This is a genomic window from Idiomarina sp. PL1-037, assembly GCF_034422975.1.
In the GTDB taxonomy this organism is placed as follows: Bacteria; Pseudomonadota; Gammaproteobacteria; order Enterobacterales; family Alteromonadaceae; genus Idiomarina.
Genome location: NZ_CP139873.1, coordinates 230686 through 288356, shown reverse-complemented (window position 1 = coordinate 288356; position 57671 = coordinate 230686). Strand labels below are relative to the sequence as shown.

The following is a 57671-nucleotide window of genomic DNA, read 5'->3' as shown; positions in this document are numbered from 1 at the left end:
TTTAATTGGAAAGGCGTTTCGTAGAGTTCGGTTAAATCTACTACGGCACTCTCGACCCACCAGATCAGTAACGCGGTTGCCAACCAGGCAACCAGTCCGCCAATAATTCCGTACCAGACTCCGGTGTATAAAAAAGGACGCTGAATAAACGCGTTAGTCGCGCCAACCAGTTTCATCACCATAATTTCGTCACGCTTGGACAGTATATTTAACCGAATCGTGTTCCCGACAATAAGCACCACCGACAAACACAACACCACCGCCAGCGCTCCGAGAATATCTTCAATTAAATTGAGAATTCCCTGCAGTCGGTTAAGCCATTCCAGGTCCATTTTCGCGTAAGCGACTTCACGCTGCTTTTCCAGCCGGTTGAGCAATTCCTCTGCCCGCTGGGGCGATCGATGCGACTCAGCCGGAATAACGATCAAAACGTCCGGCAGCGGGTTTGACGAGAGGTAATCTAGTGTTTCACCAAAGCCTGACTCTTTCTTAAACTCTTCCAGCCCCTGCTCTTTGGGAATAAGGCGCACTGACTCAACACCTTCGGAGAGTTCCGTCTGCGTCTTTAATGTGTCGACTTCAGATTGCTGCAGATCCTTCCTTAAAAACAAAGTAACTTCAGAGGCTTCCTGCCAGTTATCAGCAATACTGGAGGTATTTTTGACTAACACGTAAAGCGACGAAGGCAGCGTCAGACTCAGCCCCAGTACCGCCATAGTCATGAAAGAAGCAAAAGGGTTACGCCACAACTCGCCTAAACTGGCAATGGCCTGCTGGGCATGATGCACTGGAACCATAATAAGCCGACGCCACCAGGGTAAGCGGCCGCGATTGCTGGCACCTTTTTCAATGCTGCGGTTGCGGAACAATAAACTCATAGTTCACTGTCCTCCAGGCCATCGTTAATCATGCGCCCGTCTTTTAAGGTTAACGTGCGGTAGCGTAAGCGCGCAATAAGACCTAAGTCGTGGGTGGCAATGAGGACAGCAACACCGACTTTATTAAATTCCTCAAACAGCCGGATAATTTCCATCGACAACTTAGGATCGAGGTTACCGGTGGGCTCATCGGCCAGTAGTAAAGGTGGTTTGGTAACAATAGCGCGGGCAATACCCACTCGTTGCTGCTCACCACCGGACAGCATTTTCGGATAGTGTTTTACTTTGTCAGCTATACCGACTTTCTCCAGTGCAGCAACAACACGCTTGCGCGCTTCCTGAACACTGTAGCCTTCAATAATCAGCGGCAGCGCGACGTTATCAAACACCGTTTTATCCATCAGCAGGCGGTGATCCTGAAAAATCATGCCAATATCGCGACGCACATAAGGCACTTGCGAGGGCTTAATCTTTCGCAAATCGTGCCCATTAATCAGCACCCGGCCAGCGGTGGGTCTTTCCATTAAACTGATGAGTTTGAGCAAGGTGCTTTTGCCGGCACCGGAATGACCCGTTAAAAAAGCCATTTCACCGGGCTCTACGTGGAAGTCGACATGGCTTAGCGCCTGGTGGCCTCCACGATAGGTTTTACTGACTTGCTCAAAGCGGATCATGATTAACTCGCTGTTGTCTGTTCTGATTCGTCTACGGTACGGTCAAATAGCGCCGCGATAAAGTCTTTTGCCACAAAAGGCCGTAAATCTTCTAAGCTTTCGCCCACACCAATATAGCGAATAGGAATAGCGAATTGGTCTGCGACCGCAAAAATCACGCCGCCTTTTGCAGTACCGTCGAGCTTCGTCATCACAATACCCGAAACGCCGACAGCCTCGGTAAAGAGTTTTGCCTGACTAATAGCATTCTGGCCCGTACCGGCATCAAGCGTCAGCATCACTTCGTGCGGCGCTTCCGGATCGAGCTTTTTCATCACCCGAACCAGCTTTTTCAGCTCTTCCATTAAGTTGGCTTTATTTTGCAGGCGCCCGGCGGTGTCCGCAATAAGCACATCAACGTCGCGCGCTTTGGCGGCCTGCAGCGCGTCATAAAGAACCGAGGCACTGTCGGCTCCGGTATGCTGAGCAATAACCGGAATGTCGTTACGCTCGCCCCAAACCTGCAGCTGTTCTACCGCCGCCGCACGGAAAGTATCACCGGCGGCCAGCATTACTGACTTACCTTCTGCTTTAAATTGCTTAGCCAGCTTACCAATAGTGGTGGTTTTACCCACACCGTTTACGCCGGTCATTAGAATCACATAAGGAGAATCAGATTCCGGTATTTCCAGGCGTTTATCGACTGGCTTTAAAATCTCAGCTAATTGCTCTTGTAACAACTCATACAAAGCTTCCGCGTCTTTTAACTGCTTGCGGTCAGCTTGTTTTGTCAGGTTGTCGATAATTTTGGTGGTGGTCGCGACGCCCAAATCTGCCATTAATAGCTGAGTTTCGAGTTCTTCGAACAGGTCATCGTCAATTTTTTTACCACGAAATACGCCAATAAGACCGGAACCGATAGACCCGGAAGTTCTGCGTAAGCCTTGAGTCAGGCGAGCCCAGAAACCTTTCTTCTCACCTTTTTCTTTCGGTGCGACTTCGGTTGGTTCTGGCTTATGTTCTGGCTTATGTTCTGGTTTATGTTCGGATTTAGTTTCTGACTCTGGTTCTGGTTCAACTGCGGGCTCAGGCTCGCTAACCACTTCAGGCTGAGCTACTTCTTTCGCTTCCGGAGCAGTTTTTGCCGCATGCGATTCAGCAGTAACTTGCGCACAGTCGTCAACTGCACTGGGCAATTCTTCGCGTGTCTCGGTTTGTTCTGGTTCTGGCTGGTCCTGAGGCTGAAGCTTAGATTCAGGTTCAGCTTCTGATTCAGGCTCTTGCTGCTCCTGTTCTTCGACTACCGTCTCTTCTTTTTTCTCTTCGGCCTCGGGTGCTTTCTTATTACGCTTTTTCTTAAACAGCGAAAACATCGACATATTGGTTTCCTTGGAACTGACACGCAGGAATCGTTAAACTATAGGCTTTAGTTTACCATGCTGTTAACAAACTGACGACGGTCTGAATAAAGGAAGCCAAAGAGTGAGAAAAAAACGCCAGACAAGCGCCAGTGGCGACTATCGGATTATTGGTGGACAATGGCGCAGTCGTCGCCTTCCCGTTGCCGACAGCCCGGGTTTACGTCCCACCACGGACCGCGTACGCGAAACTCTGTTTAACTGGCTGCAGTGGGACATTACCGACGCCCGGGTGCTGGACTTATTTGCCGGCAGTGGCAGCTTAGGTTTCGAGGCTGCGTCGCGTGGAGCGGCTCAAGTCACCCTGATAGAGTCCGTAAAACCCCTCAGCCAGCAGTTACGGAATAATGTGAGCTTGTTAAGCAGCGAAAACATTGATGTTAATACTCATAACGTACTCGACTGGCTGCAAACTCAATCCGCTGAAGCCTACGACATTGTTTTTATTGACCCGCCGTTTCGCGAAGGGCTGGCTGATAAAACGTTAAAACTACTGGATGAAAATAACTGGCTGACAGCCGACAATCGGTTGTATCTGGAAACAGAAAAAGAGTGGCCGCTTAAATTACCGGCAAACTGGCGCGTGACCAAAGAGAAAACTCACGGACAAGTTTGCTTTCGTTTACTGACTAAGGACATAGCATGAAAGTTATTATTATTGCGGGTAAAGTGGTTTTTGCCGTTATCTGGCTGGGTCTTTTTGCTCTGCTTGCAGGGGCAAACGGCGAGCTCAGCACTCAGTCCATTGGTTTGCTGAGCTTGCTATTAGCCATTATGGTTATTACCCACTTACTGCTGCTTGGTATTTTTGTAGCCACCATGAAAGAGGTATTCCCCTGGCGCAAAGGCGACAGCTGGCAAATTCTGGCCTTTGGTATCTTTGCCTGGCTGTCTATTCTTCAGCGTCCAAAGCCAGACCAAGGTTCGACACCCCCTCGTCGTTAAGCATCATTTTTAACTGGCTTACCAAAGCTCTGTTTACCGCAGGCTGTTGTTCAAGAAAGTTGATCATGGCCTGCTGAATCGCAACCTCATATTCCATTAACTCATGGTTCTGAACGTGTTCTTTTAACTGCTCGGTGCCCACTTCTTCGGCGTCATTTAATTCAATAAACTTCGCCACACTGGCTTGCGATATTTTTGCCACATCCAGAAAATTAGAGGCGTTATCGTCCAGCAAACCCTGCAACAATGTACTCAACGCCGTGCAGGCATCCATTGCCGGGTACACACCTAACATGTCGTGCCCGTATTCACTGGGCGTCTGTTCGTCCACTTTTTCCTGCCAGCGGGCAAAGTTAACCTTGGTTTTCTTCGGGTTGGCTACCCAGTCCCAGCAGGCATTTAACGTGCCGTGCAAAGGTTTACTGTCACCGAAGCCGGTTAACTGATGGAAGAAGTCGTAATTAGGAACCATGCGTTCGCACAAATATAACGCCATAACAATTTGCTGTTCACGCGGCAGTTCGCGTATGCGCTGAAAGGTATCGAGTTGACTCACGTTCCGGCTCCAGACAGTGTATGCTTATCACTGTGTCGTTTTATTCGTTAAGGGCTCGTATTATGCCGAAGTTATCGCTCCCCTGCCATGCCGATGTCGTACAAGCGCAGCAAAGAATTAATAGCTATACCGTCAAGACCCCTGTACTGACAAACCCTGCGTTAAATCAGCAATTAGGCTGCGAATTATTTTTCAAATGTGAAAATTTGCAACGTACCGGGGCTTTTAAATTCCGCGGTGCCACTAACGCGCTACTTAAACTTAGCCCGGAGCAGCGCCAGCAAGGGGTTATTACCGTGTCTTCGGGCAATCATGGTGCGGCATTAGCCCACGCAGGTAAAGCTTTGGGTGTAAGAGTAAAAGTCGGCGTACCCACTAATGCTCCCGCAATAAAACGGCAAAACATTGAAGCCGGTGGTGCGGAAATTACCAACATAGAGCCGGGTATGGCAGCTCGTGAAGCCATTGTGGCCAAGTGGCAAAAGGAAAGTGAAAGTCACTTTATACCGCCTTATGATCATGCGGATATTATTGCGGGTCAGGGCACAGCAACACTTGAGTTACTGGAGCAAACTGACGCACTGGATGCGGTAATAACGCCACTGGGTGGTGGTGGTTTGCTCTCAGGCGCTTGTCTTGCCTGCGACGATACCGAAATACACGTGTTCGGCGCGGAACCGGAATTAGCGAATGATGCCTTTTTATCGTTACAAGCCGGAGAGCGACAGTCGGCATTACCCGCGAAAAGCCTGTGCGATGGTTTACTGACTCAAATTGGCGAGTTGCCTTTTGCCATTATTCAGCAGTGTATCAGCGATATCTTAGTCTTGAAGGACGAAGACACCCTAAGCGCCATGAAGCTGATTTGGCATCACCTGAAAATTATTGTGGAACCGTCGTCTGCTATCGCTTTAGCTGCGGTTATACAAAATAAGGCGCTATTTGAGGGTAAACGAGTAGGCTTGGTGCTAAGTGGTGGTAACGTTGCAGCGCAGCCGGAAGATGTAAAGCTGCGCCAGTAGTCAAACCGCGTTCAAAACTTAGGTTGCGAAGATTTGACTGTCGTCGTTAAAGGTCTTAAATTCCAGCGCGTTACCGCAGTAATCGTAGAAGAACATGGTGCCCTGCTCGCCCGGCTTGCCTTTAAAGCGAATGTAGGGTTCTATGACAAATTCAATATTCGCGGCTTTCACACGTTCTGCCAACGCTTCCCAGTCGTCACGTAATAAGACTACACCAAAATGCGGAACGGGAACCGAATGACCATCAACGCCGCTGTGATTTTTTAAACCGGCAACATTGGGTGCAACGTGAGTCACAAACTGGTGACCAAAAAAGTTCCAGTCTATCCATTCGTCACTGCTGCGTCCCTGTGACAGCCCAAGCACATCGCCATAAAACGCACGGGCATTATCGAGTGAGCTGACAGGAATGGCTAAATGAAAGGGTCGTACATTGGTTGTGTCTGACATACTGCTAAATTGCCTTACTCTTTAGCCACTTAATGGCTGAGCTTTGCCGTTATGTTTTGTGATGTGTTGGTTTGCGGCGAACGACGCCACATTCTGACACCAATAGCGAACACGAGAAGCGCCCAGTTTACCGGCGGAATGAAACCGGCGGTTAATACCGCTAACAAATTCCATAGCGGCTTTTTCTGATGCTGGCCCACTAAAGTATAAAACAATAGAGCGGCTACGAGTCCTTGCAGTACCATGAGGCTCAATAGCATAAGTCTTTCCTTTTCGTTATTTATGCAACGCTTTTGCGTTTTTATTTTTTTGTTTTCGATCAGTTTTTACTGATAGGGATAACTCTACTCAATTATGACTAAACTGTAAAACTTTGTATAAGTGTATGTATTTAAAACAAAAAAACCGACCCAAAGGCCGGCTTTTCATATTAGGAAACGAGTTTTTAATCGTTACTTGCGATTAAAGTGCGTTAAGCGCGTTATCTAAGTCGGCTTTAAGATCATCCAGATCTTCAATACCAACCGACACCCGCACGAAATTATCCAGAATGCCTAACTTCTCACGATTCTCTTTTGGAACCGATGCGTGAGTCATAATAGCCGGGTGCTCAATCAGTGATTCAACCCCGCCCAGGCTTTCTGCCAGAGCAAACACTTCTACCGACTCAAGGAATTTGCGTGCCGCTTCTAAATCACCTTTCAGTAAAATAGAAATCATACCGCCGAAGCCCTGCATCTGCTTTTTAGCCAAATCGTGCTGGGGGTGGCTCTCAAGCCCCGGGTAAATGACTTTTTCAACTTTCGGATGTTGCTCAAGCCACTTGGCTAATTCCATTGCCGCTTCGTTGTGATGACGCATACGCAATGCCAGGGTCTTCACGCCGCGCAATGCCAAGTATGAATCAAACGGACCGGCAATAGCACCTGCTGAGTTCTGTAAAAACAGCATACGCTCGACCAGGTCGTCATTGTCGCCAACAACCGCAATACCGCCAACCATATCAGAGTGACCGTTGAGGTATTTGGTTGCTGAGTGCATAACCATATCGGCGCCCATTTCCAGCGGACGCTGGTTAAACGGTGTGGCAAACGTGTTATCCACTACGACAATAATGTCAGGGTTCTTTTTCTTAGCCAGTTTTACAATAGCTTCAATGTCGACCAGTTTCAGCATCGGGTTGCTTGGCGTTTCCACCCAGATCATGCGAGTGTTGTCCTGAATACTGTCTTCCACTGCGCTTAAATCAGCTAAGTCGACATAAGAAAATTTCAGGCCAGCAGAGCGTCCGCGCACTTTATCGAATAAACGGAAGCTACCGCCGTATAAGTCGTCCATAGCAACGATGTGGTCGCCGCTGTCCAGCAGTTCCAGAATGGTCGAGGTTGCTGCCATACCAGACGCAAAAGCCAGCCCTTGCTTGCCACCTTCCAGCGATGCAACCGAACGCTCCCAGGCAAAACGCGTCGGGTTGTGCGAGCGTGAATACTCAAAGCCTTTGTGTTGGCCCGGGCTTTCCTGAGCATAGGTAGAGCTGGTAAAAATAGGAGGCATTACCGCGCCGGTAACAGGCTCCGGAGACTGCCCGCCGTGAATGGCGCGCGTCGCGAATTTCATTGTTTTTTCATTTGCCATGATTCAGGTTCCTTAATTTACAACAAGTATTACAGCAGGTTTTGCTCACGCATCCAGTCGTCGTTGAACAACTTGGACAGGTAACGGTTACCCGTATCACAAGCTAGCGTCACAACGCGTTTTGGCTCGGTTTGTTGTTGGCAATAGCGCAGCGCCGCGGCAATTAAAGTACCGCTTGATGAACCCACCATAACGCCTTCTTTTTCCAGTACTTTACGCGCGGTTTGCATGCCTTCTTTATCAGAAATGGCAAACGCGGTATTGGCCAGTTTTAAATCACAAATGGTTGGGATAAAGTCTTCCCCAATGCCCTCGGCGAGCCAGCTGCCCGCTTCCACTTCTTCGTTACGGTTAACCAGCGGTTCCAAAATTGAGCCGGCCGGGTCAGCTAATACCAGGTCAACCTGGCTGTTTTGTTCGCGTAAATAACGGCCAACACCGGTTAAGGTTCCGCCAGAGCCAACACCACAAACGAACGCATCAAGGTTACCTTCCATTTGCTCCCAAATTTCCGGACCTGTGGTTTTGTAATGAGCATCGACGTTTGCAGGGTTTTCAAATTGGTTTACATAGTAGTAGCCGTTTTCTTCCGCCATGCGTGCTGCCATATCCTGATAATACTCAGGATGGCCTTTTTGTACGTCGGAGCGCGTCTGTACCACTTCGGCACCCATAGCGCGCAGGTTATTCACTTTTTCTTGGCTCATTTTGTCAGGCATAACAATTTTCAGCGGGTAGCCTTTGCTTGACGCGACTAATGCCAGCCCCAGTCCGGTATTACCGGCCGTCGCTTCAATAATAGTATCGCCCGGCTTTAATTTGCCCTGCTTTTCCGCCTGCTCAACCATTTCCACCGCAATCCGGTCTTTGATAGAACCGCCGGGGTTCTGTAGTTCAAGTTTAAAATACAACTCACACGGCCCGGTATCCATATTGGTGACTTTCACCATTGGCGTGTTACCAACCATTTCTATTACATTATTAAAAACTTTCATATTGGCTCGCTTTGTTGTCGAGTGTCTGGTTCAATATTACACCATTATCCCTTGCCTGAGCTCGCTAAACAACCTTGTGCTTAGAACCGGATGATAGTTGTTATAACTAACCCCAAAATGAGGCTGTTATGCTGGATTTACGCAGTGATACCGTAACCCTTCCCAGCGCTGCAATGCGTGTCGCCATTGCCGAAGCGACCGTTGGTGATGATGTTTATGGTGAAGACCCGTCAATTAACGCGCTGGAAAAGCGAGTGGCTGAATTGCTCGGTAAGGAAGATGCTTTGCTGTGCAGCTCCGGTACACAAAGTAACCTACTGGGGTTAATGAGCCACTGCCGTAACGGCGAAGAATACATTGTCGGTCAGGAGTATCACACTTACCGGTACGAAGCCGGAGGCGCTGCAGTTTTAGGCAGCATTGTGCCACAGACCATTGAAGTAGAAGCCGATGGCACCTTGTCGCTTGAAACTATTGAAAAGCGCATAAAACCCAACGATCCGCACTTTCCCATTACCCGCTTGCTGGCTTTTGAAAATACCCACGGCGGGCAGTTAATAGACCAGGCCTATTTTGATAAAGCCCGTATTCTGGCCGATCAAAATGGTTTGTCGATGCATTTAGACGGCGCGCGCTTGCCCAACGCCGCTATTGCCAGCGGCCGCAGCATGGCGGAACTTGCCGCGCCTTTCGACAGCGTGTCTTTGTGCTGCTCAAAAGGCCTGGGCGCGCCTATTGGTTCACTGCTGGCAGGCTCAAAAGAATTGATTAAACAGGCACGCCGGTGGCGCAAAATGGTCGGCGGCGGAATGCGTCAGGCCGGGTTTGTCGCCGTAGCCATTGACTATGCGTTAACGCATCAGTTTGAGCGTATACAGCAGGACCATGACAACGCGAAATGGTTGTTTGAACAACTTTCTGAGTTGCTGGCAGGTACCGAAGCCAAAGTCCGCTACTCCGGCACCAACATGACCTTTGTTGAGCTACCAGACAGTTTACCAGCAGACAGCCTACGGGAACTGATGACTGAGAATGATATTAAACTGCCCGGCGGCCAGAAACTGAGGCTGGTGTGCCACCTGGATGTCAGCCGCGAACAGCTGGAGCGTTTTGTCGAATTGTTCAAACAGTGGCTTAGTCGCGAGCACTGAGATTGCTGACTTCGTAGCCTGACGTTCACGTCAGGTGGGGTGTCAAGCTAACCACCAATGGTAATTTACCTCTTGGTATAAACGGGCAGATCGTACCTGATGCAATAGCATCAGGCTAACCTTCTTTAGCTTCTCTATCTTCCGGCCCTTTAATTTCCATGACCTGAGCTCTTTGCTTCAGGACTTTCTTTTCCGATGCCACAAATCGCTTCAGGAGTTGCCTAATTAGCGGTTGGTATCCCAAGTTATAATGCTCTGCGATGGTCTTCAAATCGTCGATGAGCTCTTCTTCCATACGAATAGATATAGGCCGCAGTCGCACAGACTGATTGATTGCATCTTCAATTGCCTGGTCAAATCCCACACGTTCTACATAAGCTTCTTCTTGACCTAATTCACCACTATCCCATTTTTCATCTTGCTCAACTGCTTCTCTGATATCTTCTTTTTTCATACGACTCTCCAATTCATGCAGGGATACTGCTAGCTTCCATACTTTTCATAGATTCTTTGCTCTAACGAGTTAGCTTCATAAGCAGTCTTTATATAGATAGCTCCGTTAGAATGAATGAAGCAAACTTTTAGCTTTACCCCGTTATCTGTCTCGGATACAAACCATTGAGTAGGTGGAATGGTGCCATGCTTCTCTCTTTGATCTTTCAAGAAGCCACCTTGTCTATTTGCAAAAGCCTCTCTGATCATGCTTTCTGAGACGTTATGCTTGTTTCTTAGTTTTTCCCTAACTTTATCGCTAATTTCCAGCACAACTCCTCCATTGAATTGTAGCGTAATACAGCTGTATATACAAAACAGACATAATGTAGCCTGACGTTGTACGTCAGGTGAGATCTTGTATACACCTCAAAGACTACTAGCCGAACATAGGTTACGGCGGGAAGACCGCACCTGATGTGAACATCAGGCTACAAGCTTTGCACTTGATCAATCAGCCGGTCGAGAGCTCGGTAGTTCAGAGCTTCAGCCAAGTGCTGTTGCTCTATCATGTTACTATCAGCTAAATCAGCAATGGTTCGGGCTAAACGCAGAGTCCGGTGATAAGCTCGGTGGGACAGCTTCATCTTTTCGGAGGCTTTTGCTAAAAATGCTTCTGTTTTGTCTGACAACTCGCATATTTGCTTCAGCGCTTTAGGCTTAATCTGACTGTTCAGACAGCCCTGTCGCTGTATTTGGCACTGCCTGGTTTTCTCTACTAAGCTTTTTGCTTCTGCAGAAGTCATTTGGCTATTGCGTTTGGCTCCACCATTCAGACTCATTGATTCCGTTTCTCGTGGCACCATCACCTGGATGTCGATACGATCCAACAAAGGACCTGAAAGCTTATTTAAATACTTGAGAATTTGGTCAGGTGTGGACCGGCAGTTAGCTAAGGAGCCATCGAATTGACCGCAAGGAGAAGGGTTCAGCGCGCAAACCAGCTGAAAATTAGCCGGGAATTTGACGTTGTATCCTGCACGATTAATGGTAATTTCACCGCTTCCGAGTGGTTCACGTAAGCAGTCCAATACATGTCGACTGAACTCGGGCATCTCATCTAAAAATAATAACCCATTGTTTGCTAAGGATATTTCTCCTGGACGAATCGAATTACCCGTTCCACCTCCCACAAGCGCAGCGGCTGTACAGGTATGGTGCGGATTTCGCAGCTCGCGCCGTGTTAACGCCTCAGCATGATGATAATCAAAAGACACCGACTTAACCGCGGCAATTTCCATAGCTTCCTGCTCGGTCAGTGCCGGTAATATGCCATTAAGCCGTTGCGCCAGCATGGTTTTGCCCGTGCCTGGTGGCCCGACGAACAACAAGTGGTGCTTACCTGCCGCAGATAACAACAAGGCGCGCTTAGCTTGCTCCTGCCCGACCACATCGGCTAAATTACCATCATCGTTCGATGATTCCTTTGCCCAATTTATCGGCTTTGATTCTCTCAGTGGCTGGTGATCGTGCAAATGTTCATAAACACTGACCAAATCGGCCGACAACCAGCTCTTTTGTTCACGTACTAACCCCGCTTCCTGCTGGTTAGCAATAGGCACAAACGCCTGACGTTTTTTACTACGGCACGCCAATAATGCCGGAATTAAACCATTCACAGCGCGCAACTCGCCGGTTAACGCCAGCTCACCATAGAATTCTGCTTGCTCTAAAATACTGTCCGGTATTTGTCCCGAAGCCGCCAATATCCCCACCGCTATGGCCAAATCATAACGCGCCCCGGTTTTGGGGATATCCGCTGGCGCCAAATTCACTGTAATACGCGTGGCTGGCGGGTATTCAAATCCCGCGTTCATCAAGGCGGTTTTGACCCGATCACGAGCCTCTTTAACTGTAGTTGCCGGCATCCCGACCATAGTAAAGCCTGGCATTCCCCTTGCCAGATCCACTTCAACCCGAATTTCCGGCGCATGAATACCTATCAATGCCCGGGTATAAACTCGCGCTAACGCCATCTGTCTCTCCGTGACTAAAAAACGGCGTAACTATAAGCCTTGGGAAAATTCCTGTCTGTAAGCTAAACACTTCAAGCAACGACCGATATCATTCCTTCTCTCACTTGCTTTTATACCCACTTCTGTCATCATCCTGCCTTAATTAAGAACAAGCTGAAGAACCAAGGTCACCAAAAGCCATGTTCCACCAACTGAATAAACAGTGCCGAAAAAGTCAGTATATAGCACCGTTGCTATTGCTGGTTTTTACGCTGTGCTGGGGACAAAATTTTGGTTGGTTAGACGGCTGCCCTAAGCATCAGCAAGCTTCAGCGACGGAGCAGATCACTGATAGCCACGCGGCTACAAATGCCAAACACGAAAGTGCCAAGGCAGACTGCGAAAAAACCACGCATTTGCTGCAGCAGTTTCAGCCTGACATCACCTACGCGGCCCTCTCTTTCTTCGTTCTTTTGGTTTTGGCTCTGCAAACAGTTGTTCACAAACATCTGCCACCTCCACCGTTTTTCTTTTCCTGTAAAAGGCGACCCCACGCCGTATTTTGTTGCTTTCTGGAGTAGCACTTCCGACGGATTATTATCGTTGGAATACTAACTTCAGGAGTAATGTATGAATAAAGTTTTACCTTTATGGCTAATAGCACTCATTGCTGTGCTGCTTTATAGCGCACAAGCATTGGCAGAAACGCCGTCTACCGGTTGGTTGAGTCATAAAGATCACCCGCCGGTAGAAGTTAAGCTGGAGCTCACCGGCCACTATGAAGCTGAGCGGAACCTACTACCCGCCCTGCTGCATGTTGAGTTGGACGAGGGTTGGAAAACCTATTGGCGTTCGCCGGGCGAAGGCGGCATTCCGCCGACCTTTGACGCATCCGAATCATCCAATATTGAAAACATCGAATGGCACTGGCCGGTTCCGTCACGCTACAGCATTCAGGGCATTAATACCGTGGGGTATCAGGGGTCGTTGACCTTTCCGTTAATGATAGAGCTGCCCCCGGATGCACAGCAGGCACACATTAGCGGAACACTGACCATGTCGTCCTGTACCACAGTTTGTGTGTTGACAGATTACCCAATTGATCTACACATTAATTTGGACACATTAACCGTCGACAGCGATCGCGCCTTTGCCTTTAACCAGGCGATGGGCAAAGTGCCTCGCGAATACGACAGCAATGATGTGAAACAGGCGATTTGGTCTGACGCAAGCCAACGCGTTCAACTGACCATAGAGCGTGACAACGGCTGGCAAGATCCTCAGCTGTTTATACACAGCAGCGACGACGCTCTGGCCGATGCAGAGTTTTCATCACCGGATATTCAGGTGGAAGGCAATACGCTCACGGCGAATATTGACGTTAGCCACTGGCTGGAGCTACCAGACCTTAGTGGCGCTGCACTCATCACTACGGTCAGTGATGAAAAGTTTGCCGCTGAATATAACGTTCAGCTAACCGCAGGCACTATTGCAAATAACGCACCTCCGCTGTGGACCATTTTACTTATGGCGTTAGCGGGTGGGCTTATTTTGAACATTATGCCCTGCGTGTTACCGGTATTGGGTCTGAAAGTACAAAGCCTGATGCTTTCGGGAGCACAGCAACCCCGCGTGCTAAGTCGGCAGTTTTTTGCCTCGTCACTGGGCATTATCAGCTCATTCCTGGTCATTGCTTTAGGGCTTATGGTGCTTCGCTGGTCGGGTGGTTCAGTCGGTTGGGGTATTCAATTCCAAAACCCGTATTTCATTGCTGCTCTGGTCGCTATTACCTGGCTGTTTGCACTGAGCTTAATGGGCGCCTTTGAGTTTAAATTGCCGTCTTCTTTGAGTACCAGTGCCGCAACCGCCGGCGATGACAGCTACAAAGGGCATTTCCTGCAAGGCATGCTGGCAACGGTTTTGGCGACACCTTGTACAGCACCCTTTTTAGGTACCGCGGTAGCCTTTGCATTAGCTGCTGAATCATCAGTTATTCTGCTGATTTTTGCCGCTCTCGGAGTTGGTATGGCATTCCCCTGGTTATTTATAGCCGTGTTTCCGAAAACTGCGAAATTACTGCCCAAACCCGGTCGCTGGATGCAATGGGTGAAACCCATTTTCGCCATTATGATGCTGGCAACCTCCGTCTGGCTGATAACCTTGCTGAAAAACTTTATCAGCAACGAGTTATTCCTGACGCTAACCGTCAGTTTGTCGATTCTGACATTGATTATTATTGGTAAGGTGCATGGCCGCAAGGCGCTGTTTTTATCCGTTGGCGGCTTTTTAGTTTTAGCTGCCGCTGTCGGTACGACCTTAATTCTTACCGCTGACCGCTGGGTCAACAAACTACCGCAGGACCACCAATGGCAGCCACTAACCCAGCAGCGCATTGATGAAGCTGTTGCCAGTGGCCAAACCGTGTTTGTGGATGTGACCGCAGACTGGTGTGTGACCTGCCAGGCCAATAAAGTAGGCGTATTACTGCAAGATCCGGTATTCACTGCCTTGGGTCAGGAGCATGTCACCCGCCTACGTGGCGACTGGACCAAAGCCAACGCGAGCATTACCCAATACTTAAAGGCCAACAACACCTTTGGTGTGCCCTTTAACAAAGTTTATGGACCTGGCGCTCCGGACGGCATAAATCTACCTGTAGTGCTCAGCAAGGACAAAGTCATGGACGCGTTGGAGGATGCCCGTGAGTAAGAGCAAATCCAAAACTTCCTGGGCAAAGCGGCTACGAACCGTAGCGCTTTATATTGCTCTGTTCTCGGCAGTCGCTTTCATAGTCGATGCCTTTCGTAATAGTGACGTGCCTGAGTCTGTTCCGGCTGAGCTGTCGTCACTAACGGACATAAACGGCGAGCAATATAACTTAAGCGAGATGAGCAAGGACAGCCCGGTCGTTTTGTACTTCTGGGCGACCTGGTGCCCGGTCTGTCCGGCGGTATCGCCTACGGTTGATTACGTTGGCAACCACTACCCGACCATTAGCGTGGCATTGCGCTCCGGCGACAACAACAAACTGACGCGCTATGCGCAGGCTAAAGGGTATGAATTTCCTATTGTTAACGACAACCTCAACCGCGTCTCAAATGGCTGGCAGGTATCTGCCACGCCAACCATCATCATTATTAAAAACGGTGACATTGTTTCGGCGACAACGGGGGTCACAACGCCTCCCGGTTTGTTTATTCGCCTTTGGTTTCACCAGTTTTTTTGAAGTCACTCATTTTTAAGTAGGAAAGTCGTATGAATTTTATCTATAAAACGTTTTTCATCGTTGCTTTTATCTTTAGCAGCAACGTATTTGCGCAAGATTTAAACCCACAACAAGAAGAAGATTTGGAGAAAGTCGAACAGCTATTGCGTGAGAATCCGCAGCTTATTTCAAACATTCACAGAGGTTTGCAACGCTTTTTAGAACAGCAAAGTGAGCAAAAAAATGCCATTGCTAACCATCAGGAATGGCTATATCAGTCGGCGGCACATCCGGTTTTAGGTGACCAAGGTGCGCCGCATAAAATCATTGTGTTTACCGACTACAACTGTCCGTTTTGCAAGAAGTTAGAGCCTGGCCTTCATAAACTGATTGAGGAATACCCGTCTATTCAGATTGTGAACATTTTTGTGCCATTGCGCCAACAGCAGGTTGATGGGCTCAAAACCAACTCAGCACTTTATGGGCTGAACCTGTGGCGCAATGACCCTAAGGCGTTCTTTGAAGCCCACAACTTAATGATGAAAAAGTCGGGCATGCACACCGCTGATTCACTGCAAAGTGTTGCGCAAGTCACAGGTACCGAGGCCTTTTTGTCACCGTCTAGTGAAAGTGAGGCGGTTATTCGCAAAAATATGTCGGCGTTTCGCGACTTGGGCTTTCGCGGCACACCGACCATTATCATTGGCCAGCAGGTAACTCCCGGTTACATCCCTTATGACAAGCTGGAAACCATAGCTACCGAGCAGTTTGAACTAGATTAACTGAGAAATAGATAGGGAGCTTGCTACAAGCTCCCTTCTTTAAAGGATTACTTGATAAAGGCTTCAGATCGCACTAACATTTGTGAGTACATATTTGAAAGAGAACCATCATGGAAACAAGAATTCAGTTTCGTATCGATGAACAAACAAAATACTTAGCGCAGCAGCAAGCGGAAAGTGAAGGTCGGACGTTGAGTGACGCGTGTCGGCAGCTTGCCGAACAGCTGGCATCGGAGCGTCGAAAGCAACTATCGCAGGACAGCTGGCTTACAGAACAAGTGAACCAAGCATTCCAGAAGTTGGAGTCTGGCCAGTCTGAGTTCATGGATAACGAACAAGCAAAAAACCGCATGGAAAAATTTAAGGTTCAAATTCGTAAATAAGGCGCGCAAATGATTTATTGGGAAGAGGATGCCCTGAAAGACAGAGAAAGGATTTTCGAGTTTCTTTACAATTTTAACCCCATAGTGGCCGAACAAACCGATTCACTGATACAAAGCAAAGTCGAAACATTGCTTGAGCAACCCTATATTGGCGTTAAACGCGAGAATATAAAAGGAAGGCTTTTAATCCTCCCCGATGTTTCAATGCTTGTCCCTTACTATATTGACGGAACCAACATACGAATTTTACGCGTGCTGCATGAGAAGCAGCAATTTCCTTTTGCATAGGGCTCTCGTTAGTCTCTTTATTCACGTCTGTTCGTCAATAATAAAGCCTCCTTCTTCAGGTAGTAATTCTAAAGCCTGAGCCTGAAGATTCCTTATATTCTCCCCCATAAGAAACTCAGTCATCGTATCTAAATTCTTATCCGCTATCCTTACAGCGTCTGAATAGCTTGAGTGTTCCGCATATTGTCGATTTGCCCATTCTTGGCTATTTTCAAACACATTAGCTACTTTTCTATCTGATATATCTCCCTTTTCAGGGAACAGTAAACGTACTTTTAGTACGCCTGCAGAAAGGCTTAATGGATCATCAACACGAGAATAACCTTCTATCGTCTCTTCTTTAAACGTCATCACACTCTCAGCCAGGGCAATGTACTCTTCAACGGTTATATCTTTGGCATTTTCGGGATCAACCGACAACAGTCCTTTGAACCTCTCGGCCTGCTCATCGGTAAGCTTTGAGGTGTCAATGGCGGGTTCCGGAGGCTTAGTCTCGTTTACTTCCGGCTTTTTTGTGGGCTCGGGTACGGCCGTCGATGATGGTTTTTTTATCGTGAACGAGAAATCGCTAATGGTTAAAGGCTTCATAAACACCTCCTGTGTTAACCCTTTATATCGGCGAATTATTGGGCAACTTTAATATTCGAAAGTAAAATTACCAGTAGTTCTCAGACGTCACATTACCAGGCTTACGGCGGGTATTTTTAGCAAGTCCCAGCTCAGCCAGCGCGGCGCGTGACTCTTTTATCATGTCGGGGTTACCACAAAGCATCACTTGTGCGCTGGTGTCTAACGGCGTTTCAAGTGCGTCGCTTAATTGCCCTGAGCTGATCAGTTCAGGAATACGTGCAGAGAAGGCACCCGGAATGCTTTCACGGGTTATAATCGGTTGATAGCCCAGTTGCCCGGGATATTCTTGTTGCCACTGCTCTATTTGCCCCTGATAAACCAGATCTTCCGCCACGCGTACGCCGTGCACCAGGTTAATGCGTTTAAATCGTTCCCACGGCTTTTCGGTTCTTAGCATAGAAATGAACGGGCCAATGCCGGTTCCGGTAGAAAGCATCCACAAGCTGTCGCCGTCCGGCACTTCATTCAAAGATTTCTTGACTTCTAGATTTCATATTCTACATTCCATTATGAGGTATAGCTTATATAGGCGTTGAGCTAGTAGTAACCTTTCTTGAGTATAAGTAGCAATATCTAATCAAAGATACGAGGTGATAAAATGCAAAAAATAACACTAATTGCCGGGCTTACTATGGCTGTATTTTCAGGTGCTAGCCTGGCTGATAATTCAGAAGTTACGTCTTTGCAGTTTTCAGACAAATTTGAGGTTAGTCAGTCTCAATTAGGTGTAGATAAAACTAAGTCAGAGAGTTTTGATTCGGTTATTACTCCACAGGACACTGCTGAAGGTATTACTTACTACCAGGTTCTGGGCGTTAAATCGAGTCAATACGGGGGGGTATGAGTATCCAAATCCAAGTGCGACATCAACAACCTATGATCATGGTGGAACCATCGAAGTAGCTGTCGCACAATACGGCTACGGAAATGATAACGGAGGAACTTTAGGGGCAACACAACCAACCAGTGTAACATCAGAGGCCTATTGTGGCTCTTTCGCAAACTTTCACCCCTGCACCGGCGGTGAAACGATAACCGGCTTTATGTATTTCTACACTTTCACTAATAGCCAGGGCGGATACTTCACTTCCTCATCGAGTTCAGTAGCCGCTCCGTATGGGACACACTCTGATTCAATTTATATTAAATAATGCGCAAAAGCCTCGCTTGCTTCAGGCGAGGCTTTTCAATATATTCACAATTGTCTGGTTAGTCTCTATACTTTCAGCCATGTTTCGGTTTTTCGAAAACTCAAGCCTCTCAGTCCATCGCTCCATTTGATCAATCGGTTTATCCCGGTCAAGTTTTTCCCCCTCAGAAGACATTTGTGAAGGGTCCAAGTGAAATGCCATTACAGCAGCCTCAGATGAACTAATCACTCCTTTTTCTTCAAGAAAAACTGCCAGATCCTCCATCTCATTAGGAGACATAGCACGAGCATTAAACTTACCTTTAAGTTCATCATACACTTCGCTCAATTTGGAGCCTTTAGAGCTTAATTCAACCTCATTGTTAACGTCAGTAGCGGTATTACCCTGCTGGTTATCTTTAGCAGACAATTTATCCGAAGTTAATGACGACAGAAAATGTTCAGTCCTTGATACAATCATAAATCCCCCAACGCTTTTGTTGTCAAAGTTACTATGCTTTACAAATTAATAAGCAAATTACGCGCCAAGTTTTATGGCTTTGGGAGAAGGGCTTGGTATGGGCTAGTAGGAAAACAAGCGGTGGTTTGCCGTTTTTGAGGCAAACATTTGCCGCCCAAAACATCTTGAAAACGTTTCAAATATAACTATTACCAGTAATTTTCAGAGGTCACATTACCGGGCTTACGACGAGTGTTTTTGGCAAGTCCTAACTCAGCCAGCGCGGCGCGTGACTCTTTGATCATGTCGGGGTTACCACAAAGCATGACTTGAGCGCTGCTATCTAACGGCGTGCCGAGCGCATCACTTAACTGCCCGGAGCTGATCAGTTCAGGAATGCGTGCAGAGAAGGCACCCGGAATGCTTTCACGGGTTATAACCGGCTGATAACCCAGTTGCCCGGGATATTTTTGTTGCCACTGCTCTATTTGGCTCTGATAGACCAGATCTTCCGCCACACGAACACCGTGTACCAGGTTAATGCGCTTGAATCGTTCCCATGGCTTTTCGGTTCTTAGCATGGAAATGAACGGGCCAATGCCGGTTCCGGTGGAAAGCATCCAGAGGCTATCGCCGTCCGGCACTTCATCCAGTGTAAAAAAGCCACCGGCGGGCTGGGTAATGTCCACGCTGTCACCCGGTTGCAACTGAGCTAACTTGGTACTGACCTCGCCGTCTTCCACTTCGGCTATGACAAAATCCAGTATGGCTTCGCCGGGTGCACTGGCCAGCGAGTAGGCGCGCAATAGTTGCTCGCCATCCACATTAAAGCCTAAACGGACAAATTGCCCGGCCTTAAAATCAAACGGCTCGGCCACAACTCTTAAACTGAAAACGCCAGAACTCCAACGGTAATTCTCGACAACTTTTCCACTAATCCATTGGATCATACGGCTGACTTAGTCCTTGTTCTGGTTCTTGGTCGCTTCCAGCTCTTTTTCCAACAACTCCACGCGCTCACGCAGTCGCAGTAACATTTGCTGCTGCACGTCCAGCTCTTCGCGGGTGACTAAATCCAGTTTTGACAGCTGTGACTGCAACGTTTGCTTAACGCGCTGCTCCATGTTTCCGGCCAACTCTTTTACGCCGGCAGGCATGCTGTCGTTAATTTGGCGAGCAATATTTTCTATCGTTTTATTGTCCATAAGTCTCTCTTTGTGTAAATCGTTGCTTATGCGTTTAGCTTAGCAGGAGATTCAGGTAAAATCCGAGCTTCTTATCGGCTTTTTCACGAATCAGGAACTCCGCGGCGCCCATGCTGAACGATCGCCAGAACCAGGCTGTACATTACATCCAGGGCCCTTTATTAGTGCTTGCCGGCGCTGGTAGTGGCAAAACCCGGGTAATAACGGAGAAAATTGCGTACCTGATCCGCCAGCAAATTTACACCGCCCGGCAAATTGGTGCAGTGACTTTTACCAATAAAGCCGCCAAAGAGATGAAAGAGCGTATTGCGCAAACCTTGCCGAAAGCGCAACTGCGCGGTTTAACCGTGTGCACTTTTCATACTCTGGGACTGAATATTATTCGTCGGGAACTCAGTACCCTGGGGTTTAAGCCCGGCTTTTCATTGTTTGACGACCAGGACACCTACGCCCTGCTTAACGCCCTGACTGAAGATGTATTTGAGGGCGACAAAGCGCTGATTCAAGCCTGTCAGCACCAGATAGGCCACTGGAAAAACGCCATGCTGTCGCCGGAGTTGGCTCTACAAAAAGCCGAGAATGATCAGGAAAAGGCCTTTGCTCAGGTTTATCAGCAATACCAGAATAACCTGAGTGCCTGTAATGCCGTGGACTTTGATGACTTGATTCGCCTGCCGACGCAGCTGCTGGCAACCAATGAAAATGCCCGTGCACGCTGGCAGAAAAAGTTTCAGTATTTATTGGTGGACGAGTATCAGGACACCAACACCAGTCAGTATCAACTGGTGAAGTTACTGGTCGGCGAGCGCGCCCGCTTTACCGTGGTCGGCGACGACGATCAGTCCATTTATTCATGGCGTGGTGCGCAGCCTAAAAACCTGGCCTTGCTGAAGCAGGACTTCCCACAACTGGACGTCGTTAAGCTAGAACAAAACTATCGCTCGCACGGGCGTATTCTGAAAGCAGCGAACATTTTGATTGAAAACAACCCGCACGTATTTGAGAAAAAGCTGTTCTCGGAAATGCAGTACGGCGAGCCGATAAGCGTTATTTTTGGTCGTAACGAAGAGCATGAAGCAGAGCGCGTGGTTGCCGAAATTGTAAAACAGCGGTTCCTGCGCAAAACGCCGTATCATCACTTTGCCATTTTGTACCGTGGTAACCACCAGTCGCGTTTGTTTGAAAAAGCGCTGATGAACAACCGCATCCCTTATAAAATTACCGGTGGTCAGTCGTTCTTTGCCCGCGCGGAAGTCAAAGACATTATGGCGTACCTGCGGTTACTGGTGAACCCAACCGACGACACTGCGTTTCTACGCATTATTAATACTCCACGGCGCGGCATTGGCCCGCAGACCGTTGAGCGTATTGGCCGCTTGTCGCAGGAGTTAGGTTGCAGCTTATTTGAAGCCTGTCAGTCGCCCCATTTAAAAACGCAGCTTAGCACCGGTGTGTTTCAACACGTGGACGTGTTCCGCAACATGATAGATACCCTGGCCCGCCGAGCCGATCATCAGGAAGACGCCAGTGACGCGGTAAAACAACTGCTGAGCGAAATTGGCTACGAAGACTGGCTGTTTGAGCAAAGCCCCAGCGCGAAAGCCGCCGAAATGCGAATTAAAAACGTGTACGAACTCCACCGCTGGGTATCGGACATGCTAAAAGGCGACGCCGAACATGAACCCATGGAATTGAATCAGGTGGTCAGCCGCTTGTCACTGCGCGATATGATGTCCCGTAACGAAGACGACGAGCAGTTTGAACAGGTGCAGCTAATGACGTTGCACGCCTCTAAAGGTCTGGAGTTTCCACAAGTGTTTTTAGTGGGCATGGAAGAGGGTCTATTGCCACACCAAAGCAGTATTGATGAAAATAATATTGAAGAGGAACGCCGTCTGGCTTACGTGGGCATTACGCGCGCACAGCATAAGTTAGTGTTCACTATGGCGAAAGAGCGTCGCCAGTTTGGTGAAAAACTCGAGCCGCAACCCAGCCGCTTTTTGCTGGAGTTACCGCAGGACGATTTAGAATGGGAACATCGCAAGCAAAAATCTGACGAGGAACGTGAAGAGCAACGAAGTCAGGGTCTGGAAATGTTGAAGAACGCACTGAAAAAGTAGCGCACAACTAAGCTGATACGGAAGAGGTGTCGTCGTCTTTGGCTACAGTGCCTTCATAGTTTTCGTCAATGAAGCCGCCTTGCCCTATCATAACACCTTGCTTTTCCACATCATTTTTTTGCGTTTCAGTTTCCAGTCCATCGGCATAAACAGCAATATCGAGCTCATGACACAAGGTCACAATGTGTTTTAACATGGCCTGCGCCCGGTTATTACTGCTCAGCCGGGCAATGTAATGATGATCCAGCTTAAGTATGGTAAACGGGAAGTTATACAGGAACTGAAGCGGCCCGGAGCCACTGCCAAAGTTGTCTATGACCAGCTTAAACCCAAACTCGGAAAGCCGCCTTAAGCTGGCCAGTACCCGGCGGCCGTCTCGGACCAGGTCGGTTTCATCAAATTCCAGTGCGATACTCTCTGGTTTAACGCCGCTTTCCGTCACGATATTCACCAGCTCATTCAAGTGACTGGTTTTCAATAAATGACGCACAGATAAATTCAGGTGCAGCATAGTGTCGGCGCTGACGTTATTTTCAACAAGCCACTGGCAGGCTGCCCGTAAAGCAAAGCGGTCAAGTTTCACAATAAGGCCGGTGCGCTCGGCCAGAGGTAACAACTCTTCACTGTTAAAGCTGTAGCGCGGGTCTTCCCACACCAATTTAGCTTCTATGGCTTGGACCTCGCCTGAGGTAAAATTCACTATTGGCTGAAAACTGACAGCGAAATCTTTCTCAACTTTAGCATGGCGCAGTGCCGTTTCTTTACGAACACTGTCCACCAGATTTTCATGCATGCTGTCATCAAATAATACATAGCGTCCACGCCCCATACCTTTAGCCTGGTACATGGCGGCATCTGCGTCGCGCAACAGCCGTTCAGCCGAATCGGTCTCTTCCAGACACTCGGCAATACCGATACTGGCGCCAGAGTAATGCTCCTGTCCATTCAGATGGAAAGGCTCACTCATTTGCTGGATCATGCGCTTGGCAACGTCTTTGGCGTCATCAATACTGGTAATGGTATCCAGCAGAATAACGAATTCATCACCACCTAAGCGCGCAACCATGTCGTTGTCACGTACGCAGTCACCAATACGCTTGCTGACTTCCAACAAGAACTCATCGCCGGCAGAGTGCCCGAGCGTGTCGTTTATGTTTTTGAAGCGGTCCAGGTCAACAAATAGCACCGCAAAATGGTGCTCAGGGTGCCGTCGTTTATGCGCCACAGCCTGCTGCAAACGTTCATTGAACAATATGCGGTTAGGCAGGCCGGTCAGATTATCGTGGTGCGCTGCGTGGAATAAGCTGGATTCGGTTTTTTTCCGTCGTTCTATTTCGGACACCAGCTCTTCGGTACGCTCCGCCACTTTCTTTTCGAGGAACTGGTTTACGCGTTGTATTTCTTCGGCTGAGCGTTTTCTGTCAATAGCCACGGCAACATGCTGTGAAACAAAGTTCAGCAGTTCTAAATCATCGCTATGGTATAAAAAGTCGCCGTCGTAGGTCTGAACCGCAATAACCCCAAACACCTGCCCGTTCATCATTAACGGGCTACCGAGCCATTGCTTAGCCAGTTTCATACCACCGTAACCTAGCTCTATTTCGTTTTTCTTCAGCAGCTTTTGACGCACCGGAGCGTCGATAAAGGCCGGTTCACGCATTTTAATAACGTATTCGGTTAGGCCTTTGCCGACTCGTCGGCGTTCGGCTTTAGCGCCTGTTTCATCCACATGGTAAGGAAAATGTATAAACTTTTTATCGTCTGATAAAAGCGCGACAAAGAAGTTGTCGGCGTGAATCAATTTACCGATTTGTCTGTGCAACTGACGATAAAAGGCATTCATATCGTCAGAGGTATTGGTCAGCTCGGAAATAGCAAAAAGCACCGAGGTTTGCTGCTCGGCCCTTTCACGAATGGTAATCTCGCTCATTAAGCTTTCATTCGCGTGGCGTAGTTCGGCTGTCTGGTGTTCTATTTCGCTTTGCATTAAGTCGCGCTGCTTTAAACGCTCTAAGGCATTCACCACGTGTTGCGATACAAAGGTAAGCAAATCTTCATCTGAGGTGTCATAACGAACGTTGGCACTGTAGCTCTGCACCACCATAACACCTATGGTCACGTCACCACGTTTTAACGGAACACCTAACCAGTCCTGATGCTCTGCCCCTAAACCTTCTATTTCGGCGTTATCAATTAAGCGCTGATACACTTCCGGAGGGCAAAGCAAAGACTGCCCTTTTCGCAGAACATAACCCGTTAAGCCTTTACTGAGCTGATCAATCGGAATGCGTTCGAATATGGTGTCTTGGTCAATTTCGTCAACAAAATAGACAAAGTCAACCAGTTCTTCCTGAGGTTCATAAAGGCAGATGTAAAAGTTGCGGGCGTACATCAGCTCACCGATGATTTCATGCAGAGACTGATAAAAGTTATCCATTTCGCGCGCAGAAGCCGCCAGTTCCGAGATTCGAAACAGCGCTTTTTGTACGACTTCAGCAGACCGGTACTTTTGGGTCAACCCCTTTAGACGGGCGATGACCTTATGCAAGCGTTCATTTTCAGTTTTTATAATCTGAAGCTGTTCCTCGCTATCCGTACAGTCTGTCATTCAGGTTCACCCTTAGGCACTGACACTCCTTGCCGCGAAATACATTTAATTAACACTTGTTGTTTTTACTAACAGTCGTACAGTATAGACTGGTGTCAAAAAATAGAAAAGATTTGGTTAAAAATTAATTAGCGAGGGAAGTTACTAGGAAAAATTAACGTCGATTGACACAAAAAAAGACCACCGAGTGGTGGCCTTTTTTACTGCAATTGCTAACGCAACTAAATTTCTTCAGTCATGTAATCAATTGCTGCTTGAATTTCTTCTTCTGAGCAGTCGCTACAGGTTCCTTTAGGCGGCATGGCATTAAAGCCTTCAACTGCGTGCTTCAATACCGTTTCCATGCCCTGGTCTAAACGCTCTTCCCAGTCAGACGCTTCGTTAATTTTAGGAGCTCCCATAACACCGCTGGTATGGCAGGCTGTACAGTACTTATCATAAACTTGCTGGCCTGAACGCGGTCCGCTGCTTTCTTCAGCGGCACTGCTTTCACCAGCCACATAGTGCTTACCTAAAGGCTTAATACGCTCAGCGATCGCTTCACGGGACATATCATCCTGCACTGATGCTGCACTGATAGTTAGCGCAAACAGCATTGAAATGGTGCCTAAAACGCTCTTAACGAAAAATGAATTCATAGCTTTCACTGGTTTCTCCTACAAATGGCTGGTGTTCTTGCACGCCCAGTTAGTGAATGCGATTATAACCCCAAATGTGCAAAGGATAAACACTTGGCTGAAATTGCTCGCAAAATAGCTTTGCTGGATTTGGATGCGTTCTTTGCTTCGGCAGAAGAATTACGCGATCCAAGCCTGAAAACACGCCCTTTTGCTGTCGGCGGCGGTGGGGAACGGGGGGTTGTTGCAACGGCAAATTATCTGGCTCGTCAGTTTGGGGTTAAAAGTGCGATGCCGGGTAGTCATGCCCGCCGTTTGTGCCCGCAATTAACCTTTATACGACCCGACGGCAACTACTACCGCGAACTGTCCAATAAGGTTCTGGATATTCTGCATGAACTCACACCCCGCATTGAACCGGCTTCTATCGACGAGTTTTATCTGGACTTAACTCATTTGGAAGGCTTTAAAGGCAGCGCAACTTTGGCCATGAATTTTGTTCGTGACCAAATTAAAACGCTGGGAATAACCGGCTCTGCCGGCATTTCTAATCAGAAAATGGTGGCCAAAATTGCCAGCGAAGAGCGCAAACCCGATGGTCAGTTTGTGGTTCGTCCGGCGGAAGTTATGGACTACATTGCGACATTAAACCTCAAACAAATTCCCGGTGTCGGACCCAAAAGTCAGCAAGTGCTCACTAACTATGGGCTCTCTACAGGAAAAGATATCCAGAATATCGAACTGCAGCAATTGCAGGCCATTCTTGGTGATAAAGCCGGGTATGTTCTATTTGAGCGCTGCCATGGCCGGGACCGCCGCGAAGTTGTTACAGAGCGTATTCGCAAAAGTGTCGGAGTTGAACAAACCTTAGCAACGGATATGCGACTGGAATCGACAGCTCAGGCTTATGTTCAGGACAATTTATTACCGAAACTGCGTCAACGAATGAAAATCACTCACTGGCGTGAGCAGCCCATTCGTAGCCAGACACTAAAGCTGAAATTCTCGGACTTCACACAAACAACGGTCTCCCGCAGTTCTCAGTTTATTTCACCCAGCCTGTTTTATCAGTTATTAGATGAAGCCTGGCAGCGTGGAAAAGGGAAAGGGGTAAGGCTGTTGGGGATCAGTGCAACATTGCCTGACCCCAACGAGCAGTTACAACTCGAACTTGAGCTGGATTAGTCGTCTGTCACTGTAATAGTGATTTTTTCTGACACCACGGCCGGATTATGCGGTACGTGGTTCTTATCACCTAAGATAATTTGTAGCGTGTGTTCACCCGGCTCTAGAGTCACGGTAGTTTCTGTCTGACCACCACCAAAGTGAGTCACGTCGCCGCCCATAGGCTTGTCCATGGCTGGCAGTTCGTCTTTATCAATCATCAAATGGTGATGTCCGGTATTCTCCACATCGACACCAGCAGGCGCTACGCCCATACCGCTTAAGCCAAACTTCACTTTAAAGGTTTTACCAACCACTTCCCCGTTTTGCGGAGAAATAATATAAGCCTGGGCTTGCTCTGATGCTTCTGTACGTTCTACTGCCTGAGCCGTTGTTGCCAGAACAGGTCCGCCAAGTAGTGCTATGGCGCCAATCATCCATGCTTTGTTCATAGGTTTGCTCCAATAGTTGATTTCGATCAATTCAGTTTAAACTGTGTCACCAATTGTTCCAAGCGTTCAAAGGCCGTATTTAGCTCGCGACAAGCCTGCTTGGTATTATTTAGATTGTCGACACTCTGATCGTTCATACTGCTAATATCCATAATGTCACGATCAAGCGTTTGGATCACTGAAGTCTGCTGTTCTGTTGCCGAGGCCACTGAGTGGTTCACGTCATCAATAGTTACAATAATAGCGTTAATTTCAGACATGTGGTCAGCAGACTCTTCCGCGCTTAACACACAGGCACTGCTTATTTCCTGACTTTCCTGAATAACCTGGACAACACTGCGCGTGCCGGCTCGAACCCGCTCTATCATTGTCTCTATTTCGCCTGCCGACGACGAAGTCCGCTGAGCCAGGCTGCGCACTTCATCCGCTACCACCGCAAAACCGCGACCGGCTTCCCCTGCTCGTGCCGCTTCAATAGCCGCATTTAGAGCCAGCAAGTTGGTCTGCTCAGTAATGCCTTTAATAACCTCAATGATCTTACCAATGTTCTGTGTGTCCTCATCCAGGGTATGAATTGCCTGGCTGGAGGCATCCATACGTTCAGACAAGTGCTGAATTTGTTGTCGGTTGTGTTGCAAAGAATCTCTGGCAGATGACGCTTTTTCGGTACCAGAGCTTGCCTGCTCAGAGGCTTTTGCAGCATTCTCGGCAATTTCATTAGCACTCGCGCCCAGTTCATTGACTGCCGTTGCAACAGAGCTGGCTTTTCCGGCCTGTTCACTGCCAATTTCCATTGAATCGTCACTTGCCTTAACCATGCTGCGAATATTGCCTTCCACTTGTTGTGCGGCCGCATTCACTTCCAGCAAGGCTTGCTGGATTTTCTCAATAAACTCGTTCATACGGCGTGAAACAAGACCAAACTCGTCACTGGACTCAACCGGCAGCCGCTGCGTTAAGTCACCCTCTCCGCGGGCCATATCAGTTACGGCCTCATTTAAGCGACGCAAAGGTTTAAGCAATAAGCGCAACAACCAGGTTAATGACACCACGACTGCCACAATGCCAATAACCAAGTAGACAATGGCGGTCCAGGCAAAGGATGACACGTTGCTGTAGGCCTGTTCGCGGTCAATTACCACTCCCAGATACCATTCAACTCCCTGAATACCTTTTATTTTATGGAATGACACCAGGCGGTCCGCTCCATCAATACGGTATTCGGAAAAATCAGAATTTAAAGAAACTGGCTGCCCGGCGTAATCGTTCACGGACTTTTCAATCCAGTCTTTGTTGGGGTGTGCCAGAATATTTCTATCACCGCTTACTAAGAAGGCATAACCCAGCCCCATAAAATCGATGTCGTTAACAATGTCAGAAATCTCATCCAGCATCATATCGCCACCGGCAACTCCCACCAGCCGACCATCTCGACGCATGGGCACCACCGCAGTAATGGTCAATTCATTGGTGGTAACGTCAATATAAGGTGCGGTATAGGTTGGCTGCCCCTCATCAACCGCCAGTTGGTACCAGGGGCGGCTGCGGGCATCGTAATCGTCCGGCAGGTCGATGCTGGGGTCATCGAGCAGAAAAGTACCGTCGAGTAGACCGTAATACACATTTTTAAACTTACCAGCGGCTTTTGACTGTTGAACCCGCTCTAAAGCACGATCTGTAGAATCATCAACACGGTAAGCATCGGCGGTTGCCTGAACAATGCTCATGCGGTCATTAAACCACTGCGAAATATTGTTTGATACTGAGTCAGACAAAGCCTGCATTTGATGCTGCAAATTACTGCGGGTTTGATTCGACATCTGCAAAAAGTTGGTCAGCGTGAAGACCCCCAGCACGAGTACCAGTATCAATGACGCAACAATAATAACCTTTTGCGTGAACTTTAATTTTTTCAGCATCTTCGGAGCTTCTCTTGTTATTGTTTTTTATGGTCTTCCGTTCATCAACAAACTACCCCACTTGAATATCGGTTTCCGGAAAACGTATATGTCGTTTTTTGGGTGTAGCCAAAAAGTACGCCAAAGTTAAGGGCCCAACACGACCTGCGAACATCAAAAACACCAATACCAACTGACTTGTCGATGTCACTTCTGCAGTTATTCCTCGCGACAGTCCAACCGTTGCCGAAGCTGACAAAACTTCAAAAGTTATATCTATAAACGGCAGCGGATTCAAAATCATTAGGGTAAAGATTCCAAGAAACATCAAAGTAAGGGTAACCAAGGTGACCGCAAGGGCTTTCATAACCAGCTCTTGAGGTACCGTACGGTTCAATAAAGTGACGTACTCACGACGACGAAGAAAGGCATAAGTAGCGACCAACAAAACAATAAACGTCCCTAACTTTATACCTCCCGCAGTACTCATTGAACCGCCACCTATTAGCATCAACAGCATAGTGTAGACTGCACTGGCGTCAGTCATTGCTCCGGTGTTAACGGAATTAAAGCCGGCGGAGCGAGGCGTAGTGGCTTGAAACCACGCCGCCATCGCCTGCTCACCAATACTTAAATTAGCAAAGGTTTCCGGGTTGTTCATTTCCAGCAGCCAGATAATAGCAACCGACAATACATTAATGATTAATGTCGCCCACAAAATAGCGCGAGTATAAACCGAGAATTTATACCAACGCCGCTTTTCGTAAATATTAGTAATGACCGAAAAGCCCAAACCACCTATAACGAATAAAATGCTGATGATCAGGTTAACCGGAATACTGCTGGCGTAGTCCGCAATACCGTTAGGAGACAAAACAAAACCAGCACTGTTAAAAGCGGATATAGCGTAAAATATGCTCTCAGCAAAGGCATCCACGAAACCTTTTTCCTGCCACCAGGTTATTGTCAGACCAACCACAGCTATAGCTTCAACAATAAGCGCCAGCGACACCACTGCTTTTGCCGTACGACCAATGCTGGCAAGACTGGTTTGCTGCATAGCCTCTTTTGCCAGTATCTGATGCTGAATACCAACATGACCGCCTATTGAAATAGCAGCCAATACGGCAAAAGTCATGAAGCCTAATCCTCCCGCCTGAATCAGCAAAGCCAAAACACCCATTCCAAAAGGGGTGTAAGTCGCTCCAGTATCGACAACCACTAATCCGGTCACGGTAACGGCTGAGGTTGCTGTAAATAAACTTTCTAACCAGGTTATAGGCTGTTCAGTTGCAAAGGGTAACTTTAATAGTAAAGTGCCCAGTAAAATCAAACAGGCAAAACCGCCGGAAAGAATAACCGGAGGGCTGGCTTTAAAAGCTCTACGTCGTTTACGCCCGGGACGACGATATAACCAGGCTAGTGAGGGTGCCCACTGTTTCATGAAGGCTCTTTTAGCTTAGGTGCAACAGACTTTAACGCTTTTAAACTGCCCGCCATAACCAGGGTTTCATTACCTTCCAGAGTCATCGATAGTGACGGGCTTACTGTCACTTCATCACGTCGTTTTATTAATAATACATGAAAGAACTCACTGTCATCGGGCATGATGTCGTTCAGGTTTTTTCCTTTTAAATACTCACCAATACTAATTTCGACACAGAACCAATTGTGCCCGAGCGACATATATTCATTAACCATAGGGTAATTCAGCGACTGAGCTACCCTTATTCCCATTTCTTCTTCCGGGTGAATAATACGCTTTACACCCAGTTTTGATAAAATTTGATGGTGGGATTTAGAGGTCGCTTTTGCCCAAATTTCTTCTACACCAATTGTTTTCAGGTGCAAAACACACAATAGACTGGCTTGCAGATCTTCCCCAATAGCAACCAGAACCACCTCACAGTTGGTTAAGTCCAGTTCTTCCAATGCTTTTTCATCAGTCACATCGGCAATGGCAGAATGCGTTAACACATCCGCCATTGCTTCAACGGCTTTTTCGTTCGAATCCACACCTATGACACGATGCCCGAGATCGAGCAGTTCTTTTGAAGTTCGGGCACCAAAACGCCCTAAACCTATGACGCCAAATTCTGCCATGTCACACTCCTATTGTGCTTTTGCCGGTGCCAGGAACAAGGCGTTCATCAGCAAGGTATTTAAGCCGTCCATATAGGCACGGTACGTGGGTTCCTGAGTAAAGCTGATAATCATGCCTTTACCGCTTGGCTGCCACATTAACAGCGGTTTGTAAGGTAATTGCTGAGCTATATCGTCCCACAAAAAGCCACTGGCTAACAGGCTATCCGCGCCAGCAAACCACGCAATGTTGCGACCGTGATCAATATCAATGGGGGTAAATACGTCGTTACCGTTATAAATACTCACAACCTGCGGTTTAACACCGGCGCTTAACCAGTGGTCTGTATCTACTTCGGTATTTAGCAAAGCACCCGGCACCCAGTCGGGGTCAGCGCCGTGCGGTTTTATTTCCGTTAAGAACTGCTCGCGGCTTTCAATCACTTTACCGTCTACTTTAATTTCTTCATCAGGCTCAGTAACACCTTCTTCCGGCACTTTGCGTTCCAGTTGAGTATTAAGCAGACCGGTCTCAACCGCCCAGGCAGAGGCGTTGCCTAAGGTCAGCAACACACCTCCGTCCTGTACCCACTGTTGGATCTTCTCAACGGTTTTGTCGTTAAATACGCCGGAGTATGCGCCTTGCGGTAATATCAAAACATCCAGACCATTAAGATCATTTTGCAATAACTGCATGGTACGAATAGCTGTTACCGGGTACCCCATCTGTCGTTCAATCACAAAGCGGGTATGCCCGGCACTGTAGGGGCTAACCGGCTCATCCCAGGCAATAGCTATGTTCGGTGCTTCAAGTTTGCTTACGTTATGCGAACCAAAGTTAGGACCTTCAGTCATCCAGCTTGTATCAACGCCTTCAACGGTTGCGCCTGACGCCTCAGCGAGCTTTTGTAATTTGGCCTGAAAGTCATCGGAGTTGTCAGCGCGGGTTAAAATCAATGAGCCACTAGGGAATTCACCGGCACTCTCGTGGGTGAAGGCTAATTCGCTTTGGCGAATTTCCAGCCCTTCGCGCAACGCAGCAGTAAGAAAACGTCCTGCGTTCATGTCACCCCAGCGAACCAAAAAAGCCACTTTGGCGTCCGGGTTAGTCACTTTGCCAGGCTCAATACGACCTTCTTCTACAAAGGCTGTGGCGACGTCAGGTAAATCATCACAGGTGTGGCTGTCGACATTGAACATTAACGGCAGTGACCAGCCGGTTACGTCGTAAATTTGATCCGGCAGGTTATTGTTACGGCGCTGCTCCTGCTCTGCCAGAAAGTCATCCGCCATATCCACCTGTTTATCCATTAAGGTACGTATCATGCGGTGTGCGGGCTGTGCCATATCAATGATATAAGCGCCAGCTTCATAATCAGTACCGCACACGTCAAACGCCTTTTCCGCCATCTTCACTTCCGCGCCCTGTTCAACGAGTAATGAGGCCAGTTTACGTGCGGCAGCCGGGTCATCCTGGGCGGGCAGAATAATAGAACGGACATCACCGTCTTCGCCTGCTTCGACCGCTGACTTGCGGTACTCCCAGAACTTCTGCAATAAGGCTTCGCGGCGTTCGGAAACTGTCTGAATAGTCGAGATAGACGCTATAAAATGCTGCTGAACACCGTCGGCGTAGGTCAGTACGTCACCGTCTGCACGGTCAAATAAATGCCCGCGCGCCGAAGCCATTTCGTAGGTCATTGCTACCGAGCCCTGATACAGCGGCCAACTGGCACCGTACCCCGGATAAAAAGCATCGAAAATTTCGCGGGTAAAATAATCAAAGCCCTTTTCGTCGAACCACTGGCCGTTATTTTTACCAATCCAGTTCAGCGTTTCGCGTTGTGACTCGGTAATCAGTGGGTTATATGGACGAGCCTCGGGTGTGAAATAGTAAGTGGAGTCGCCACCCATTTCGTGCAGGTCAACAAACACCAGCGGATAGTATTTTAGTAAGGCATCAATTTGTCCGCTAATTTCGGGCTGAGTCAGCGCAATCCAGTCACGGTTCATATCAAACAGATAATGGTTCGTGCGCCCGTTTGGCCAGGGCTCGTTGTGCTCCGCACTGCGGCGATCGCCAGAGTGCTCAAGCCCAACACTCATGTAGTAACGATCCACGAAGCGGGCACGTCCGTCCGGGTTTTGCAGTGGATCAATAAACACCATGGTGTTATCTAACCAGCGTTGGGTCTGCTCACGCTGGTCATGCAGTAAATGATAGGCCGTCATCATTGCCGCTTCAGGGGAAGAAATTTCATTGCCGTGAACTCCATAGGACAGCCAGATGCTACCGGGCAATTCGTCAATTAACTGCTCAGCTTCGTCACTATCAGTTTTACGTGGGTCGGCTAAGGCCTGCATGCCCTGCATAAAGCTGTCAAAGTCGGCTATGTTCTTTTCACCGGAGATAACCGCGTAATAAAGCGTACGCCCTTCCCAGCTTTTACCGTACTCAAGCAACTTTACTTGTTTGGGGTAAGCCTGCTGCAATGCTTCAAAATAGCGGCTCATATCCGCCGGGCTGGTAATTTTGGTGCCCATGGGGTAACCCAAAACCTGCTCTACGGTGACTTCTGAATTACTGTAGTTCGCTTCGGGGAGTAACGAACTCTCGCCCGAGAGTTGTTGTGCTTGAGTCGGCATGACTAACCATGAGGCGGCTATCAGCGCCGCAAATTTGAGACTGCGCATCTTCATTCCTGTTGTTTTATGCACTTTTTAACTGTGCTTAGGGTTTCTTTTTATGCCTCTCTAATGTAAAAGCTTGAACAAGGGAAGTGAAGCTCAATTTAGGCACTATGAATAAAAAGACTCAATTAACCACGCTGCTGGCGGCTATAGCCACAACGCTAATTTTGGCAGGATGCCAAATAACACCTGATAACGTAAAACGCGTGGTCAATTCCGGCGTGCTTAGCGGTAACGACCCAACCGCTGTGGTGGAATCTATGGCGCGTGAGCGTTTGCACAGCTATCGCAGCAACCCGCAACAGCTTATTAGCGACATTGAGGATTTACGCGAGGCCTTGCGCGACTTGCGCGCCGTTGCTGAAGCCATTTGGGGCGATGAGGAAAACACAGTTCCCAGTGAGAAGAAGTACGTTAAATACAGCGATAACTTTCATGCCAAAGCCGTTGTCGATTTTGAGCAGGGCCTGCTGACAGTTGCGACATTGCATGACAGCAATGATCCGGCCAAAACCCGGGAACAACTCAAAGCCGCTATTGTGCGTACGTTGTTAACGCCAACCGACCTCACCGCGGTTGATATTTTTACCGATAAAGAGCCTGAGCAAACGGGAAAACCGTTTTTGCGCGGGCAAGTTGTTGACCAGGACAATGTGGTCGTCGAATACGAATGGCGGGCGAATCGCTTTGCCGAGTATTTGGTGAAAAACCAGCTGCGCACCCGGCGCGCTAAAAACAATCAGGTGTATGAGGTTCAAATTGCTTTAGTCGACGAACACCAGGAGTTGCGCAAACACCAGTATGCCGACTACGTTATAGCCGCAGCGCGACGCTATAACCTTGAGCCTGAGCTTATTTATGCCATTATTGAAACCGAAAGTAGCTTTAATCCTTATGCGGTGAGCCACGCTAACGCTTACGGCTTAATGCAGGTAGTGGCATCGACCGCCGGACGTGACGTGTTTGAGCGTGTTCGTAAAATTCCCGGACAGCCCACGTCTCAACAATTGTTCGATCCGGCTCAGAACATTGATATTGGCAGTGCCTATTTGCACATTTTGAACACCCAGTACCTAAAAGGTGTGCAACATCCGCGCAGTCGCGAATACGCAATTGTTTCAGCGTACAACGGTGGCGCAGGTAATGTGCTGAAAACCTTTTCCTCCAACCGCAGCAACGCAGTTCAAATTATAAACCGAAGTCAGCCCGGCATTGTTTACCGGGACTTAACGTCTAAGCATCCGTTGTCGGAGAGCCGCCGATATTTAGAAAAAGTGATGTACTTTAAGCAGGGTTACTGACACGAACCACAACAAAAGTCTTTACCGTGCTCAGGTGGCGATGCTTTCTTTTCGACAAAAAGCAGGTTGTTTTCCAGGTGAATATGCTCGTGCAAGTCATCCTGCAGCTCTTTTAAGCCTTTATAAAGAGCTGTCCAGGTACCACAGGCGCCTTCCGGCAACGTTAAGTTGTTGGTCAGTTCATCAATTCTATTAAGCTCCCCCTCATGCTGAACGTGTTCGCTTTCCATTACTGAAATTGGCCCGCCCGGATAAACACCACGTGACAGCAAAGGAAACAGAATTTGCTCTTCTTTTGTCATGTGGCTTTCCAGCTCCTGCATCAGATTATCCAGGTGTTCAGTCAGACCAACCGGGGCTTCGGGGTGATCACCATGAACGGCTTCAACGCGCATGGCCAATTGCTTTAACTCAGGAAGCTGTTCGCGATGGCGCTGATGAAAACGCAGATAAATATGCTCTATCAAATGCTTGGGTGAAGCGTCCTGCCATTGTTGCTCGGCAGTCTGTAAACGGTCATCGAAAGTACTCATGGGTCACTCCTGTTTGCTAAATAAAGTTTCTTACTCCAGTAAGGATTGCAACAAACAGGCCAGCTCCTACCCCGTTAGGATTATTGACTCTCCGGGGTGCCGCGGTACTATCAACCCAACCAAGAAGGGTATTTTTAACCTGGGCAGTCAATTTAACCATGTTGCAAGAAAGTCTATTAGCAGACCTGCTTACCGAGCAGCCTGCAGCGGTCCGTTTACAAAATTTGGTCAACACCTTGCGCAGCCACTTCAACTGCGGTGCAGTGGTTTTATTGAAGCTGGATAATGAAGTGCTGCAACCGGTTGCTATTCAGGGGCTGGTACGCGAAGCTCTGGGCCGCCGCTTTGTTGTGGCACAGCATCCCCGGTTAGCGGCATTGCTGGCTTCTCGCAACCCAGTGCGGTTTGAGCACGACTCTTCATTACCAGACCCCTACGACGGACTGCTCGCTGAGCAGCCAGGTAATGCGCTACCCGTTCACGACTGCATGGGTATGAGTTTGTATCTGGAAAATAAGTGCTGGGGTGTACTGACCTTAGACGCACTGCAACCCGGCACATTTACCGACAACTCAATGATTGAACTGCAAAAGTTTAGCTTGTTCGTTGAGACCGCCGTTCGCATTGGTCAGCTGGAGCAAAACGTCAGGGCTCTGCGACAAGGCCAGCAGCGCACTATGCCAAAATCCGGAACCACAGAAAGAAACGAGTCGGAAATTATCGGGCACAGCAACGCCATTGAAAGTGTGCTCAAAGAACTGCGGGTAGTTGCCAGTGCCGATTTACCCGTGTTGCTGCTGGGCGAGACCGGTGTCGGTAAAGAGCTGTTTGCCCGTGAACTGCACTTGCTCTCACAGCGCAGCGACAAACCCCTTATTTATGTAAATTGCGCGGCTCTGCCCGAGTCACTTGCAGAAAGCGAGCTTTTTGGACACGTAAAAGGGGCGTTTTCCGGCGCAACCAGCGACCGTTCAGGACGCTTTGAAGTGGCGCACGGCGGTACGCTGTTTCTGGATGAAGTTGGCGAGCTGCCACTATCCATACAGGCTAAATTGTTGCGAGTACTGCAAAACGGTGAAATTCAGCGTTTAGGCTCTGACAAATACCGAAAAGTAGATGTTCGCCTTATAGCCGCCACCAACCGAAATCTGCGCCAGCAAGTCAGTAATGAAACTTTCCGCGCCGATTTATACCACCGCCTTTCGGTTTATCCTTTGCCAATTCCGCCATTACGTGAGCGCGGTGACGATGTGTCTATTCTGGCCGGACATTTTCTCGAGCTAAACCGGGCTCGTCTGGGGTTGCGGGCTTTGCGCTTATCGCCGGAGGCTGAGCTTGCCATACAGCAATACCAGTGGCCGGGTAATGTGCGTGAACTGGAACATGTTATAAGCCGGGCCGCTATTAAGCTGCTTAGCCACGGTGTGGAAAAAACCGATATTGCCACCATTGAACCCGACATGCTGGATCTGGATGTGCAACTGCCTTTGTCAGCCACCACCGACTCTGGAAAAAACTCCGCAGGAACCAGCTTACCTCCGGCTAACGTGTCGATGAAAGAAGCGGTAAATTATACTCAGCGTAAGATGATAGAAGCGGCTTTGAGCCGTCATAACAACAGCTGGAGTCAGGCCGCTAAAGACCTGCAGCTGGATGCCAGTAACCTGCACAAAATGGCCAGCCGATTAGGAATGAAGTCGTGACGCGGGAGCTGTTAATTCGGTTATTGTGGCGCGCTCTGGCGCTATTTTTTGTATTGCTTGGACTTATTGGCATTGCCCTGCCGGTAATGCCCACAGTACCTTTTCTCATTGCTGCATTGTGGGCTGCTAGCAAAGGCTGGCCCCGGCTTGAAGCCTGGCTGCTTAACCACCCTAAATACGGCCCGGACATAAAAGCCTGGCGCGAACACCGGGTCATTAAACGCCGCTCTAAGATAATCGCCTTAGTCATGATGGCAACCGGGTACCTGGTGCTATGGTTATTTGTTCCGCAGGTTCCGGTGTGGTTAAAAGCAATTGTCGGGGTTGTTCTGGTTGTGGTCGGGTGCTGGCTGGCTACGCGCCCCGACCACTCTCCGCAAGAGACTTAACCTGGGTTACCGTCGGCGCGGGGGGTTGTCAGAACCTTAAAATAAACCACCACATAAATACCATAAGCCATTGTCCAGGCTATAGCGCTAAACATTAACCACTGGCTGGCTAAATCAGGAGCCAGCCAGATTAAGAAGACCCGAGTTAATGCGGCTATTAATACCAGTAAAAATGCGCCGTTCATTATCAGTTTGGGTTGCAACGGACGCCCACTATGGCCTAGCGAAACGCGCGCTATCATGCTGAGGATCATATTCCCCATAGCTCCGGCGGTTAAGGCATGCAGCGCAACACTCTGAGTCAGGTCAAAGCCCGCGTAACGCAATGCAAATAAGGCCAGCCCAACCGGAATAAACCAGTAAGCTAAATGCAATGACCAAAGCAGCGGTACTCTCCAGGTTATCCAGATTTTCCAGCGCGCAACTCTTACACCGGTAGCCACCGCTGAAACACCAAATAAAACGACCATTATCTGGTTAGGTAACAGCGTGTGCAGATTCAGAAAGTGCACAGCAAAGATAAGCCACAAGCTGCCTAAGGCGATGCGATCAAGCCAGACAATTGGCGTTACTTTGGGCGTTTGAGTACCGTTGGCAGTAAACATTGGCAGCACTCGTCCGCCAATAATAGCCATTAACAAGGTCACCAGAAATACTGCGTTGTAAGCACCAAGCACCTGAATATGATAGTGACCAAAGTGTAAGCCGTAGTGCATAAGCAAGTTGCACACCGTCAGCAACAGCAAAATGGGCACAAAGAATAAATTCCGGGTCTGATTTACTTTTAACACCATACGCCCGAACAGCAACGCGGCAACAGGTAAGAGACTGACATCCATGGCTGCAACCAACCACCAGGGCAGTTCACCGCCCAACAGCAACATTAGCCTGGCGGCTGCCCATAAAACGGTCAGGATAAGCAGAGTCTTGCCATGTGGTGCCCTAAGTCCGGTCCAGTTCTGCACCGCAGTTAATAAAAAACCCAGGACTATGGCAATAACAAAGCCAAATATCATTTCATGGCTGTGCCAGAACATAATGTTGCCGTATACAGGCAAACTGAGCTTTCCACCAAGTGCTAACCCCCACAGCAGCATCGCTATGGCGCTAAACCCAGCCCCTAAAAGGAACAGTGGCCGAAACGCCTGCCGCAGAATAGGAGTTAACTGCTCTTCTTTTTGTCTGTCTGTGATTTGCATCACTGTCACCGCTTATTAATAAAAGATACATTTTTAATATACCTTTTATTTTGACGAAGATCGACGCTCTACCACTAAAAGTCAGTTAATACCTATTTAGAGATTCTAGCCTGTCGCTAAACCCGCCAGTTGTAACCAATAGCCATTGTTCTCTTTGCTTGTCAGGGTCACGGGGTGTTCCCCATTGATATTACTGCGAAAGCGTTGTAGCCAATCGAAAGTTCCCTCAGGTTGCGGACTAATGCGCACAATATCGACCAGGCCATTCATACCCGGTAACTGGTTTATCAGGTTATAACGGGTACCCGATTGCGTCTGAATACCATTAAGCACAAACACCTGCTGACCTTCCTGGCTTTTCACCTCACGGCCTTCCGGGTACTTTATGCAACACAGCTCGCACTGATCTTTCGGGCGGTTCTCCGAGCGGGCAGTAAAGCAGCGACCAGACCAGGCCAAAGGTATATGACCAAAGGAGAAAACTTCCACGTCAAAGCAGTCCCTCACGGTGTCGATAAGGTTGTGCTGTAAAACGTCCTGCAGCCAGTCGCGGGAAAGTTCAAACGGAACCACCCAGCGAGTCATGCCCATATCAATGAGACGGCGCAGGCTCTGGTGATTATAAATATTAATGGCCGGCCCGGCGGTGAAGTTCAGCCCCTGCTCCTGCAATAAGTTAATAGCGCAGACATCATTGGCTTCGACATCAAACTCGCCATTATCGCAATATTTACCCAGCTCCCTTAGTTCAGCCGGAGCCTCTAGTAGAGTCATTGTCGACAGCGTTACTTTTTTCCCGGCTTCTCTTAGCATCTGCGCTATCGCCAGATAGTCATCCAGCTTTAACTCACGACGCTTACTGCAAACGGTTTCGCCCAGATACACATGGTCAACATCTGATTCCGCGGCTTGCTGGTAAAAATCAAAAACTTGCTGTTTCGGCCAAAAATACAGAATAGGTCCTAATGAAAACTTCATGTTGGTTACTTCCATTTCCGGTGGTACGCGCCGAGCGTCGTTTGACTGCCCTCAGAGAGTGATGACAGAACTGAGTTCCAGTTATCCACTACTTCAAAGTTGTCGGGATCTGCCATGACCGTATCGATAGCCTGACGCCACACCCGGGTAATTTGCGCCACATAAGCCGGACTCCGTTGCCGTCCTTCAATTTTCAACGAAGCAATGCCTTCTTTATAAAGTTGCGGCAACAAGCTTAAAGTGTTCAGGCTGGTGGTTTCTTCCAGCACATTGTAGATTTCATCATCAACCGAGAAACGCCCCTTGCACAAGGTGGGATAACCGGCCTTCTCGTTTTCATCAAAACGGTCGATAAGCACACCGTTAAGTCGAGATTCCAGTTTGTTGTCCTGTTCGTCCCACTCGACAAAAGCTGCAGGCGAGCAGGCACCTGCTGTATTGGGTGACTCACCGGTCAGATAAGAACTTAAGTAGCAACGCCCTTCCGCCATAATGCAGAGGCTACCAAAAGCAAATACCTCCAGCTCGACATCCGTCGTACGCGCCAGTGCCCGCACCTGCTGCATAGACAGCACTCGGGGCAAGACCACCCGCGACACGCCAAACTGCTGGTAGAATCGAATGGCTCCGGCGTTGGTTGCAGAGGCCTGTACCGATAAATGCCGTTCTACTTTCGGGTATCTTTCGGCGGCGTAAGCCAATACAGCTAAGTCAGCGATAATCAGCACGTCGGCACCCGCCAGCACAGCATCATCAACCGCCTGACGCCATTTCTCCCACCTGTTGGCATGCGCGAAGGTATTAATGGCAACGTGCAGTTTACGCCCATGCTTGTGTACATAGTCCGCTGCTTCCGATAGCTTCATCTGGTTTAAATTTAAACCTGCAAAATGACGCGCATTGGTTTCATCTTTTAGTCCCACATAGACCGCATCGGCACCATTTTCTATAGCCGCTTTTAATGCAGGGATACTTCCGGCCGGACACAGCAATTCCATTTAAAACCTCTATTTAATATTTTGTAGCGCACTAATTATTAATTCATTATAGTGCTCGAAATTTTATTTTTTGTTGCAAACGGAGAAAAACATGAATACCACCAATTGGGTATCTTCTATACCTAAATTAATTCGCCCAATAAATAAATTAATTCCGTCTCAATTTATTAACTTTGGATCTGAAAAGTTATTAAACCTTTTATTTAAAGAAGAAATTTTTTCAGGAGAGCTTAATTTTATTTCCGGAAACATAATAGAGATAAAGGTCAAAGACATTGATTTATCTCTATTTTTGACGTTAAAAGGAAATCAACTGAAATCCCTTAAGGGCCCAGTAGAAGCAGACGTACAGCTATCATCAGACGCTGACGCACTGCTTTTACTGATTTACGGAAAGGTTGACCCTGATACACTATTCTTTAATCGAAAACTAATGGTGAAAGGCAATACCGAATTAGGGTTACATTTAAAAAACTTCTTAGACACTATTGAGGTAAATCAAAAGCTACCAAGGGCCTTATATTTAATAGGAGAGCGCTTTAGTGATTTTATTTATAAAGAAAAAGGTGAAACAATACAGATAAGTTAATTAAATAGTTTTTGACTGGGGTCAAGAGGTGGTTATGAGTACAGTTACCTGGGATAAAGAGTTAATAGAAAAATACAATATTAATGGGCCTCGTTATACGTCTTATCCCACAGCGTTAATGCTTTCCGAACAATTTTCAGAGAGCCGCATAGAAGCCGCGCTGAAAAACGCAAATGACGGACTGTGTCTGTATTTGCACTTACCTTTCTGCCACAAGCTTTGCTATTACTGTGGTTGCAATAAAGTTGTTACCCGCCACCAGCATAAAGCCGATAAGTACCTGGATTATCTCGCCCGCGAAATGGCGATGTATCAGCCTATGGTAAAGGACAAGAAGATCCGCCAGATTCACTTAGGCGGTGGCACCCCGACCTTTTTGACCGAACAGCAACTGACCCGCCTAATGGAACTGGTTAATCAGCATTTTACCTTCGCGGATAATCCTGAGGTCAGCATAGAGATTGACCCGCGCAGCTGCAGCGACGAAAAGCTTCGCCATTTACGCGATTTAGGTTTTAACCGTGTCAGTTATGGGGTACAGGACTTCGACAAGAAAGTTCAAATTGCGATCAATCGCGTACAGGATATTGAGCTTATTGCGCATCAGCTAAAACTCAGTAAAGAATTAGGCTTTGAGTCAATTAACTTAGACCTTATTTACGGCCTGCCTTACCAGCGCCCGGAAACCTTTAAGAAGTCTATTGAGCAAGTCATTGAAATGGATCCCGATCGCATTTCGGTGTTTAGCTACGCCCATTTACCCCAGCGTTTCGCCGGGCAGAAAAAAATACCGGAAGAATCCATTCCACAGCCGTCGGTTAAGTTGAGCCTGCTGGAACAAGCCATTACTCAACTGAATAACGCCGGTTATCAATTTATCGGCATGGACCATTTTGCAAAAAAAGACGACGGTCTTGCCATAGCCCAGCGCGAAGGTCGCTTGCAGCGTAACTTCCAGGGCTACACCACCGACGGTCAGGACGCACTGCTGGGCTTAGGTGTTTCATCAATTAGCCAGGTAAACGGTGTGCTGTGGCAACACGAAAAAGAGCTACCGGCTTACTACAAAATGATAGATAACGGACAAAAGCCCATAATAAAAAGCATGGCGTTAAACGATGAAGACAAGCTGCGTGCCGCATTAATTTCTCAGGTTATTTGCCATTTCGAGCTTGATATAGAAGCTTTTAAAGCAGAGTGGGATCTGGACGATTTTTGGGCTCATTTCGCCGAAGCCATACCGCTACTAAAGCCATTCATTGAAGACGGCTTAGTCGACGTTTCCGACAAAAAGCTCCGCGTCACTGACTTAGGTCGCCTCTGGGTTCGCAGCATCTGCGCCTGTTTCGACGAATACCTAGACCACGGCCAAAACCGCTACTCCAAAGTCGTTTAGCTGGCTGGGGGCGGTAACCCGGCCTCGGTTACGCTTGGAGAGCTGATAAGAAAGACGCCGTGAACCCCTCCATGGGGGCTTGGGTGGCGCCATCCAAGCCTTACAGGGACGTACTTGCAGGCGTCTCTCTGAGCCGGAAACCTTAACCGCAAGAGAGTTCTTTCCCCCTCCCCGCTAGCTGAGGAAGGTGGCTTGGTTTAGCCATAGGTGTAGCAGGATGCTGGCTGCGTAACCTATTGCTATTACCGGTGTCCATTTTAGATGCGACATAAAGGTGTAGTAACCTCTGGCTTGTCCCATTAAGGCAACGCCTGAGGCGGAGCCGATAGAAAGCAGGCTGCCGCCGGTACAGCAGGCCAGGGTTATGAGCAGCCAGTGTCCGGTGGACATTTCAGGGTCCATGGACAGTACCGCGAACATCACCGGAATGTTATCTACAAGAGCGGAGACCACGCCAAGAATACTGTTTGCTATGGTTGGGTCTAAACCACCATAAAGAGACTCGGACAGTAAACCTAAGTAACCCATAAAGCCTAAACCACCAACGCATAAGACGATGCCGTAGAAAAACAGCAAGGTGTCCCACTCGGCACGGGAAACCCGGCTGAATACATCGAATGGCACGACACCACCAAGTTGTTGCAGGCGTTTTTGGTCGCCCTCGCGTTCTGCCATTGCCCGTTTGCGCGCCAGCGAACCCGGCAGGGTCATACGCAGGAAGTAGCCGAAGAACTGTAAGTAGCCCAGCCCCATCATCATTCCGAGCACCGGCGGTAAATGCAGCCAAATGTGACATGCAACGGCGGTTGCGACTGTTAATAAGAACAAGAGCGTAATGCGCAAGGCTCCGCGCTTAAGTTCCACTTCTGTATGTAATGTTGTCGGGCTTTTTTTCTCAATAAAGAGGCTCATGATAACTGCGGGTATTAAGTAGTTCACCAATGCAGGCACAACCAGCTGTAAGAACTCAGTAAACTCTACCTTGCCGGACTGCCAAACCATAAGTGTGGTTATATCACCAAATGGGCTATACGCGCCGGCAGCATTCACGGCTATAACAATGCTGGAGCAGCAAAGCGCGACAAACTTTTTATTGCCCTCGGCAACTTTCATGACCACAGCCGACATTAACAGAGCGGTGGTCAGGTTGTCCGCAATAGGCGAAATGAAAAACGCTAAAAACCCGGTTATCCAGAAGAGCTTTCTATAAGTGAAGCCCTTTTTCATCAACCAGGCGCTGAGCGCATCGAACAAACGCCGCTCTTCCAGAGCATTGATGTAGGTCATTGCCACCAGCAAAAACAACATCAGCTCCGCAAATTTTAATAAATTTTCCCGGAAGGCTTCTTCGGCGAGGGCGGCGTTGTCGCCAGTGTAAACAAACCCTATGAGTATCCATATAACTCCTGCCGCTACCAGCACAGGCTTGGATTTTCTCATGTGCAGTTTCTCTTCACCCATCACTAAAATATAAGCAAGAATAAAAATGACGATGGCAGCGTAACCAACGGTCGATGAGGTGAGATCGATACGGTCAGCAGAGGGTTCTGCAGCCAGTACTGATACCGAAAACAGCAGCGAAATGACGGTAAACAGTAATCTTTTCATAGCGTTTTTTCAGTGCAGTTCAGAACCAAAATATAAACTGCACCAACTCTCCTAGTTGGTTGGTGGTTAAGAATGAAAATGGTTGATTATTCCGGCAGGAATTTTCGCGCGGAGATTACCACAAAACTCGAATTTTGAGAGCTACAGAAAGAGGGAAAACTCATCCCTCTCTGTCAGCATTTTGTGCCACTTTAGCTAGCTCTGCGAAATACCCTATTGGATTGTGCCGCACCCACAGCAACCTCTGCAGGCTGCTTGCGATGATAATGACGCAAATGGTGCTCTTTTCGACGGCCTGCACTAAAAGCAGACACTCGTTTTAAGTAACCAATCACCCGGGTTCCGTAATCAATGTCTTCAGAGCCACAGCTGGAACATTCGCTTAAGGTGCGTTTATCAATCTGCTCACAGGCATTACAAATGGTAATTTTGACGTTAATGCAAAAGTAATTACAGCCCGTTTTCGCCGCAATGTTCAGTAAGGACAAATACCCAGAGGTATTGAGCTTTTCATCAAGGTTCAAATGCAATGCCGAACCGCCATCCAGGTATTCAATCAATTCTTTTCCGTGAAGAACCAGTTTATCCAGTGCATTGGCGTCTTCGTCTTCTACGGCATAGAAGTAGGAGTTGTAGCAGTCACGGCTCACTTTATAACCGTCAGATCGATCCCACTTGGCGTTCTTCACGCCCAGGTTTTCTGCTGGCACAAACTCTGTGTTGAACATGTACCCGTATTCTTTTTTAGCGGCCTTGTTTGCGTCATAAATGACTTTTAAATGGCTTTGCACAAAATCTTTATAGGCCTGGTTGTTACCTGCAGTAATCCCCTGCGATTCCGCCGCTTCAACCATGCCGTTAATACCAATAGTCAAAAACTGCTTGTCCATGGTAATAAAGCCGGCGTCATAGACCGTTAACAGACCCGCTTCCTTGTATTCTTCCATCAGTTTTCTGTAAGCCACCTGATATTTGTGGATTTTGCGGACTTCTTCCTCTAAATCTCTGCCATCCTGCACCAAACGGTTCATGTTCATGGTAATGACATTAATAGAGCCTGTCGCAACACCACCGGCACCCAGGGTATAAGAAAAGGTATTGTCGCTAATTTCACTGCGTAGTCGGCAACAGGACGCTAACGAGTCGGCATTGTCAGATAAGTAAACAAAGAAGGAGTTGCCATTTGCCATTTCCCCGGCTATTTTTTCGGCAAATGCCTGATCTTTGCACTGACCGTTGTCAGTTAACATGGCCACAGTCACCACCGGGAAGGTCAATATCGTTTTTTCACGTTCCTTATTAAACCAGTCCAGGAAGAAGTCCTGTAATGCGCTAACCGAACTCCACTCAGGTTTGGTAAAGTCCGCAGGGAAAACAAACTCGCCAAACATACTGTCAAAGTAATGCTGGTCGTAAATGGAAATATTCCAGAATACACTCTGGTAGCCGCGGGCCGCCGCAGGCTGATTCAGCGCATAGACCACGTGCTGCAGGTGGTTTTCAATTTGGTGACGATGCGTATTCAAATAGTCGTAACCGTAGTCTTTGCGGGCAAAGTAGTCGAAGTAGGTTAGAAACTCGACCGTAGCAACAGCCCCGGCAAACTGCGAACTCACGGCAAAAACAAAGTTCACAAAAGTACCGCAGAAAGATTCCAGATGCTTAGGTGCCTGAGACTCGCCACCCAGCCTAGTTAAACCGTCACGTAAAAACGGATACATGGTGACTGAAACACAGTAAGGTTTCAGGCTGGTTTCGTCATGTACGTATATTTCATGATCTTCAATTTGTCGAACGTACTCTTTCGCCAGATCATTACCGAAGAGTTCGCTAATTTTATTACTGACCTGTTTGCGGTTAACCTGCACAAAAAAGTCCTTCATTAACTCGGCTTCAAGCGTTGCTATATTCTTTTGTGTGACGTTGGCGTTTGCATCCATTTTCGAGCCATCGGCCGCGTTTTGAGCATGCAGATACTCGTGAATGAAATCGACTTTGCCAGTGACTTGTTCTTCGTTTAAGCGCAACATAATTATTCTCCTGTTTGAAACTCGCAGTTCAATAGCTGCAATGTCCGTAAGTCATAAAAGCGTTGGTTGGTGGTTGGGCTTTCCAGCCCGCCCCGGGCAGCTATCCACGGCCCTGTTTTTAAATAAGTCAGTTGTTCGCGAAGGGATATAGAGACGCTTTCATAGCCTGTATACAGGCAGGTCTCCAGCCCTTCGTTTCGTATTTGCTTTAATAGTTTCAGTAGTGCTGTGGGCTGCCATTCGCCGCCCAGAAATAAAACACAGGTTATTAATCCACGGTATTTTTGCAGCTGCTGTGCCAGATGCTCCTGGGTTAGAGATGAGCCACTTCCCACCGGCCAGCTATCCACACTATGGCAACCTTTGCACCCCACCGGGCAGCCCGTAATGGTGTAAGCTAAAGTCACTTCTCCCGGAACTTCCTGCCAGACAATTTGCTCTGCACTGTAATGTAGCCTTGTAGGGTAAACCGCCATAAAACACCATATATTGTTATTAATATAAAAATAATCACTACATATTGTGCTTCAGCATAGTTAAGTCTGTTTCGGGTGCATTGATCACGCTCAAGATTTAAGCAAGAAGAAAAAAATGACAGGAGCCTTAAAGAGATACCCATTAAAGGGTAGAAATAACCTTTCGGGTACTTTTGACCATAAAAGTAAAAACAACCTAATAAACTTAAGTTATAAATACCCTTTTGAAATTAAATCCATTATTTATCAGTAAATTAAACTATGGCCTCAATATTGCACTTAGGTGAATGCATAGCGAATTAATCAAAATTCTCTGCTCATAAACCTATGGAGTAACAATATGAAGCTGTTCAGCATCAAGGAGGTCAATTATGGCCGGTTATCGTAAGCTTTGGTGGACGCTAATTGCGGTTCTCGCAATTACCTTTGGACTTTTAGGGTACTTCGGAACAGAAGTTTACCGTGAGGCTCCGCCTATTCCGGATAAGTTCATGAGTACCAATGGCAAAGTCATTGCAACCGAAGAGTCTGTTTTAGACGGGCAAACCGCCTGGCAGTCTGTTGGTGGCATGCAACTGGGTTCCATTTGGGGGCACGGTGCTTACCAGGCGCCCGACTGGACAGCTGACTGGTTACACCGCGAACTTATTGCCTGGTTGGACATTCGCGCGAACGAAGTCTTTGGCAAACCCTACGAACAGCTTGAGGGATCGCAGCAAAATCAACTGGAATACGAGCTGAAAGAAGAGTATCGGACCAATACTTACGATAAAGCTTCAGATACCGTTATTCTCAGTGAGCGACGCATTCAGGCTATTGAGCAGACCGGCGAGTATTACTCAAAGCTGTTCAGCGATGACCCGGAGCTGCGCCCTACCCGCGTCAGCTACGCCATGAAAGAAAATACGCTTCCTTCAGAAGCGCGTCGTGCGGTAATGAACGACTTTTTCTTCTGGACAGCCTGGGCCGCGTCGACAGAACGTTTTGACTCAGATATTACTTATACCAACAACTGGCCACATGAAACCTTGATAGATAACGTGCCTAGCGCGGAGAATATTATCTGGTCAATTGTCAGTGTGATTCTCTTAATTGCCGGTGTCGGCTTCTTAATCTGGGCATGGGCGTTTTTACGTCAACACGACGAAGAAGACCCTGTTGCGCCAGAGCATGATCCCATAGCCAAAATTAAGCTCACGCCCTCACAAAAAGCCTTAGGTAAATACCTGTTTATTGTGGTTGCGCTGTTCTCGCTACAAGTTTTACTGGGTGGATTAACCGCACACTACACAGTAGAGGGACAGGAATTCTACGGCATTAATATTTCCGAGTGGTTCCCCTACTCACTAACCCGTACCTGGCACATTCAGGCTGCCATGTTCTGGATTGCCACTGGGTTCCTGGCTGCAGGCCTCTTTCTTGCGCCGATTATTAATGGCGGTAAAGATCCCAAGTATCAGAAACTGGGTGTCGATATCCTGTTCTGGGCATTGGTGTTAGTTGTTGCAGGTACCTTTATTGGCAACTGGTTAGCCATTGCGCAAATTATGCCTGCACACCTGAACTTCTGGTTAGGTCACCAGGGTTACGAATACGTCGACTTAGGTCGCCTATGGCAAATTGGTAAGTTCCTGGGTATCGTTTTCTGGCTGGTTCTGATGATGCGTTGTGTTGTCGGCGCATTTAAAGTGAAAGGTGATAAAAACTTACTGGCGTTATTTACCGCTTCGGTTGTTGCCATTGGCCTGTTCTACGGTGCCGGCTTCTTCTACGGCGAGCGTACTCATATTTCTATTATGGAATACTGGCGCTGGTGGATTGTTCACCTTTGGGTAGAAGGCTTCTTCGAAGTGTTCGCAACTGCCTCACTGGCCTTTATTTTCCACAGCATGGGCTTGGTTTCCCGTCGCATGGCAACCGTCGCTGCGTTAGCTTCCGCGTCGCTGTTTATGCTCGGTGGTGTACCAGGTACGTTCCACCACTTGTATTTTGCCGGTACAACCACTCCAGTCATGGCCGTGGGTGCAACGTTCTCAGCATTAGAAGTCGTGCCACTGATTGTTCTGGGCTATGAAGCCTGGGAGAACTACAGCCTGCAAAAACGAGCAACCTGGATGCAACGCATTAAGTGGCCGTTACTTTGCTTCGTTGCGGTTGCCTTCTGGAACATGCTGGGCGCGGGTGTACTCGGCTTTATGATAAACCCACCTATTTCGCTGTACTACGTGCAAGGCTTGAACACTACGCCAACTCACGCACATGCAGCTTTATTTGGTGTGTACGGATTCCTGGCACTTGGTTTCGTCCTGTTAATTTTGCGCTACATTCGCCCGAACCTGCAGTTCGATGAAAAACTGATGAAAATGGCATTCTGGACCATGAACATTGGCTTAGCACTCATGCTTTTCACCAGCCTGTTGCCGGTCGGTTTCATTCAGTTCTACGCCGCCGCCAGCGAAGGCTTGTGGTATGCACGCAGTGAAGCCTTTATGCAGCAGCCTCTGCTACAGAACCTACGCTGGTTCCGTACGGTTGGTGATATGGTCTTCATCGTGGGTGCATTAGGCATCAGCTGGCAAGTTGTAAAAGGCTTAAAGCATAAGTCTGACTAACCCTTAATAAACCAAGCTTCTGCAATTGTTGCGGAAGCTTGGTTTTTCTTTTGTGAGGAGTTTACTTGAAGATGTATGAGCCGCCCCCCTAGCACCCTCGCAATAAAGTGATGGATTAATTCGCACTTATTTGTTCCCCTCTTTCGAAATGCTATATCATGTGCCGGAACTTTCACTCAGGACGTCGCCCGGAATGATACGCAACGCTTCTATAATTAATGTCTTCAGAGTATCGCTTGCGCTTATCGTGATTATTGCCAGCGCCTCTTCTCTATCTGCATTCTGGCTTTTGGAAAAATCAGAGCAGGACGCGGAGTTAATTAACGTTGCGGGCTCACACCGGATGAAAGCCTACAAGTTCGCATTACTGCTATCCGCCGGTAAGAATATTAAGGCCAGCAAAACGGCACAAGAAATAGAAACACTCTGGGAACAGCCTCTTCTTCATCGTCACTTCGTAAAAGCCGGCGGGAGTATTCAGCAGTTAGCCAACGACGCTAAAACCGAATGGCAGCGGGTGCACTCGGAAATAGCAGAGCAAGATTTTGCTCGCTTTTCAGAGCAGCAAAGTAACGCTATAGACAACTATGTGAATCAACTCGACACTTTGGTCGGCCGGCTGCAGGAGCATTCAGAAAGACGAATGGAGACGGTTCGTAGCTCACTGGCTTTAGCCTCATTCTTTATCGTTGCCATATTTTTCTTTTTACTTACCGTGCTAAAACGAAAGATCAACCAACCGCTTCGACATCTGCTGGCAGTTTCCAAGCGTTTGGGTCAGGGCGACTTTACCGCTAAGTCAAAAATTGATAATGAAGATGAAATAGGCCAGTTGTCCCGCACCATGAACAAAATGTCGGAGACAGTCAGCTACTTTTATGGCGGCCTTGAGCGCCGGGTAGAGCAACAAACTCAGGAACTGTCCCGCAAAAACAAGGTGTTATCTTTTCTGTACGATACCGCCCGCTCCATTATCGTTCACAGTTATGACTACAATAATTACCAGCAAGTCATCGAAAAGCTGTACGAAATTGGCGAAGTAGACGACATTGAGTTGTGTCTGTTAACAGAAGAAGGCAATCGCCCATTTTTGCAACTGCAACCGCGCCCCAGTTCACACGACCCCTGTGAAGCTGGTAACTGCGCCAGCTGTCTTAAAGCTGGCCCAGGAGCTTCGGTAATAGATGACAAGCTGGTGTACCGCTTTGTGCTAAAACGGGAAGATCAAAACTACGGTGTACTCATTGTTCGCTGCGAGCAAGAACAGCCTCTGGCAACCTGGCAACAGCAATTGATGAGTTCAACAGCGGACCAGCTTGCCTTATCGCAAAGTCTGAAATCGGAAGAAGAGCAAGTGCGCCGGCTGGCACTAATGCACGAGCGTACCGTTATAGCCCGCGAGCTGCACGACTCACTGGCGCAGGCTTTGTCCTACTTAAAAATTCAGGTTACGAGACTACACAAAGGCATTGAGAAGAACGATCGCGCCACTATAGATGATGTCAGTAACGAGCTGAGAGAGGGCCTAAACTCAGCCTACCGGCAGCTGCGGGAATTGCTCACGACTTTCCGCTTAAAAGTTGATGGCTCAGGACTTTACAGTGCATTGCAGACGACGGTTAAGCAGTTAACCGAACAAAGTCATATGGTTGTTCACCTGGATTACCGCCTTAATAATATTCCTCTAGTGCCTCATGAAGAGATCCATTTACTGCAAATTATTCGTGAAGCCAGTCAGAACGCGGTAAATCATAGCCAGGGAAGGGAAGTGCACATTAGCCTGTCGCAACCCAGTGGGCAGGACGTGGCACTTAGGATCACTGACGATGGCATCGGTTTGCCTGAAAACGCGGAGAAGGTTAATCATTACGGGTTAGCGATTATGCAGGAACGCAGCCGTAACCTTGGTGGTGAAATAACAATTTCAAGACTGGAAAGCGGTGGTACAGAAGTTTGCTTTACCTTTACACCGGACTACTTGCTGCAATAGAAAAATACCCAACCCGCCCTTAAGGGTTATAAAACTGGCCATGACGACGCAAATAGACAAAGCCATTTAACAAGAATCCGATAACATAAAAGACAATGAAATCGATATAAACGGTATCCATACTTTGCGACTGCATAGCCCAGGCGAAGCGCAAGGGCAAATAAACCGCACCCAGCATGGCGATAGTGCCAGCCCAAATTAACACTCTGTGAGTATAAGTTCTGGGAAAGACTTTCGTCATACTGACAACGACCGAGCCGTTCCCTAAAGCACTGGTAAAAATCAGCCCTAGCATGCTGATGAAGAATGGCTCAAAGTAGAGTTCAGCGGCACCATGTTGAGCAAGGTACATATAGCGGCCAGCCAAAGCCCCAAATATCATCATCAATAGCAAACTCATTTGCGTTATCAGGGCGCCACCAAAAATAGTTGCCAGCCAACGTCCAAAAGGCCTGGCTAACAAAGCAACAAAAGGCCCCATCCACACCAGAATTAAGGTGCTGTAACCGAACACAAATTCCAGCATCAGCGGTAATGCCATAGTAAAACCGATAAAACTGCCAAACGTCATGTTGTACAAAATACTGCAATACCAGACATGCCCATTTTGAGTCAGCAGCTTTCTCAAGGTAACTTTGGGTAATGACTGTTTGTGGTTTGACAATAAAGCAGCGGCTGCGCTCAAAGTGGCTGTCAGGCCAAAAAGAATCGCCCAGACAAAACTGAAATTGTTTAACCGAATAACCTGGCCTGCCTCAATGCGAGAAAAAAAGTGACCACTACTGCGTTCAAGTATAAGAGCGGAATCTACCGAAGACAGCGGCCAGGTGGCCAGCAGAGGAACAACCAACTGAGCTAAAAACAGAGAGAATATCGTCATGCCAATAACCAGGCTCATGGACAACGGCAAGGGGAGCATGATCTTTGACTGACGGGTTAAGTCGAATGCGGGCGCAAACATCATGCAGCCAACGCCTGAGCCGGCAGCTAAAGCAACCAATATCGAATAGCTCAGCTGCATAGCTGAAAATTGAACAAAGCTGATAATACTCATTAGCAGCATAAGAGTAGCGATAACTGTAGGCATCCACCGTCCGAAGACGTTTGCCAGCAGCGTTCCTAACAGCTTGGACACAGCCCCGCTTGCGCCTGCAATAGCAACTAATGACAACAACTGAACCGGGCTTAAATGGAGATTTGATTTGGCCAGCAATACAACAATAACGCTCCAGCTTGCCCAAAAGGTGACACCCAGTAATAACACACTCAGTGTTAACCCACGGGAAAGCGCGCGAGAACCGAGGTAATCGCGAATATCGCTCATTGTATTCGCTTGCGAAGCTTTGCCCATAACATTGCAATTTGTTGTCATATTCACAGAGTAAAGACTGTGCAACTATGAGGGTTTGGATACAACTCACATCAAGAGTTAGTTTTGGGTTTATTATTGGGTAAGCAGCTACCTCTTTAGGGGGAGAGTTTTATTCAGAAGTGTAAGTAGTGCTTGTCCGCGGTGAATTTGTACACAAGCTATGTCAAACTAACCGGGTTCAATTTACAAGGGAGAATACTATGACAACCGATGCGGCCAGCATTATGCTAGTGGATGATCATCCGCTACTGCGCAAAGGACTAAAGCAGTTGATTGCAATGGAAGATGATATGACCGTTATTGCAGAAGCCAGTAATGGCCCGGACGCCTTGCTGTTAGCGGCTGAGCACGACCCTGACTTAATTGTTCTGGATTTGAACATGCAGGGTATGGATGGCATAGAGACTCTGAAAAGACTCCGCGATTCAGGAGTCACCTCGCGGATTATCATGTTAACAGTGAGTGATGCTGATGATGATGTGGTTGCGGCAATAACTAATGGTGCTGACGGTTATCTACTAAAAGACATGGAACCAGAGCTGCTACTGGAACAGATTCACCGCGCTGTTACCGGCAAAATGGTTTTAAGCGAAGCTATTACCGAAATACTGGCGACCGCCCTGCGCCAACCAACGCAGTCCACCACTTCGCAGTTAAGTAACTTAACCAATCGCGAGCACGAAATTTTAAGCTTAATTGCTAAAGGGATGAGTAATAAAGTCATTGCCCGCGAACTGGATATTTCAGATGGCACGGTTAAAGTGCACGTAAAGCACTTATTGAAAAAACTGGGACTACGCTCGCGGGTTGAGGCCGCCGTATGGATGGTCAACCTTCAGGGTAATAAAACGCCTCAATAAGGACTGATAATAACGGTCCATGACTGGGAGGGTACTTTGCCAACATGTACCCTCGCTATCTCTCCTTGATTTGCGTCAACCTGCCAATTTCCTGACTCTGTTATTCTTCGTCATTAGTTTGGTGATACAGGTGTTTTATGTCAGCCGCAAATTTCCGTCCTGAGTTACTTTGTCCTGCCGGCAGCCCCGAAGCTATGCGCATGGCGTTTGCTTACGGTGCAGATGCCGTCTACGCCGGCGAACCTCGCTATAGCCTGCGCGTACGCAATAACAGCTTTACCCTGGAGAATTTAGGCGATTGCATTAACGAAGCTCACCAGCAAGGAAAACGTTTTTACGTTGTGGTCAATATTGCGCCACACAATGCCAAACTGGCCCGGTTTGTTGAGCACATTTGTACCATTGTCGACATGAAGCCCGATGCCTTAATTGTGTCCGATCCCGGCGTGGTTATGTTGCTGCAACAATATTTTCCCGAGCAACCTCTGCACTTATCTGTGCAAGCCAACACGGTCAACTGGGCGGCACTTCAGTTCTGGCAACAACAAGGCATTGAGCGGGTAATTTTGTCTCGCGAGCTGGGGCTCAAAGAAATTGCTGAAATGCGCAAGCAGGTACCGGACATAGAAGTTGAAGTATTTGTACACGGCGCACTGTGCATGGCCTACTCCGGGCGCTGCCTGCTTTCTGGGTATATGAACAAGCGCGACCCCAATCAGGGTGCCTGCACCAATGCCTGTCGCTGGGGTTATGAAGTGCACCAAGCAAAGGAAAACGCTGTGGGTCAATATGAGCCGGTACTTCTCGGCGACCCGAAGCGTCCGCAGGACTTGATGTTGCTGGATGAAGACATACACGGCTCCTACATCATGAACTCGAAGGATTTACGCGCGGTTGAATACGTAAAGGACTTAGTTGAAATGGGTGTGCATTCCTTAAAAATTGAAGGTCGCACCAAGTCAGACTATTACATTGCCAGAACCGCTCAGGTTTATCGGCGCGCAATTGACGACGCCGTGGCCGGTAAGCCTTTTAATAACGAACTGCTTAGTGAGCTGGAAGGTATGGCAAACCGGGGCTTCACCGCAGGCTTTTTGCAACGCCATACGCCACAAGACTTACAGAATTATGAACGTTCGCACAGCGAAGGCGAGCATATTCTGGTCGGGCAACTGGCAGCAGCAACTGCAGACACTAGCGTGTATGAAGTTGAGGTGAAAAATGGCTTTTCTATTGGAGATGAACTGCTGCTGATGACACCCAAAGGCAACTATCCGTTTCAATTGACACACATGGAGTCACTTAAAGACGAGGCCATGATCCGCGCCCCCGGTTCCGGTTATCAAGTGAAACTGCAGACGCCGGTCAGCATAGAGAAAAACGATGTTCCTTTTTGTTTTCTGATAAAAGAAGCAACCGTGAGGAAAGTAGCATGATTGTCATTAACGATGGCTGTATTAACTGTGATGTTTGCGAACCCGAATGCCCAACCGAAGCTATTTCTATGGGCGACAGCATTTACGAGATAGACCAGAACAAGTGCGTAGAGTGTGAAGGTTATTACGATACACCAAACTGCTACGCGGTATGTCCGGTAGAGGCTGTCGATATTCTACAAGATAAGGGGTAACTCTCATCTCTCTTTAGAGGTAGATAAATTTGCTGGAGGGTTTTGTATAGTGAACCAGATCAATAATTCAGCGGATGAGATGATTATGCGTACCCCAATTCAATGTAGCCAATGCAGCATGCAATCAATTTGCGTACCCGCCGGTTTAGTACCAACCGATGTCGAAATTCTTGATAAATGCAGCCGCGAACCGCATCTTTTTAACAAGCGTAGTGTTGTTTTTAGTGAAGGACAAAAGCTCAAATCAGTTTTCGCAATAAAAAGCGGCTCGGTAAAGTGCTACACCATTGATAGCAATGGTAAACAACAAATTACCAGCTTCCATATGGTTGGTGATATTGTCGGTCTTGAGAGCTTAGCCAGCGGTTCAGCAGCCACATATTGCGAGACCATGGAAACCTCTATGCTGTGTGAAATAAGACTGAGCAAACTATTTGCACAAGAGCTTCCTAAAGTTGAAAGTAACCTTCTGCAGCTTATGAGCCGACGTTTAGCAAATTGCAGCAAACACTACTTAAACATTGTGAATACCAGTGCGGAGCAGAAAGTTGTGGCTTTTTTACTTTCAATAAGCACGCATATGCATCAACATGGGCTTTCCCGTAGTGAGTACCGACTGCCAATGACGCGTACAGATATTGCCAATTACCTGGGCCTGGCCGTGGAAACTGTCAGCCGTATTTTTACCGCACTGAAAGAGCAACAGCTGATTAACACCGAGCAGTCTATTCTCACTATTAATGACTTTACGGCTCTGGAGCGTCGAGTCGCTTAGTACTTTTTTCAGGAGGTCAGATGTCATCCGCCGGTTTTAATTGGTCCGATCCGCTCAACTGGCAAAACACCTTGTCAGATGAAGAAAAAATGATTCAGGAGAGCGCCCATCAGTACGCTCAGGAAAAGCTCATGCCACGCGTGCTTGAGGCGAACCGCAACGAAAACTTTGATCGCCAAATTATGAACGAGTTGGGTGAGATGGGCTTGTTAGGCGCAACCTTACCGGAAGAATACGGCGGCAGCAGTGTTAACCACGTTAGCTATGGCCTTATTGCACGAGAAATTGAGCGTGTCGACAGCGGCTACCGCAGTGCCATGAGTGTGCAATCCTCTTTGGTTATGCACCCTATCTACACCTTTGGTACTGAAACTCAGCGTAAAAAATACTTACCTAAATTAGCCAGCGGTGAATGGGTTGGTTGCTTTGGCCTGACCGAACCCGACTCTGGCTCTGACCCGGCCAGTATGCGTACCACCGCCAAGCGCACCGACAACGGTTATGTTCTTTCCGGTTCTAAAATGTGGATCACAAACTCGCCTATTGCAGATGTATTCGTGGTCTGGGCAAAACTCGACGGTGAGATTCGCGGTTTCGTGCTGGAAAAAGGCATGAAAGGCCTGAGCGCACCTAAAATTGACGGTAAATTCTCATTACGTGCTTCTATCACCGGCGAAATTGTTATGGATGGCGTTGAAGTGTCCGAAGATCACATTTTCCCGGACGTTAAAGGTTTAAAAGGCCCCTTTAGCTGCCTTAACAAGGCCCGTTATGGTATTGCCTGGGGCTCGCTCGGTGCAGCTGAATTCTGCTGGCACGCAGCACGACAATATACGCTGGAGCGCAGCCAGTTTGGTCGCCCGCTGGCAGCAAACCAGTTAATACAGAAAAAACTGGCCGACATGCAGACCGAAATCAGCCTGGGGTTATTAGGCTGCCTGCAAGCCGGACGCGAGCTTGATAAAGGCACATTAAGCCCCACTGCGATATCGCTGATTAAGCGTAACAGCTGTGGTAAGGCGCTGGATATTGCCCGCCAGGCTCGTGACATGCACGGTGGTAACGGTATTGCCGATGAATACCACGTGATTCGCCATGTGATGAATTTAGAAGCGGTGAATACCTACGAAGGTACACACGATATTCATGCGTTAATTCTGGGTCGTTCACAGACCGACATTCCTGCGTTTTAGTAGCGAGGCTTAGCACTCTCGCCGGAAAAGCAAATCAGCCCCGGTATTGCCCGGGGCTTGAAATTCCTTAATGGATACCTTTGCTGTTCAGATGTCCTTTATAAGCCATATCGCTTTTCATAATATGATTCATAAGCCAGGCTTTCACGAACTCCAGCAGCTCATCAATCACGTC

At 48.0% G+C, this 57671-nt stretch carries 58 protein-coding genes (2 of these 58 only partly in view); 25 read left to right on the top strand and 33 right to left on the bottom strand.

Translation table 11 applies throughout. The features are described from left to right. The 3 genes in view from ftsX to ftsY are tightly spaced (at most 2 nt apart) and all read right to left on the bottom strand, a layout consistent with a single transcriptional unit that may run on beyond the window. Positions 1-878 carry the 5' portion of a permease-like cell division protein FtsX gene (gene ftsX, locus U0358_RS01290; protein WP_322406760.1) on the bottom strand. The gene continues 112 nt to the left of window position 1, outside the view, so only the first 878 of its 990 coding nucleotides appear in the window; the start codon lies at positions 876-878; its stop codon lies off the left edge, out of view. After that, positions 875-1552 carry a cell division ATP-binding protein FtsE gene (gene ftsE, locus U0358_RS01285; protein ID WP_011233490.1) on the bottom strand — a complete coding sequence of 226 codons (678 nt, stop codon included), beginning with the start codon at positions 1550-1552 and terminating at the stop codon, positions 875-877. Before ftsE ends, ftsX begins: the two co-directional genes overlap by 4 nt. Before the next feature lie 2 nt (positions 1553-1554). Beyond that, the gene (ftsY, locus tag U0358_RS01280) at positions 1555-2910 is read right to left on the bottom strand and encodes a signal recognition particle-docking protein FtsY (RefSeq protein ID WP_322406759.1); all 1356 of its coding nucleotides are present in this window, start codon (positions 2908-2910) and stop codon (positions 1555-1557) included. A gap of 103 nt (positions 2911-3013) precedes the next feature. Here ftsY and rsmD point away from each other — a divergent pair, with 103 nt between their 5' ends. Then, entirely contained in the window at positions 3014-3595 is a 582-nt protein-coding gene (gene rsmD, locus U0358_RS01275) for a 16S rRNA (guanine(966)-N(2))-methyltransferase RsmD (protein WP_322406758.1), read from the top strand. Continuing rightward, the gene (locus tag U0358_RS01270; protein WP_034818953.1) at positions 3592-3894 is read left to right on the top strand and encodes a membrane protein; all 303 of its coding nucleotides are present in this window, start codon (positions 3592-3594) and stop codon (positions 3892-3894) included. The genes rsmD and U0358_RS01270 overlap by 4 nt, the downstream gene beginning before the upstream one ends. Here the strand turns inward: U0358_RS01270 and U0358_RS01265 are convergent. After that, entirely contained in the window at positions 3842-4450 is a 609-nt protein-coding gene (locus tag U0358_RS01265) for a YjaG family protein (RefSeq protein WP_322406757.1), read from the bottom strand. The genes U0358_RS01270 and U0358_RS01265 overlap by 53 nt on opposite strands. Positions 4451-4512: 62 nt before the next feature. On the opposite strand from U0358_RS01265, the gene U0358_RS01260 reads away from it, so the two are divergent. After that, complete coding sequence (locus U0358_RS01260; protein WP_322406756.1) at positions 4513-5472, top strand: threonine ammonia-lyase; 960 nt, start codon at positions 4513-4515, stop codon at positions 5470-5472. A gap of 18 nt (positions 5473-5490) precedes the next feature. On the opposite strand, the gene U0358_RS01255 is transcribed toward U0358_RS01260, so the two are convergent. The 4 genes from U0358_RS01255 to U0358_RS01240 form a co-directional block, all read right to left on the bottom strand. Further along, positions 5491-5922, bottom strand: a complete 432-nt coding sequence (locus U0358_RS01255; protein ID WP_317498156.1) for a VOC family protein — start codon at positions 5920-5922, stop codon at positions 5491-5493. A 29-nt stretch (positions 5923-5951) separates the two neighbouring features. Further along, positions 5952-6182 carry a hypothetical protein gene (locus tag U0358_RS01250; protein WP_317498155.1) on the bottom strand — a complete coding sequence of 77 codons (231 nt, stop codon included), beginning with the start codon at positions 6180-6182 and terminating at the stop codon, positions 5952-5954. A 202-nt stretch (positions 6183-6384) separates the two neighbouring features. Beyond that, positions 6385-7557, bottom strand: coding sequence for a cystathionine gamma-synthase (locus tag U0358_RS01245; protein ID WP_322406755.1), 1173 nt, complete (start codon positions 7555-7557; stop codon positions 6385-6387). Positions 7558-7586: 29 nt separating this feature from the next. Beyond that, entirely contained in the window at positions 7587-8552 is a 966-nt protein-coding gene (locus tag U0358_RS01240; protein ID WP_322406754.1) for a PLP-dependent cysteine synthase family protein, read from the bottom strand. A gap of 128 nt (positions 8553-8680) precedes the next feature. Between U0358_RS01240 and ltaE the strand changes: the two genes are divergently transcribed. Next, the gene (gene ltaE, locus U0358_RS01235; RefSeq protein ID WP_322406753.1) at positions 8681-9703 is read left to right on the top strand and encodes a low-specificity L-threonine aldolase; all 1023 of its coding nucleotides are present in this window, start codon (positions 8681-8683) and stop codon (positions 9701-9703) included. 115 nt (positions 9704-9818) lie between these two features. Here ltaE and U0358_RS01230 read toward each other — a convergent pair whose 3' ends face one another. The 4 genes from U0358_RS01230 to U0358_RS01215 form a co-directional block, all read right to left on the bottom strand. After that, a complete protein-coding gene (locus tag U0358_RS01230) occupies positions 9819-10157 on the bottom strand; it encodes a hypothetical protein (protein WP_322406752.1) in 339 nt (112 codons plus the stop codon). Between the two features lie 29 nt (positions 10158-10186). Beyond that, entirely contained in the window at positions 10187-10468 is a 282-nt protein-coding gene (locus tag U0358_RS01225) for an ADP-ribosyl-(dinitrogen reductase) hydrolase (protein ID WP_286824126.1), read from the bottom strand. Positions 10469-10626: 158 nt separating this feature from the next. Beyond that, positions 10627-12171: a YifB family Mg chelatase-like AAA ATPase gene (locus tag U0358_RS01220; protein ID WP_322406751.1), complete on the bottom strand. Its 1545-nt coding sequence runs from the start codon at positions 12169-12171 to the stop codon at positions 10627-10629. Positions 12172-12479: 308 nt separating this feature from the next. Continuing rightward, entirely contained in the window at positions 12480-12659 is a 180-nt protein-coding gene (locus U0358_RS01215; RefSeq protein ID WP_322406750.1) for a hypothetical protein, read from the bottom strand. Positions 12660-12780: 121 nt separating this feature from the next. Between U0358_RS01215 and U0358_RS01210 the strand changes: the two genes are divergently transcribed. The 5 genes from U0358_RS01210 to U0358_RS01190 all read left to right on the top strand — a co-directional run bounded on the left by U0358_RS01210 (position 12781) and on the right by U0358_RS01190 (position 16808). Beyond that, positions 12781-14859 (top strand): protein-disulfide reductase DsbD family protein, encoded by a 2079-nt coding sequence (locus U0358_RS01210; protein ID WP_322406749.1) that lies wholly within the window; start codon positions 12781-12783, stop codon positions 14857-14859. Further along, on the top strand, positions 14852-15376 hold the full coding sequence (locus U0358_RS01205; RefSeq protein ID WP_322406748.1) for a protein disulfide oxidoreductase: 525 nt from the start codon (positions 14852-14854) through the stop codon (positions 15374-15376). The genes U0358_RS01210 and U0358_RS01205 overlap by 8 nt, the downstream gene beginning before the upstream one ends. 29 nt (positions 15377-15405) lie before the next feature. Continuing rightward, entirely contained in the window at positions 15406-16137 is a 732-nt protein-coding gene (locus U0358_RS01200) for a DsbA family protein (protein ID WP_322406747.1), read from the top strand. Positions 16138-16247: 110 nt separating this feature from the next. Further along, positions 16248-16520 (top strand): type II toxin-antitoxin system RelB/DinJ family antitoxin, encoded by a 273-nt coding sequence (locus U0358_RS01195; protein ID WP_322406746.1) that lies wholly within the window; start codon positions 16248-16250, stop codon positions 16518-16520. Positions 16521-16529: 9 nt separating this feature from the next. Next, positions 16530-16808, top strand: coding sequence for a type II toxin-antitoxin system RelE/ParE family toxin (locus U0358_RS01190; protein ID WP_322406745.1), 279 nt, complete (start codon positions 16530-16532; stop codon positions 16806-16808). Between the two features lie 21 nt (positions 16809-16829). Here U0358_RS01190 and U0358_RS01185 read toward each other — a convergent pair whose 3' ends face one another. Further along, a complete protein-coding gene (locus U0358_RS01185) occupies positions 16830-17396 on the bottom strand; it encodes a hypothetical protein (RefSeq protein WP_322406744.1) in 567 nt (188 codons plus the stop codon). Between the two features lie 67 nt (positions 17397-17463). Continuing rightward, positions 17464-17898 (bottom strand): ferredoxin--NADP reductase, encoded by a 435-nt coding sequence (locus U0358_RS01180; protein WP_322407443.1) that lies wholly within the window; start codon positions 17896-17898, stop codon positions 17464-17466. Between the two features lie 138 nt (positions 17899-18036). On the opposite strand from U0358_RS01180, the gene U0358_RS01175 reads away from it, so the two are divergent. After that, positions 18037-18282 (top strand): hypothetical protein, encoded by a 246-nt coding sequence (locus tag U0358_RS01175; protein ID WP_322406743.1) that lies wholly within the window; start codon positions 18037-18039, stop codon positions 18280-18282. Further along, on the top strand, positions 18191-18589 hold the full coding sequence (locus tag U0358_RS13190) for a DUF4879 domain-containing protein (RefSeq protein ID WP_416182991.1): 399 nt from the start codon (positions 18191-18193) through the stop codon (positions 18587-18589). The genes U0358_RS01175 and U0358_RS13190 overlap by 92 nt, the downstream gene beginning before the upstream one ends. A 21-nt stretch (positions 18590-18610) precedes the next feature. On the opposite strand, the gene U0358_RS01170 is transcribed toward U0358_RS13190, so the two are convergent. From U0358_RS01170 to U0358_RS01160, 3 genes are all read right to left on the bottom strand, one after another. After that, a complete protein-coding gene (locus U0358_RS01170) occupies positions 18611-19048 on the bottom strand; it encodes a hypothetical protein (RefSeq protein ID WP_322406742.1) in 438 nt (145 codons plus the stop codon). Positions 19049-19236: 188 nt separating this feature from the next. After that, positions 19237-19977: a ferredoxin--NADP reductase gene (locus U0358_RS01165; protein ID WP_322406741.1), complete on the bottom strand. Its 741-nt coding sequence runs from the start codon at positions 19975-19977 to the stop codon at positions 19237-19239. Positions 19978-19986: 9 nt separating this feature from the next. After that, complete coding sequence (locus U0358_RS01160) at positions 19987-20232, bottom strand: accessory factor UbiK family protein (protein WP_011233471.1); 246 nt, start codon at positions 20230-20232, stop codon at positions 19987-19989. A gap of 110 nt (positions 20233-20342) precedes the next feature. Here U0358_RS01160 and rep point away from each other — a divergent pair, with 110 nt between their 5' ends. Continuing rightward, positions 20343-22352 carry a DNA helicase Rep gene (gene rep / locus U0358_RS01155; protein WP_322406740.1) on the top strand — a complete coding sequence of 670 codons (2010 nt, stop codon included), beginning with the start codon at positions 20343-20345 and terminating at the stop codon, positions 22350-22352. Positions 22353-22359: 7 nt separating this feature from the next. On the opposite strand, the gene U0358_RS01150 is transcribed toward rep, so the two are convergent. Both U0358_RS01150 and U0358_RS01145 read right to left on the bottom strand, forming a co-directional pair. Beyond that, complete coding sequence (locus U0358_RS01150) at positions 22360-24960, bottom strand: sensor domain-containing phosphodiesterase (RefSeq protein WP_322406739.1); 2601 nt, start codon at positions 24958-24960, stop codon at positions 22360-22362. A gap of 221 nt (positions 24961-25181) precedes the next feature. Beyond that, positions 25182-25607, bottom strand: a complete 426-nt coding sequence (locus U0358_RS01145) for a c-type cytochrome (protein ID WP_416182990.1) — start codon at positions 25605-25607, stop codon at positions 25182-25184. Between the two features lie 84 nt (positions 25608-25691). Between U0358_RS01145 and dinB the strand changes: the two genes are divergently transcribed. Next, positions 25692-26762 (top strand): DNA polymerase IV, encoded by a 1071-nt coding sequence (dinB, locus tag U0358_RS01140; RefSeq protein ID WP_317498138.1) that lies wholly within the window; start codon positions 25692-25694, stop codon positions 26760-26762. Here the strand turns inward: dinB and U0358_RS01135 are convergent. Genes U0358_RS01135 through U0358_RS01115 form a run of 5 tightly spaced genes read right to left on the bottom strand, consistent with a single transcriptional unit; the run spans position 26759 to position 33867 of the window. Continuing rightward, entirely contained in the window at positions 26759-27193 is a 435-nt protein-coding gene (locus U0358_RS01135; RefSeq protein WP_317498137.1) for a DUF4399 domain-containing protein, read from the bottom strand. The genes dinB and U0358_RS01135 overlap by 4 nt on opposite strands. Positions 27194-27219: 26 nt before the next feature. Then, the gene (locus tag U0358_RS01130; protein ID WP_322406738.1) at positions 27220-29112 is read right to left on the bottom strand and encodes a methyl-accepting chemotaxis protein; all 1893 of its coding nucleotides are present in this window, start codon (positions 29110-29112) and stop codon (positions 27220-27222) included. Between the two features lie 52 nt (positions 29113-29164). Next, positions 29165-30535, bottom strand: a complete 1371-nt coding sequence (locus U0358_RS01125; protein ID WP_322406737.1) for a TrkH family potassium uptake protein — start codon at positions 30533-30535, stop codon at positions 29165-29167. Next, the gene (locus tag U0358_RS01120) at positions 30532-31194 is read right to left on the bottom strand and encodes a potassium channel family protein (RefSeq protein WP_322406736.1); all 663 of its coding nucleotides are present in this window, start codon (positions 31192-31194) and stop codon (positions 30532-30534) included. Before U0358_RS01120 ends, U0358_RS01125 begins: the two co-directional genes overlap by 4 nt. A 9-nt stretch (positions 31195-31203) precedes the next feature. Beyond that, complete coding sequence (locus tag U0358_RS01115; RefSeq protein WP_322406735.1) at positions 31204-33867, bottom strand: M14 family zinc carboxypeptidase; 2664 nt, start codon at positions 33865-33867, stop codon at positions 31204-31206. Between the two features lie 86 nt (positions 33868-33953). Between U0358_RS01115 and U0358_RS01110 the strand changes: the two genes are divergently transcribed. Then, on the top strand, positions 33954-35165 hold the full coding sequence (locus tag U0358_RS01110; RefSeq protein WP_322406734.1) for a murein transglycosylase domain-containing protein: 1212 nt from the start codon (positions 33954-33956) through the stop codon (positions 35163-35165). Here U0358_RS01110 and U0358_RS01105 read toward each other — a convergent pair. Beyond that, positions 35159-35698: a hemerythrin domain-containing protein gene (locus tag U0358_RS01105; RefSeq protein ID WP_317498131.1), complete on the bottom strand. Its 540-nt coding sequence runs from the start codon at positions 35696-35698 to the stop codon at positions 35159-35161. The genes U0358_RS01110 and U0358_RS01105 overlap by 7 nt on opposite strands. A 158-nt stretch (positions 35699-35856) precedes the next feature. Here U0358_RS01105 and norR point away from each other — a divergent pair, with 158 nt between their 5' ends. Both norR and U0358_RS01095 read left to right on the top strand, forming a co-directional pair. Further along, entirely contained in the window at positions 35857-37401 is a 1545-nt protein-coding gene (gene norR, locus U0358_RS01100; RefSeq protein ID WP_322406733.1) for a nitric oxide reductase transcriptional regulator NorR, read from the top strand. Then, the gene (locus U0358_RS01095) at positions 37398-37790 is read left to right on the top strand and encodes a YbaN family protein (protein ID WP_317498129.1); all 393 of its coding nucleotides are present in this window, start codon (positions 37398-37400) and stop codon (positions 37788-37790) included. The genes norR and U0358_RS01095 overlap by 4 nt, the downstream gene beginning before the upstream one ends. Here the strand turns inward: U0358_RS01095 and U0358_RS01090 are convergent. The 3 genes from U0358_RS01090 to ubiU form a co-directional block, all read right to left on the bottom strand. Beyond that, complete coding sequence (locus tag U0358_RS01090) at positions 37787-38989, bottom strand: NnrS family protein (RefSeq protein ID WP_322406732.1); 1203 nt, start codon at positions 38987-38989, stop codon at positions 37787-37789. The genes U0358_RS01095 and U0358_RS01090 overlap by 4 nt on opposite strands. Positions 38990-39094: 105 nt before the next feature. Next, positions 39095-39967, bottom strand: coding sequence for a U32 family peptidase (locus U0358_RS01085; protein ID WP_322406731.1), 873 nt, complete (start codon positions 39965-39967; stop codon positions 39095-39097). Between the two features lie 5 nt (positions 39968-39972). Beyond that, a complete protein-coding gene (gene ubiU, locus U0358_RS01080; protein ID WP_322406730.1) occupies positions 39973-40965 on the bottom strand; it encodes a ubiquinone anaerobic biosynthesis protein UbiU in 993 nt (330 codons plus the stop codon). Positions 40966-41056: 91 nt separating this feature from the next. Between ubiU and ubiT the strand changes: the two genes are divergently transcribed. Both ubiT and hemN read left to right on the top strand, forming a co-directional pair. Next, entirely contained in the window at positions 41057-41554 is a 498-nt protein-coding gene (gene ubiT / locus U0358_RS01075; protein ID WP_322406729.1) for a ubiquinone anaerobic biosynthesis accessory factor UbiT, read from the top strand. A 34-nt stretch (positions 41555-41588) separates the two neighbouring features. Next, the gene (gene hemN, locus U0358_RS01070) at positions 41589-42950 is read left to right on the top strand and encodes an oxygen-independent coproporphyrinogen III oxidase (RefSeq protein WP_322406728.1); all 1362 of its coding nucleotides are present in this window, start codon (positions 41589-41591) and stop codon (positions 42948-42950) included. A gap of 174 nt (positions 42951-43124) precedes the next feature. Here hemN and nhaD read toward each other — a convergent pair whose 3' ends face one another. The 3 genes from nhaD to nrdG all read right to left on the bottom strand — a co-directional run bounded on the left by nhaD (position 43125) and on the right by nrdG (position 47064). Beyond that, positions 43125-44558: a sodium:proton antiporter NhaD gene (gene nhaD / locus U0358_RS01065; protein ID WP_322406727.1), complete on the bottom strand. Its 1434-nt coding sequence runs from the start codon at positions 44556-44558 to the stop codon at positions 43125-43127. A 191-nt stretch (positions 44559-44749) separates the two neighbouring features. After that, positions 44750-46588, bottom strand: coding sequence for an anaerobic ribonucleoside-triphosphate reductase (gene nrdD, locus U0358_RS01060; RefSeq protein WP_322406726.1), 1839 nt, complete (start codon positions 46586-46588; stop codon positions 44750-44752). Positions 46589-46590: 2 nt separating this feature from the next. Further along, positions 46591-47064: an anaerobic ribonucleoside-triphosphate reductase activating protein gene (gene nrdG, locus U0358_RS01055; protein ID WP_322406725.1), complete on the bottom strand. Its 474-nt coding sequence runs from the start codon at positions 47062-47064 to the stop codon at positions 46591-46593. A 371-nt stretch (positions 47065-47435) separates the two neighbouring features. Between nrdG and U0358_RS01050 the strand changes: the two genes are divergently transcribed. Both U0358_RS01050 and U0358_RS01045 read left to right on the top strand, forming a co-directional pair. Next, positions 47436-49676 (top strand): nitric-oxide reductase large subunit, encoded by a 2241-nt coding sequence (locus U0358_RS01050; protein ID WP_322406724.1) that lies wholly within the window; start codon positions 47436-47438, stop codon positions 49674-49676. 193 nt (positions 49677-49869) lie between these two features. Further along, positions 49870-51666, top strand: a complete 1797-nt coding sequence (locus U0358_RS01045) for an ATP-binding protein (RefSeq protein WP_322406723.1) — start codon at positions 49870-49872, stop codon at positions 51664-51666. 19 nt (positions 51667-51685) lie between these two features. Here U0358_RS01045 and U0358_RS01040 read toward each other — a convergent pair whose 3' ends face one another. Then, positions 51686-52990 carry an MFS transporter gene (locus U0358_RS01040; protein ID WP_322406722.1) on the bottom strand — a complete coding sequence of 435 codons (1305 nt, stop codon included), beginning with the start codon at positions 52988-52990 and terminating at the stop codon, positions 51686-51688. A gap of 248 nt (positions 52991-53238) precedes the next feature. Between U0358_RS01040 and narL the strand changes: the two genes are divergently transcribed. From narL to U0358_RS01015, 5 genes are all read left to right on the top strand, one after another. Then, complete coding sequence (gene narL / locus U0358_RS01035) at positions 53239-53898, top strand: two-component system response regulator NarL (RefSeq protein ID WP_317498117.1); 660 nt, start codon at positions 53239-53241, stop codon at positions 53896-53898. Between the two features lie 137 nt (positions 53899-54035). Then, complete coding sequence (gene yegQ / locus U0358_RS01030) at positions 54036-55334, top strand: prephenate-dependent tRNA uridine(34) hydroxylase TrhP (protein WP_317498116.1); 1299 nt, start codon at positions 54036-54038, stop codon at positions 55332-55334. After that, positions 55331-55528 (top strand): YfhL family 4Fe-4S dicluster ferredoxin, encoded by a 198-nt coding sequence (locus tag U0358_RS01025; protein WP_322406721.1) that lies wholly within the window; start codon positions 55331-55333, stop codon positions 55526-55528. Before yegQ ends, U0358_RS01025 begins: the two co-directional genes overlap by 4 nt. A gap of 85 nt (positions 55529-55613) precedes the next feature. Continuing rightward, positions 55614-56303: a helix-turn-helix domain-containing protein gene (locus U0358_RS01020; protein WP_322406720.1), complete on the top strand. Its 690-nt coding sequence runs from the start codon at positions 55614-55616 to the stop codon at positions 56301-56303. Between the two features lie 20 nt (positions 56304-56323). Next, positions 56324-57496: an acyl-CoA dehydrogenase gene (locus tag U0358_RS01015; protein WP_322406719.1), complete on the top strand. Its 1173-nt coding sequence runs from the start codon at positions 56324-56326 to the stop codon at positions 57494-57496. Positions 57497-57563: 67 nt separating this feature from the next. Here U0358_RS01015 and U0358_RS01010 read toward each other — a convergent pair whose 3' ends face one another. Then, positions 57564-57671, bottom strand: the 3' end of a protein-coding gene (locus tag U0358_RS01010) for a bacteriohemerythrin (protein ID WP_322406718.1). 2328 nt of this gene lie beyond the right edge of the window; only the last 108 of its 2436 coding nucleotides appear in the window; its start codon lies beyond the right edge, outside the window; it ends in the stop codon at positions 57564-57566.

What these genes read in the sequence shown, in the direction of transcription:
- ftsE (WP_011233490.1), bottom strand. Translation starts at nt 1,552, where the DNA reads ATGATCCGCTTTGAGCAAGTCAGTAAAACCTATCGTGGAGGCCACCAG.
- ftsY (WP_322406759.1), bottom strand. Translation starts at nt 2,910, where the DNA reads ATGTCGATGTTTTCGCTGTTTAAGAAAAAGCGTAATAAGAAAGCACCC.
- U0358_RS01270 (WP_034818953.1), top strand. Translation starts at nt 3,592, where the DNA reads ATGAAAGTTATTATTATTGCGGGTAAAGTGGTTTTTGCCGTTATCTGG.
- U0358_RS01260 (WP_322406756.1), top strand. Translation starts at nt 4,513, where the DNA reads ATGCCGAAGTTATCGCTCCCCTGCCATGCCGATGTCGTACAAGCGCAG.
- U0358_RS01255 (WP_317498156.1), bottom strand. Translation starts at nt 5,922, where the DNA reads ATGTCAGACACAACCAATGTACGACCCTTTCATTTAGCCATTCCTGTC.
- U0358_RS01250 (WP_317498155.1), bottom strand. Translation starts at nt 6,182, where the DNA reads ATGCTATTGAGCCTCATGGTACTGCAAGGACTCGTAGCCGCTCTATTG.
- U0358_RS01245 (WP_322406755.1), bottom strand. Translation starts at nt 7,557, where the DNA reads ATGGCAAATGAAAAAACAATGAAATTCGCGACGCGCGCCATTCACGGC.
- U0358_RS01240 (WP_322406754.1), bottom strand. Translation starts at nt 8,552, where the DNA reads ATGAAAGTTTTTAATAATGTAATAGAAATGGTTGGTAACACGCCAATG.
- ltaE (WP_322406753.1), top strand. Translation starts at nt 8,681, where the DNA reads ATGCTGGATTTACGCAGTGATACCGTAACCCTTCCCAGCGCTGCAATG.
- U0358_RS01230 (WP_322406752.1), bottom strand. Translation starts at nt 10,157, where the DNA reads ATGAAAAAAGAAGATATCAGAGAAGCAGTTGAGCAAGATGAAAAATGG.
- U0358_RS01220 (WP_322406751.1), bottom strand. Translation starts at nt 12,171, where the DNA reads ATGGCGTTAGCGCGAGTTTATACCCGGGCATTGATAGGTATTCATGCG.
- U0358_RS01215 (WP_322406750.1), bottom strand. Translation starts at nt 12,659, where the DNA reads ATGTTTGTGAACAACTGTTTGCAGAGCCAAAACCAAAAGAACGAAGAA.
- U0358_RS01210 (WP_322406749.1), top strand. Translation starts at nt 12,781, where the DNA reads ATGAATAAAGTTTTACCTTTATGGCTAATAGCACTCATTGCTGTGCTG.
- U0358_RS01200 (WP_322406747.1), top strand. Translation starts at nt 15,406, where the DNA reads ATGAATTTTATCTATAAAACGTTTTTCATCGTTGCTTTTATCTTTAGC.
- U0358_RS01195 (WP_322406746.1), top strand. Translation starts at nt 16,248, where the DNA reads ATGGAAACAAGAATTCAGTTTCGTATCGATGAACAAACAAAATACTTA.
- U0358_RS01190 (WP_322406745.1), top strand. Translation starts at nt 16,530, where the DNA reads ATGATTTATTGGGAAGAGGATGCCCTGAAAGACAGAGAAAGGATTTTC.
- U0358_RS01185 (WP_322406744.1), bottom strand. Translation starts at nt 17,396, where the DNA reads ATGAAGCCTTTAACCATTAGCGATTTCTCGTTCACGATAAAAAAACCA.
- U0358_RS01175 (WP_322406743.1), top strand. Translation starts at nt 18,037, where the DNA reads ATGCAAAAAATAACACTAATTGCCGGGCTTACTATGGCTGTATTTTCA.
- U0358_RS01170 (WP_322406742.1), bottom strand. Translation starts at nt 19,048, where the DNA reads ATGATTGTATCAAGGACTGAACATTTTCTGTCGTCATTAACTTCGGAT.
- U0358_RS01165 (WP_322406741.1), bottom strand. Translation starts at nt 19,977, where the DNA reads ATGATCCAATGGATTAGTGGAAAAGTTGTCGAGAATTACCGTTGGAGT.
- U0358_RS01160 (WP_011233471.1), bottom strand. Translation starts at nt 20,232, where the DNA reads ATGGACAATAAAACGATAGAAAATATTGCTCGCCAAATTAACGACAGC.
- rep (WP_322406740.1), top strand. Translation starts at nt 20,343, where the DNA reads ATGCTGAACGATCGCCAGAACCAGGCTGTACATTACATCCAGGGCCCT.
- U0358_RS01150 (WP_322406739.1), bottom strand. Translation starts at nt 24,960, where the DNA reads ATGACAGACTGTACGGATAGCGAGGAACAGCTTCAGATTATAAAAACT.
- U0358_RS01135 (WP_317498137.1), bottom strand. Translation starts at nt 27,193, where the DNA reads ATGAACAAAGCATGGATGATTGGCGCCATAGCACTACTTGGCGGACCT.
- U0358_RS01130 (WP_322406738.1), bottom strand. Translation starts at nt 29,112, where the DNA reads ATGCTGAAAAAATTAAAGTTCACGCAAAAGGTTATTATTGTTGCGTCA.
- U0358_RS01125 (WP_322406737.1), bottom strand. Translation starts at nt 30,535, where the DNA reads ATGAAACAGTGGGCACCCTCACTAGCCTGGTTATATCGTCGTCCCGGG.
- U0358_RS01120 (WP_322406736.1), bottom strand. Translation starts at nt 31,194, where the DNA reads ATGGCAGAATTTGGCGTCATAGGTTTAGGGCGTTTTGGTGCCCGAACT.
- U0358_RS01115 (WP_322406735.1), bottom strand. Translation starts at nt 33,867, where the DNA reads ATGCGCAGTCTCAAATTTGCGGCGCTGATAGCCGCCTCATGGTTAGTC.
- U0358_RS01105 (WP_317498131.1), bottom strand. Translation starts at nt 35,698, where the DNA reads ATGAGTACTTTCGATGACCGTTTACAGACTGCCGAGCAACAATGGCAG.
- norR (WP_322406733.1), top strand. Translation starts at nt 35,857, where the DNA reads ATGTTGCAAGAAAGTCTATTAGCAGACCTGCTTACCGAGCAGCCTGCA.
- U0358_RS01090 (WP_322406732.1), bottom strand. Translation starts at nt 38,989, where the DNA reads ATGCAAATCACAGACAGACAAAAAGAAGAGCAGTTAACTCCTATTCTG.
- U0358_RS01085 (WP_322406731.1), bottom strand. Translation starts at nt 39,967, where the DNA reads ATGAAGTTTTCATTAGGACCTATTCTGTATTTTTGGCCGAAACAGCAA.
- ubiU (WP_322406730.1), bottom strand. Translation starts at nt 40,965, where the DNA reads ATGGAATTGCTGTGTCCGGCCGGAAGTATCCCTGCATTAAAAGCGGCT.
- ubiT (WP_322406729.1), top strand. Translation starts at nt 41,057, where the DNA reads ATGAATACCACCAATTGGGTATCTTCTATACCTAAATTAATTCGCCCA.
- hemN (WP_322406728.1), top strand. Translation starts at nt 41,589, where the DNA reads ATGAGTACAGTTACCTGGGATAAAGAGTTAATAGAAAAATACAATATT.
- nhaD (WP_322406727.1), bottom strand. Translation starts at nt 44,558, where the DNA reads ATGAAAAGATTACTGTTTACCGTCATTTCGCTGCTGTTTTCGGTATCA.
- nrdD (WP_322406726.1), bottom strand. Translation starts at nt 46,588, where the DNA reads ATGTTGCGCTTAAACGAAGAACAAGTCACTGGCAAAGTCGATTTCATT.
- nrdG (WP_322406725.1), bottom strand. Translation starts at nt 47,064, where the DNA reads ATGGCGGTTTACCCTACAAGGCTACATTACAGTGCAGAGCAAATTGTC.
- U0358_RS01050 (WP_322406724.1), top strand. Translation starts at nt 47,436, where the DNA reads ATGGCCGGTTATCGTAAGCTTTGGTGGACGCTAATTGCGGTTCTCGCA.
- U0358_RS01045 (WP_322406723.1), top strand. Translation starts at nt 49,870, where the DNA reads ATGATACGCAACGCTTCTATAATTAATGTCTTCAGAGTATCGCTTGCG.
- U0358_RS01040 (WP_322406722.1), bottom strand. Translation starts at nt 52,990, where the DNA reads ATGAGCGATATTCGCGATTACCTCGGTTCTCGCGCGCTTTCCCGTGGG.
- narL (WP_317498117.1), top strand. Translation starts at nt 53,239, where the DNA reads ATGACAACCGATGCGGCCAGCATTATGCTAGTGGATGATCATCCGCTA.
- yegQ (WP_317498116.1), top strand. Translation starts at nt 54,036, where the DNA reads ATGTCAGCCGCAAATTTCCGTCCTGAGTTACTTTGTCCTGCCGGCAGC.
- U0358_RS01025 (WP_322406721.1), top strand. Translation starts at nt 55,331, where the DNA reads ATGATTGTCATTAACGATGGCTGTATTAACTGTGATGTTTGCGAACCC.
- U0358_RS01020 (WP_322406720.1), top strand. Translation starts at nt 55,614, where the DNA reads ATGCGTACCCCAATTCAATGTAGCCAATGCAGCATGCAATCAATTTGC.
- U0358_RS01015 (WP_322406719.1), top strand. Translation starts at nt 56,324, where the DNA reads ATGTCATCCGCCGGTTTTAATTGGTCCGATCCGCTCAACTGGCAAAAC.